This window comes from Solirubrobacter ginsenosidimutans, from assembly GCF_027587205.1.
In genome coordinates, this window is record NZ_JAPDOD010000027.1 from 56,599 (window position 1) to 111,283 (window position 54,685).

Below are 54,685 nucleotides of genomic sequence, written 5' to 3' on the forward strand. Positions count from 1 at the left end.
GCCACCCGGTCGCCGTCGAAGGCCCAGCCGAACGAGCCGCCCTGGGTCTCGACACCGCGCGCGCCGGTGCCATCGCGGGCGCTGACCAGCAGGCGGCCGGCGAAGTCGTAGTTCGTCCGGCGGGTCGCGAGCAGGCCGCCCGCGAGCCTGGCCTCGTCGATGTCGCCGCTCGCGAACCGGACCTCATGCGGCCGCGACGCCCCGGGCGCGAGCACCTCCACGGCGCCCTCCTGCGTCCACGCGACCGTGCCGTCGGCGTCGAGCGACGCCTCCTGTGTGACCGGGTCGAGCGACACGTTCTCGGCGCGGGTGGTCTGGAGCCCGGTGCGCCAGTCGGAGACGGTCAGGCGGCGGGCGATGTCGTCGACGGTGACCGCGAAGGGCCCGGCCGCGTCGAGGACGCGTCCGTCGAGGTGGCGGAGCGTCCCGTCGGCGAGGTCGATCACGCCGGTCTGCTCGCCGCAGCGCCCGCGGCCCGTCAGGACAGTGCCGCGCAGCGTCACCGCGTGGAACGTGCCGGAGCTGCAGCGCAGGCAGGCCGCGTCGCCGAGGCAGCCGTCGAACGGCGTCGCGGCGTTCGTGCGCAGGTCGACGCGCAGGAGGTCCTTCGCGGCGTTGCGCGCGCAGCGCTCGTCGGTGCAGACCACCCGCTGGACGAACGCCTCCTCGCCCGCCGCCAGCACGCTGGTGAAGCGCGGCGCGCCGGCCGCCGGTGGCAGCGTGAGGATGTCGTGCGGCACCCCGTCCGCCCCCGCGCCCACGAGCGCCGCGCCGGTGCCGCGGTCCTCCATCCACAGCACCTGCCCGGCGGCGAGCGCGACCGAGTGCGCCGATTCGCCGGTCTCCTGGATCGGCACGGGCGCCGCGACCGAGTAGGACTGGCCGAACGCGGCGGCCGGCGACAGCATGAGGACGAGCAGCACCGCGCGGAGCACATGAGCCATGCGTGAACGGGTACCCGCCCAGAGGCGTTTGCCCTCAGCGGGCAACGTGGATGCCCATGACCCGCGGCGCCGCGGTCACGGCGCGGGTGAGGGGATCGACGGCGCGGCCCTCCTCCTCGAGGCGCTCTTTACGCAAAAAGGCACGGCGCACGAGCATTCCGCCCGTAAAAGCGATCGGTTCCGGCGGGACCCGCACCGGCTCGGGGTCGACCACGGCGAGGTCCGTCTGCTCGCCCGACGCGAGTGACGCGAGCACGCGGCCCGCGAGGTGCGACGGGCCGACGCCGTTGCCGGTGAAGCCGAACGCGTAGTGCACCGGCGCGCCGTCGAGCGTGCCCAACTGCGGGAGATGGCTCGGCGAGACGTCGATCGGCCCGCCCCACGCGTGGGTGATCGCGCGGCCCTCCAGCGCCGGGAACATCTCGACCAGGTGGCGGCCGGTCTGCTCCGCGACGTCGGCGTCGACCTCGACCTTCCCGCCCAGCCGCGCGCCCGGGGCGAGCCGGCCGCCGCCCCAGCCGAACGCGATCCGCCCGTCGCGGGTGGTGCGGAAGTAGTGGACGAAGACGCGCGCGTCGGTGACGCACTCTCCCCCGGTCCAGCGCAGCTCCTCGAGCACGTCCGGGACCGGCTCGGTCAGCACGATGTGCGAGGACGTGACCGAGATGCGGTTCTTCAGCGGCCCGAAGCCGCGCGTGGCGGCGTTGACGGCGAGGATCGCCGCGCCCGCCCGGACGCGGCCGCCGCTCGTCTCGGCGGTCACGCCGCCGGCGTGGGTGTGCAGCGCGCGGACCCGCGAGTGCTCGTACACCTCGGCGCCCGCCTCGCGCACCCGCGCTCGCAGGCCGAGCGAGAGCCGCGCGGGCTGCACGGTCGCGTCGTCGCGCACGAACAGGCCGCGGCGGAAGCGCGGGGAGTCGCAGCGGGCGCGCACGCCCGCCTGGTTGAGCTCGGCGACCCGGCTGCGCGGAGCGACCGCGAGGATCTCGTCGATCACCGCGTCGTGGGCGGGCGCGGTCGAGGCCATCAGGTAGCCGGAGCGGGTGAACCAGGCGTCGACGCCCTGCTCCTCGCACCACGTGCCGATCATCTCGACGCTCTCGGTGGACGCCTGGCAGACCTCGATCGCCCGGTCGCGGCCGAAGCGCTCGACCAGCGACGGCAGGTGCGTCCACAGCGTCTCGCAGAACCCGCCGTTGCGCCCGCTCGGCCCGTGGCCGCACAGGTCAGCCTCGAGCAGCACCACCGACGCGCCGCGCGCCCGCAGCTGCCACGCGGTCCACAGCCCCGTGTAGCCGCCGCCGATGACCACGACGTCGGCGGACACGTCGCCCGCGAGGGCGGGCGCCGGCTCGACGCCGCCCGCCTCGGCGAGCCAATACCCGTGCGCGGTGTGGATCACCCCACGTAGAACTTCTCTGAGGCGTCCGCGAGCACCGCTTCGGTCTTCGCGGCCATCTCCTCGAGCTCCTCGCGGGTGCTGATCAGCGGCGGGGCGAGGTGCAGGACGGCATCGCCGCGGTCGTCCGGGCGGGCGATCAGGCCCTCCTCGAGCAGCCGGCCGGCGATGAAGCCGCGCAGCAGCTTCTCGCGCTCCTCGGCGGAGAAGCGGGACTCCTGCGCGTCGCGGACGAGCTCCAGCGCCCAGAAGAACCCGGCGCCGCGGACGTCGCCCACGATCGGCACGCGGGACTTGATGCCCTCGAGCAGCTCGCCCATGTACGGCTCCAGCGCCCGCACGTTCTCGAGCACGCCCTCGCGCTCGAAGATCTCGATGTTGCGAAGCGCGACCGCCGCCGCGACAGGATGGCCCGCGAACGTGATGCCGTGCATCAGCATCCGGCCGTCTTCGTAGAGCGGCTCGGCGATCCGGTCGCTCACCAGCACCGCGCCCATCGGCGCGTAGGCCGACGTGATGCCCTTGGCGCAGGTGATCAGGTCCGGCGCGACGCCGTAGCGCGCGGAGGCGAACCACTCGCCGATGCGTCCGAAGCCGGTGATGACCTCGTCGGCCACCAGCGCGATCCCGTACCTGTCGCACAGCGCGCGCAGGCCCGGCCAGTAGCCGTCCGGCGGCACGAGGCAGCCGCCCGCGTTCTGGACCGGCTCGGCGATCAGCATCGCCACGGTCTCCGGCCCGGTCTCGATGATCGTGCGCTCGAGCTCGTCCAGCAGCCGCGCGGTGCGCGCCGCCTCGTCGCCGGCGTCCGGATCACGGTACGGGTTGGTGTTGGAGATCCGTACGACGGGGATCGGCGCCGCGCCGAACGGCTCCTTGTACGTGCGCACGCCGGTGAACGACAGGGCGCCGAGCGTGACGCCGTGGTAGGCGATCTCGCGCGCGATCGCCTTGGTGCGCTGCGGCTCGCCCTTGGCCAGGTAGTGCTGGCGCACGATCTTCCAGGCGGCCTCGACCGACTCCGAGCCGCCGTTGGTGAAGAACACGCGGTTGAGGTCGCCGGGGGCGCGCTCGGCCAGCGCGGCGGCGAGGTGGATCGCCGGCGGGTGCGCGGTCGCCCAGTTGGTGTTGAACGCCAGCGTCGACATCTGCGCGGACGCCACCGCGGCCATCTCCTCGCCGAACGAGTAGCCGATCTGGCAGCAGAACAGCGAGGAGAGACCGTCGAAGTAGCGCTTGCCCTCGGTGTCGAAGACGTAGGCGCCCTCGCCGCGCTCGAGCACCAGCAGCGGCTTGCCGTCAGGCCCGAACGAGCCGTTGCGGGTGAAGTGCATCAGCAGGTGCCGGTGCGCCTGCTCCTGCAGCGAGTCGGTGCCCAATGTGTCGGCAACAGTCATGCGGACCATGCTCGCCCCGCCTGTGGCCGCCCCGCAATGGGCGGAACGTCGCGTTAGCGCCAACGATCTTCGACGGATCGTCATCTCTGTAGTTTTCTGAAGCTTGTAATATTCTAAGCGAGATGCCGTATCGCACCGGACAGCCGCCCGTCTACGCCCTCAAAGCGGACTTCTTCCGGACGCTCGGGCATCCCGCCCGGGTTCGGATCCTGCAGTTGCTGCGCGAGGGCGAGCAGAGTGTCGGCGCGCTCCAGGCCGCACTGGACCTGGACTCCGGCGGGACCTCCCAGCACCTGGCGGCGCTGCGCAAGCAGGGGCTCGTGACCAGCCGGCGCGAGGGGACGAGCGTCTATTACGCCGTCAAGGACCCGCGCATCCTCGAGCTGCTCGAGCTCGCCAAGGCGGTCATCACCGCGGGACTGCATGAGCACCAGGCGCTGCTCGACGAGCTCGCAGTCGAGGACTTCGGCCCGCGCTGAACATGGGCTGGCTCGCGCTCGCCGGAGCGCTCATCCTGGCGCTCGCGGGTGCCTGCACCGCGATGCCCGGCGGTCTGCGCGCCGGTCTCGCCGCGCAGGCGGCCGGAATGGCGCTGCTCGGCGCCGCCGGAGCGGTCGCGCTGGCCGACAGGCAGTCGGTCGGGTCGTCTTGGCACGAGGGCGCGTCACCGGCGCTCGGCCTCGACCCGCTCAGCGGGCTCTTCCTCGCGCTGCTGGCGCTGACCGCGGTGCCGACGCTGATCTACGCCCGCGCGTACCTGCGCTCGCCCGCCGCCGGTGCACTCTGCGGCCTGTTCCTCCTCGCGCTGACGGGCGTGCTCGTGGCACGCGACGTGACGACGTTCCTCGCGTTCTGGGAGCTGATGACGCTCGCGCCCGCGGCGGCGATGCTCGTGACCCGCCGGGACGCGCAGGTCCGCGCTGCCGTCCAGACCTATGTCGCGGTCACGCATCTCGGTGGCGCGGGCGTCTGGATCGCGCTGCTGGCGCTGGCGGCCCCCGGCCCGCTCGGTGCCGGCGCGCAGACCGTCGTGGCCGTCGCGGCGCTGATCGGCTTCGGCACGAAGGCCGGTCTCGTCCCGCTGCACACCTGGCTCCCGCACGCGCACCCCGTCGCGCCCGCCCCGTTCTCGGCGCTGATGTCGGGGATGCTGGTCAAGGTCGCGCTCTACGGGTTGATCCGCGTCGAGTTCGAATGGCTCGGCACGCCGCCGCGCTGGCTCGGCTTCGCGCTGCTCGGCGCCGGGCTGTTGTCGGCGCTGGTCGGCGTCGTCTCGGCGATCGTGCAGCAGGACCTCAAGCGGCTGCTCGCCTACAGCACGATCGAGAACGTCGGGATCGCCGTGACCGCGCTGGGCGCTTCGGTCCTACTCCTGGACCCGGTCTGGGCCGCGCTCGCGTTCGCCGCGGCGCTGTTGCAGATCGTCAACCACGCGGTGTTCAAGACGCTCCTGTTCCTCGGGGCGGGGGCGATCGAGCGCGCCACCGGCAGCGTCGACCTCGACCACCTCGGAGGCCTGCTGCGCCAGCTGCCGTGGACCGGGGCCGCGTTCGGCGTCGGCTGCCTGGCGATCGCGGGACTGCCGCCGCTGAACGGCTTCGCGTCGGAGTGGCTGACGTTGCAGGCGCTGGCGCATCTGGCGTTCGCGGGGCCGGTCGCGGGCGGAGTGGCCGGCGCCGTCGGCCTCGCGGGGATCGGGGCGACCGCGGCGCTCGCGCTGCTGTGCTTCGTCAAGGTGGGCGGTCTCGTCCTGCTCGGGGAGTCGCGGCGCGAGGTGCCCGCGGTCGAAGTCCCGGTCGAGATGCGCGCGGCGCTCGCGGTGCTCGCCGCGCTGTGCGTCGTGCTGGGGGTCGTGCCGGGGCTCCTGATCGGTTCGCTCGCGGAACTCGCGCCCGGCTCGCCCGTCGTGGTGAGCCCGGCCGGCCTGCCCGCTCCCGCCCTGGCGCTCGTCCTCGTCGCCGCCACGGCGTTGTTGGCGTGGGCGCGCGGGTCGCGGCGCGCGGCACCGGCCCCGACGTGGGTCTGCGGGCAGCCGGTGACGCCGGCGCTGCGGTGGACGTCGGCGGGGTTCAGCAAGCCGCTGCGGCTTGTCCTGGAGTCGGCGATCCGCCCGCAGCGAGCGCTCGAGGTCGTCCGCGCCGGCGGCCTCGTGCAGCGCGTGCGGTACGTCCGGTTGGTCTCCTCGCCGGTCGAGCGGCTGCTCTATCGCCCCGCGATCCGCGCCGCGCTCGACGGAGCCGCACACATGCGCCGGCTGCAGACCGGCAACGTCCGCACGTACGCCGCGTACCTGCTGGCGCTCGTCCTCGGCCTCCTCGCACTGGCCCGCATGGGGGCGCTGGGATGAGCGTCGTCGCCGCCGCCGTTCAGCTCTCCGGCGTCTTCGTCGCGCCGGTGTTGCCCGGCGCCGTACAGGTGCTGAAGGCGCGCGCGCAGGGGCGGCGCGGGCCGTCGGCCCTGCAGCCGCACCGCACGTTGCGGCGCCTGTGGGGCAAGAGCGCGGTGGACCCGGTCGGTGCCGGGCCGGTCTACCGAGTCGTCCCGCCGCTCGTCGCCGCCTGTCTGCTCGCCGCGCTGACGCTCGTGCCCGTCGGCGGGCGCTCCGGCGGGCTCGGGCTCGGCCATGACGCGTTCGTCCTGGTCGGGCTGCTGGCGCTGGCGCGCTTCGCGCTCACGGCGTCGGCATGGGACACGGGCAACGGATTCGCGTTGATGGGCGCGGCGCGCGACGTGATGATCGCCGTCTTCGCCGAGGCGCTGCTGGTGCTCGCGCTGCTGCTGGCCGCGCAACCGGCGCACTCCACCGACATGGTGGCGATGAGCGTGGCGGCCGCCGGCGGCGACATCTGGCGGGAGCCCGCGCACTGGTGCGGGCTGCTGGCCTTCGCGCTCGTGGTCGTGGCCGAGACCGGGCGCCAGCCGGTCGACAACCCGGACACCCACCTCGAACTGACGATGATCCACGAGGGTCCGCTGCTCGAGTACGCGGGCCGCGATCTCGCGTACCTGCAGTGGGCGGCCGCGGCGCGCCACTGGGTCGTGCTCGTCCTGGCCGCCGAGCTGTTCCTGCCGCACTGGGGGCCATTCGCGCTGCGCCTCGTCCTGCTCGCCGCCGGCGTGGCGCTGCTGTGCGTCGCGCTCGCCGCGCTCGAGACGGCGCAGGCGAAGCTGCGCATCCTGCGGGTGCCGGGGCTGCTCGCGCTCGGCTCCGTGGTGGCGCTGGCGGGCGCGGCGGCGTGGCTGGCGGGCGTCGGCACATGAGCGACCCTGGCAACCCGCAGGCGAGGGTCCACACGCATGGCCCAGGGACCGACGGACCGGGGGTTGTCCGATGAGCGTGCTCGTCCTGGTGTTCGCTCTTGGCGTCATCGTCGTGCGCCGGCGCTCGCTGGCGATCGTGCTCGTCGCCGCGCAGTCGCTGACCCTCGGGCTGATCGCCCTGGACCTCGCCGCGGATCGCTCGAGCGAGTTCCTCGTCGCGAGCCTCGTGCTGCTCGCCAAGGCGGTCGCGCTCCCCGTGCTGCTGTTGCTCGTGGTGCGCCACACACGGGAGCCGCGCCTGGTGGCGGCCGCCGCCGGGCCGCTCGTGCGCCTCGCCGGTGCCGCCGCGGTCGCCCTGCTGGCGGTGCTGCTCGTGCCGCCGCTGGGGCTCGGCGGCGCCCAGGCGGAGCAGCTCTCGGTCGCGGTCGTGGTCGTCGGCGTGAGCATCGTCATCGCGCGCCGCCCGGCGCTGTTCCAGTTGCTCGGGCTGATCGTCGCCGAGAACGGGCTCTCGCTGCTCGCGATCTCCGTCCCGGGCGGGTTGCCGTACGTCGTCGAGTTGGGCGCGCTGCTGGACCTCGGGCTCGTGGTCGCCGTCGCCGCGGCGTTCACGCGCCGCATCCACGAGGAGCTGGGCACCGGCGACACCGAGCGCCTGCGAGGCCTGCGTGACTGAGCTCGCCGCCCTCGTCCCCCTGCTCGCCGCCGCCGGCGCGGCCCTCGTCTGCCTGGGCAGGACGCCCCGCGACACCGACCGGCTCAACGTCGTCGCCGCGTGCGTCACCGCGGCCGCGGCGCTCGCGCTGGCGGTCACCGCCCTCGCGCACGGCGCGGCGCCCGCCGTCGACGGGCGCTGGCTGCGCGTGGACGGGGCGAGCGGCGTGTTCGTGGCGGTGATCGCGGTCGTCGGCCTCTGCAGCGCGCTCGTCTCGCCGGGCTACCTGCGCACCAGCGCACGCAGCTGGTTCACCGCGACGCGCTCACGGCGCGCGTACTACGCCGCGCTGCACCTCTTCTGGGCGGCGCTGCTGCTCGTGCCGCTGATCGGCAACCTCGCCGTCGCGTGGCTCGTGGTCGAGGCCACGACGGCGGTGTCGGCGCTGCTGGTCGCCTTCACCGGGCGCCGCGACGCCCTCGAGGCCGGCTGGAAGTACCTCGTGCTGACGACGCTCGGGCTGTCGCTCGCGCTGCTCGGGATCATCGTGGTCGCGGCCGGGCAGGCGGGCCTGGGGCACACCGGCCTGCACGCCCTCGACTGGCGTGCGCTCGAACGGGCGAACGCGCTCCCGCATGACGCGACGCTGGTGGCGTTCCTGCTGATCGTCGCCGGGCTCGCGACCAAGATCGGCTGGGCGCCGGTGCACAACTGGCTGCCCGACGCCCACAGCGAGGCGCCCGCCCCGATCAGCGCGCTGCTGTCCGCGGCGCTCCTGCCGACCGTGGTGCTCGTCGCGTGGCGCGCCAAGTCGGCGCTGCAGGCGAGCGTCGGCGCGGGCACCGCGGGAGCCGTGTTCATCGGCTTCGGGCTCGCTTCGATGATCGTCGCGATTCCGTTCCTCTGGCGACAGGCGCCGTGGAAGCGGCTGCTGGCGTATTCGAGCCTCGAGCACATGGGCGTGATCGCGCTGGGGATCGGCTTCGGAACGCCGCTGGCGATCGCCGGGGTGCTGATCCACGTCGCCGGCCACGCGCTCGCCAAGGCGCTCGGCTTCTACGCGGCGCTCCCGCTGCTGCGCGCCGACCCGGAAGCCGCCACGCACGCGCCGGCCGGGGTGGCGAACGCAGCCACCGCGACGGCGATGAGCGTCAGCTTGATCGCGCTGGCAGGACTCCCGCCCTCGCCGCTGTTCGTCTCGGAGCTGCTGATCGCGCTCGGGGGCGTCGCCGCGGGCGAGACGGCGGTCGTCGCCGTCGCGGTGGTCGCGCTCGCGCTCGGGTTCCTCGGCCTCCTGCACGCCCTCATCGAGGGCGTGATCGGCGATCCGGTCAAGCGGCTGCACGCGGCACGGCGCTCCGAGCGGCAGATCGCCGCGCTGACCGTCGCGCTCGGTGCCGGGCTGCTCGCGTTGACGGCCGCCGCAACGCTCGTCCCCGGCTCCGCTCTCGTGGACGGCCTGCTGTGACCGCGATCGAGCACGTGACCGACTGGCGCGCGGCGGTCCGCGCCGCGACGGCCCACGGCGAGCGCTTCGCCGGCGCATGGGCGAGCGACGGCGCGTGGCGTGCCGCGTTCACCGCTCCCGGCACGGTGCGCGTCCTCTCCTGCCCTGCCGACCACGCCGAGACGATCGTCGACCTCGTCGGCGCGGCCGAATGGGACGAGCGCGAGGCGCGCGACCTGCACGGCCTGCGGTTCCCCGGGCACGAGCCGCACCGAGCGCTGGTCGCGCACCCGGCCGCGGGCTGGACGACGCCCGTGACCGGCGACGGCGTGCACGAGATCGCGGTCGGGCCGGTGCACGCAGGCGTGATCGAGTCCGGCCACTTCCGCTTCCACGCCGTCGGCGATCGCGTGCTGCTCTTGGACCCGCGGCTCTTCTACAAGCACCGCGGCCTCGAGCGCGCGGCCGAGGGCCGCGGACCCGACGAGGCGCTCGCCTACGCCCAGCGGGCCTGCGCCGCCTGCGCGGTGGCCAACACCATCGCCTACGCCCAGGCCGTGGAGGAGGCGCTCGGGCTGTGGCCGGACCGCGCCCTGCGCGTCGCCCGGACGCTGCTGCTCGAGCTCGAACGCCTCTACAACCACCTGCACGACATCGGCGCGCTGTGCTCCGGCGTCGGCTTCGCGCCCGGAGCGATGGCGTTCGCCGCCCTGAAGGAGCGCGCACAGCGCCTCAACGCCCAGCTGATCGGGCACCGCTTCCTGTTCGGCTCGGTGGCGGTCGCCCGCGGCGTCGTCGCCCTGACCGCCGAGGAGGCCGCCGGAGCCCGCGCCGGCGTCCGCGCGCTGCGCACCGACGCGGCCGCCGCCTGGCGCGAGCTCGAGTTCGCGGCGTCGCTGCAGGCGCGGCTGGACGGCGTCGGTGTGCTCGGGCGCGAAGACGCCGAGCGCCTCGGCACCGTCGGGCCTGCCGCCCGCGCCGCCGGGGTGCGCCGCGACGTGCGCGAGGACAGCCCGCGCCTGTGGTTCGGGAGCTTCACTCCGGCTGGTCCGCTCGCCGCCACCGGCGACGTCGCCGCGCGCCTGCAGGTCCGCGCGGCCGAGATCGAGGCGACGTGCTCGGCGCTCGATGAGGTGCTGTCGGCGCCGGTGCCGGCCGGCGCGGCGACCGCGCGCGATGCGGTGTCGAGCCTCGGGATCGGCCGCGTCGAGTCCCCGCGCGGCGCGACGACCTGCGCCGTCGAGCTCGCCGCGGGCCGCGTCACCCGCCTGCGCCTGCGCACGGCCTCCTACGCCAACTGGCCGGCCGTCGCGCACGCCGCGGCCGGTTGCCTGTTGCCCGACTTCCCGCTGATCAACAAGAGCTTCGAGCTCTGTTACGCCTGCGTGGATCGCTGATGTTCGTCCTCCTGCGCCAGCTCGCCACGCTCCGGCGCGACACCGGGCTCACCCGCGGCCGCCCTCGCTCGCTCGCGATCCGCCACGTCGACGCCGGCTCGTGCAACGGGTGCGAGCACGAGCTGGGTGCCGCCGGCAACCCGCTGTATGACCTGCCGCGGTTCGGTCTCGACATCGTCGCCTCCCCTCGCCACGCGGACATCCTGCTCGTCACCGGCCCGGTCACGACGCGGATGGCCGGGCCGTTGCGCGCCGCCTACGAAGCGATGCCCGAGCCCCGGCTCGTCGCCGCGCTCGGCGACTGCGCGCTGGGCTGCAACGTCCTCGGCGACCCGGCCGAGCTGGTCGGCTCGCTCGACGCGGTGTTGCCGGTCGACATCCGGATCGCGGGCTGCCCGCCGACGCCGGCGGCGATCGCCGAGCAGCTGCTCGCCTGGCTGGATCGCTAGCGGGTCATCGCGCGCAGGCCGCGGCGGAAGCGCAGCGCCCGCACCGCGAGATGCAGGCCGAGCACGACGTCCTCGTCGTCGAGCGAGACGCCGAGCGTCTCCTCGATCCGGCGCAGCCGCAGGTACAGCGACTGGCGCTCCAGATGCAGCGCGCGGGCGGCCTCGGCCTTGCGCCCGCCGGCCGCGAGATAGGCCTCGAGCGTCTCCAGCAGGGCGCGCGAGCGGGGTGCGGCGTCGCCGAGGAGCGGGCCGAGCTGCTCTTCCACGAACGCGTCGAGCTCGGGCGTGTCGCGCAGGTCGTGCAGTAGGTCGGCAACGCCGGGGCGCCGAGCGTCGTGCCAGCGGGCGATCGGGAGCGCGGTCGCCGCGCCCGCGCCCCGCCGCACCCGCCGCAGTGCCTGCCCCGCCGCGACCCACGTGTCCGCGGGGCCGCCGATCGCCAGCGCCGCGTCATCCGGCCCGAGCCCGTGGCGGTCCAGCGCGCCGTGGAAGAGCTGGGCGATGTGCTCGGCCAGTGCCGCGTCGTAGCCGCGGGCGCCGAGCGCGACGAGGATCAGCAGGTCGACGTCGCGCGGGCCGAGCAGGACGGGCAGGCCGGTCGAGGAAAGTGCGGTGCGCAGCTCGCCGGAGAGCCGCGTCCAGGTGATCCCGTCGGCCACGCGGGCCTCGCCGGCGTCGGCGGAGCCGCGGCGACGGGCGAACGACGGCGCGCGCCAGGTGGCGACGATCGGCAGGAGCGCGCCGCGGCTGCCGGGGTTCATGCCGAGCGCGTCCGCGCGGCGGCGCGCGTCGCCCTCCTCCACCCGCCCGTCGGCCAGGTCCGACAGGAACGCCCCGCGCGAGCGCGCCCGCAGCTGCTCGTCGTGCTGCTGGGCGAGCAGGCCGATCGCGACCGCCAGCGCCGCCCGCTCCACGGCGACGCGATCGAAGTCGTCGAGCGGGTTCTCCAGCGCCAGGCCGAGCAGGCGCCCCCACGAGGAATCCAGCAGGCGGACCTCGGCGGCGAACATCCCCTCGGCGGCCTCGCCGCGGTCCTCCGCGCGGTGCACGTCCGCCCACGCCGAGAGCGCGAGGTCGTCGCCGTGCGGACCGCTGACGTAGTAGACGAGCCCGCCGCCGGCGTCCTCGAGCACGACCGGGTTGCCGATCGCGCCGACCAGCTCGGCGAGGATCTCGGGCACGCCGCGGCCCTGCAGGATCAGCTCGGTGAAGCGCCGGTGGATCTCCTCCCCGCGCGCGAGCAGCGCGAACTGCGCGTTGATCACGGCGCCGTGGACGGCCTCGGTGATCTCGATGAAGCGCACCGGGCGGTGGAAGGCGACGACGGGAATGTTCGCGCGCGCACAGGCGGCGACGACCGGCGCGGGGACCTCGCGCCAGCTCGAGCCCAGCTCGACCGCCAGCGCGGCGATGCCCTGATCGATCAGCGACGCGCTCCACGCGGCCTGGTGGCGCGCCTCGTCACCCGCGCCGAGCCCGGTGGTGAGCACGAGCTCGCCGCCCTTGAGCAGATCGTCGGGATCGGGCATCTCGATCACGTGCGCCCAGCGGATCTCCCGCCCCAGGCCGGCGTCGCCGATCACGACCTCCGGTAGTGCCCGGCGCACCACGGGTAGGTCCAACACATCGGCAAGGCTCAGCATGACGCTCTGTCATGCATCATTGCGGAACATCCGACCCACTGTCCATTGTGTCGTTAACGTCTAACCGGAAGGGTGGGCAATGGTCAGACGGAAGGAGCGAGGGTGGCAGCAACGCAGGCCGAGGCCGACATCCATCTCGAGGGTGTGACGAAGCGTTTCGCCGATATGAAGGCGGTGGACGACCTCACGCTGTCGATCCCACGCGGGAACTTCTTCGCGATGTTGGGACCGAGTGGCTGCGGCAAGACCACGACGCTGCGCATGATCGGCGGGTTCGAGAACCCGACTGAAGGGCGCGTCTTCCTCGGCGGCGCAGACGTCACCGAAGCGCCGCCGTACAAGCGCGACGTCAACACTGTCTTCCAGTCCTACGCGCTCTTCCCGCACCTGACGGTCGAGAAGAACGTCGCGTTCGGCCTCGAGCGCAAGAAGGTCTCCAAGGACGAGGTCCGCAAGCGGGTCGGCGACGCCCTCGAACTGGTTCAGCTCGCCCACCTGTCCAAGCGCAAGCCCGGCCAGCTCTCCGGCGGCCAGGCGCAGCGCGTGGCCCTGGCGCGCGCGCTGGTCAACCGCCCGCGGGCGCTGCTGCTCGACGAGCCGCTCGGCGCGCTGGACCTACGCCTGCGCAAGCAGCTGCAGATCGAGCTCAAGCGCATCCAGCAGGACATCGGGATCACGTTCGTGCACGTCACCCACGATCAGGAGGAGGCCATGACCATGGCCGACGAGATCGCGGTCATGAACGTCGGCAAGATCGAGCAGGCGGGCTCGGCGACCGATCTCTACGAGCGCCCGAAGACCGCGTTCGTGGCCAACTTCCTCGGCATCTCGAACCTCGTCGACGCGCAGGTGCGTGCGGTCAACAACGGGCACACGCGGTTGGAGACGCACGACGGGGCGGATCTCAACGTGCCGACCGAGCGCTGCGGCCCGCACGGGACCCACGAGGTCCGCGTGGGCGTGCGACCGGAGAAGATCCGGCTCTTCCCGGAGGGCGACGCGGTACCGGACGGGTCCAACATCCTGCGCGGCAAGGTCGTCGTCGCCGCATTCCTGGGCGTCTCGATCCAGTACATCATCCGTACCGCGGGCGGCGAGGAGCTCAACGTGTTCACGCAGAACACGGAGGGCGCGGAGCCGGACTCGCTGGGCGTCGGGCGCGACGTGCAGCTGGCCTGGAGCCCGGAGCACACGTTCGTGGTCGACCGTGACTGATCCGCGGACGACGCGGCGCGTCTTCCTCGGCCGGGCCGGCTCGCTCGCGCTGGCGAGCTCGCTCGCGGGCTGCGGGATCGAGGGGACGCTGGAGCGCGCGCAGAAGGCCGCGACGCCGATCCCGACGATCCACCACCCGAAGGTCCCGATCGGGGACTGGACGTTCTCCAACTGGCCGCTCTACATCGACAAGAAGGTGCTCAAGACCTTCGACCAGCGCTACGGCGGGCACGTCAAGTACGTCGAGGACATCAACGACAACGACGAGTTCTACGGCAAGGTCCGCCAGCAGCTGCAGGCCAACCAGTCGATCGGGCGCGACATCGTCGTGCTGACGGACCCGATGGCGGCCAAGTGGGTGCGCAACCACTACGTGCAGGCGCTCGACCGCAACAACATCCCGAACGTCACCGCGAACCTCGTCGACAACCTGCGGACCATCCCCTACGACAAGAAGCGCCAGTTCACGGTGCCGTGGCAATCGGGGGCGGTCGGGCTCGGCTACAACCCGAAGAAGACCGGGCGCGAGCTGAACTCGATCAACGACCTGTTCGACCCGGCCTTCAAGGGGCGGGTGACGATGCTCTCGGAGCCGTACGACTCGGCCTCCTCGACGCTCTTGGGCATGGGGATCGACCCCACGACGGCGAAGATCGACCAGATCCTGAAGGCGATCGACAAGATCCAGCAGTACGCCGACGCCAACCAGTTCCGGCGCTTCACCGGCAACGACTACTCGACCGACCTGACCAAGGGCAACATCTGGGTCGCGCTCGCCTACTCGGGCGACATCGTCCAGCTGCAGTCCGACAACCCGGACCTGAAGTTCGTCTACCCGGACGAGGGCGCGATGTTCTTCACCGACAACATGATGATCCCCAACAAGGCCGAGCACGTCTTCGCGGCCGAGACGATGATGAACTTCGTCTACGAGCCCGAGATCGCGGCCAAGCTGGCGATCTACGTGAACTACCTGTCGCCGGTGAAGGGCATCAAGGAGATCGTCGAGAAGACCGATCCCGACATCGCCAACAACCCGCTGATCTTCCCGCCCGACGAGATCCGGGCCAAGCTGCATCCCTACCCGGCGCTGTCGGACACCGACGAGCGCACGATGAAAGAGGCGATGGCGAAGGTGACCGGAGCATGAGCCTCGCGACCCGCCGCAAGCTCCTCCCCTGGCTGTTCATCGGCCCGGGCCTGCTGTGGCTGCTGCTCTTCTTCCTCTATCCGCTGCTCAATCAGGCGAGCGTCTCGCTGATGAGCGGCGATCCCGAGCACGGCTACAACCTCACCTGGGCGTTTCACACCTACTGGGACGCGATCAGCGACTACAAGACCCAGTTCGGCCGCTCGATCCTCTATGCGGGGATCGCGACGATCCTGTGCCTGGTCATCGGGTTCCCGCTGGCGTACTTCACCGCGTTTCACGCGGGCCGCTGGCGCGGGCTGATCCTGCTGCTGATCATCCTGCCGTTCTTCATGTCCTACGTGCTGCGCACGGTCGCGTGGCAGCTGATCCTGTCCGACGACGGCGCGGTCGTGAGCTTCTTCCGCACCATCGGGCTGCTCGGCGACGACGGACGGCTGCTGGCCTCCAGCACGGCGGTGATCGCGGGCATCACCTACAACTTCCTGCCGTTCATGGCACTGCCGCTGTACGTGGCGCTGGAGAAGATCGACCGGCGGCTGCTGGAGGCCGCGACCGACCTCTACGCCTCGCGGGCCACCGCGTTTCGCAAGGTGACGGTGCCGCTGGCGCTGCCGGGCATCTTCGCCGGCTCGCTGCTGACCTTCATCCCCGCGTGCGGCGATTTCATCAACGCCGCCCTGCTGGGCACACCGCAGCAGTACATGATCGGCAACGTGATCCAGTCGAAGTTCCTGAACATCCTCGACTACCCGACGGCGGCCGCGCTGTCGTTCACGTTGATGGTGTTCATCCTGATCGGCATCTTCCTGTACGCCCGGCTGCTGGGCACGCAGAACCTGACCGAGGCGGCGATCTGAGATGGCGGTCACCGAAGCCCCGCCCGCTCCCAGCGCCGCGCCGGCGCCCTCGCGCGGCGGCAGGTCGCACGACAAGCTGCGCCACTGGGGCCTGGGCATCTGGTCGTTCCTGGCCCTGCTGTACCTCTTCATCCCGGTCTTCATCGTCGTCCTGTTCTCGTTCAACGACAATAAGGGCCGCTTCAACTTCACCTGGCAGGGATTCACCCTGCGCCACTGGCAGCACCCGTTCGCGGATCCGGACCTCTCCAAGGCGCTGACCAACTCAGTCGAGATCGCGCTGATCTCGACGGCGATCGCCACCGCCCTGGGCACGTTCATGGCAATGGCGCTCGTGCGCTACCGCTTCCGCGGGCGCTCGACGGTGGACTTCTTCGTCTTCATGCCGCTGTCCTCGCCCGAGGTCGTGCTCGGCGCGGCGCTGCTGGCGATGTTCCTGACGCTGAACATCGGCACCGGGTTCGTCACGATCGTCATCGCGCACGTGATGTTCACCGTGAGCTACGTCGTAGTAACAGTGAAAGCGCGACTAGAGGGCATGGACCGCCACATCGAGGAGGCGTCGATGGACCTCGGCGCGACCGAGTGGGTGACGTTCCGCAAGATCACCTTGCCGATGATCGCCCCGGGCGTCGCCGCGGCGGCGATGCTGGCGGCGGCGATCTCCTTCGACGACTACGTCGTCACGTCGTTCAACGCCGGCCAGACGCAGACGTTCCCGCTGTTCATCTTCGGCGCGACCCGTCAGGGCGTCCCGGCCGAGGTCAACGTGCTGGCGACGCTGCTGCTGATCGCCGTCCTGGTGCTGATGGGGCTCAACCTGCTGGTCCAGAAGTCGCTGGCCCGCCGCGACCGCGTGCGCACCGACGGCTGAGATTTCGCCGGAGCCGAGCTCGACCGATGAGTTCCGCCGGGTGGGCGGGTCTAGGAGGACGTACGCCATCGAGGCACCGATCGGAGACCCCACCATGAGCACTCCCGCACACCCCGGCCGCATGCTGTTCGTGAACATGCCCGTAGCGGACGTCGAGCGCAGCAAGGCGTTCTTCGCGAAGCTCGGGTTCAGCTTCAACCCGATGTTCACCGACGAGTCCGCCGCCTGCATGCTGGTCGGCGAGCACGCCTTCGTCATGCTGCTCAGCCGCGAGCGGTTCGCGGAGTTCTCGAAGCATCCGATCGCCGATCCCACCACGCACGCGCTGGCGCTGTACTCCTTCAGCGCGTCGTCGCGCGATGAGGTCGATACGGTCGGCGCCGCCGCGCTCGCGGCGGGCGGCACCGAGGCAGACGACGCCGAGGACCACGGCTTCATGTACTCACGCAGCTTCTTCGACCTCGACGGCCACGGCTGGCAGGTCATGTGGATGGACCCGGCGGCGGCGGAGCAGGGCCCCGAGGAGTTCGCGGCCGACGCCGCGGCCTGACCCACCTAGGCGCTGACGCGGAAGCGCCCTACCAGCTCCTGGAGCTGACCGGCCGTGTGGGCCAGCGCTTCCGCCGAGGCGGCGATCTCCTGCGTCGTCGCCGACGTCTGCTGGGCCGAGGCATGCGCGCCTGGATCCAGCAGTCAGCGAATGCACCGCTTCAACCGCCCGCCTCCCGCGCACGTATGTCCTCGCGGAGTCCATTCCGAAGGGAGACCGGAACATGCTTCTTCGTGCAGGGTTGGCCGTCGCGGCGGTGGCCGCGGCGGGATTGGGGGCCGCCGTCGCGCAGGGCGACGGGGACGGGCCGCGGCCGTTGCGGCCGGACGCGCAGTGGACGACGGTGTTCAAGGTCCCGGCCGGCGGCGGGATCGAGGGGCTGACCGCCGACCGGCGCGGCGACCTGTACACCGCCGGGCGCGCCCCGGCGGGCGCGCCGTGCCCGGTGTTCCGCATCCGCGACGGGGTGAGCGCCGTGGTCGGCAACCTCGCGGCGCCGTGCGGGCCGGCGGGGCTGGCGTTCGGGCCGGACGGGCGGCTGTACGTCACCAACAGCGATCACATCGACGTTTTGAAGCCGGACGCCGCGTCGCCGCCGACGGCGACGCTGTTCGCGAGCGGCGTGCCCGGGGCCAACGGCGTCGCGTGGGACAAGGACGGCTCGCTGTGGGTGAGCGACGGCGGGACGGCGCAGGGGCGCGTGTGGCGGATCGGGCGCGACAAGGTCGCCACCGAGGTCTTCCGCGTGCAGCCGCTGGCGAACACCGTGCTGCCGGGCGGCGTCGGGCGCGACGTCCGTGGCCTGCCGCCCGGGGAGATCACGATCACCGACACCTCGCGGCAGGCGTCGAACACGCTCGGCTCCCAGCACATCGTCGCCAACGGGCTCGCGTTCGGGCGTGACGGGACGCTGTACGTCGCCGACACGGCGCGCGGGGCGATCTGGCGGGTCTACCTCGACGGGCACGGGCGGGTGCGATCGCCGATGGGCTGCGACACGACGTTCACTCCGGACACGCTCTGTCTCGACGACGTGTGGGTGCAGCACCCCTACCTCGAGGGCGCGGACGGGATCGTGCTCGACGGCGACGACAACGTCTACGCGGCCGCCAACGAGCGCAACGCGGTCACGGTCGTGACCCGGCGGGGCGAGGTGCGCGAGTTCTTCCGCAACGGGCTCGCCGCCTCGCGCCTGCGCGACGAGGGCCCGCTCGAGTTCCCGACCAGCCCCGTGCTGGTCGGCCGCAAGCTGTGCCTGACAAGCTCCGACGGGGCGCGCCGGGACAACTTCCCCAACGCACCTGGCGAAGGGGCAAAGGTGTCCTGCGTCGGCTGATCGCCCTTGCGCTTGAGGCAGGGAGTGGGAAGGCTGCCCGGATGCCGGTCCGGTCTTCCCTGCTCCTTGCCACTTTTGTCACACTCGCGGCCGCCGTTCCCGCGGCGGCCGCGCCGCCCGTCCTCGTCGAACCGGGGTCGGTCGGCGCCAGGGTCGGCTCGATCATCACCACCGAGTACGACGCGTTCGGGCTGATCTTCAGCAATGGCGCGCCGACGATGCTGTCCTCGATCGACGAGGGGCTGCTGACGTGGACGGGCGCCACGCCCACCGGCGCGATGGACTGGGCCGCGCCCGTCCGCGCGCGGATCGTGCTGCCCGGGACCGGCGGGCAGGCGGCCGCGACGTCGAGTGTCGTCGTCGAGGCGGGCTACGACGAGCGTGCCGGCGACTTCGTCGAGGCCTTCGACTGTGCCGGCCACTCGCTCGGCGTCGTCGGCCGGTCCAGTCAGAACGACGGACCGCACGGGCGCTCGCAGTTCCGCCTCTCCATGCCCGGCATCTCGTCCTTCAGCGTCTACGCCACGCTTGACCCGCCGGACGTGTTCGGCGTGCCGTCGATCCGGCTCGGGGAGACCGCGCCGTGCATCGACGGTCAGGTGGCACTCGGCGGTGCGTCCACCGCCACGCTCGGCACGCCGCAGGCGCTCTCGGCGACGGTCACCGAGAACGGCGCGCCCGTCGCCGACCGGGCGGTGACCTTCACGGTCACGAACGGTCCCAACGCGAAGCTGACGCTGAGCGGGCAGACGGGCAAGGACGGGATCGCGACCGTGGCCTACGACGGCACCGCCGAGGGGACCGACGTCGTCGAGGCCGACTACGCGCCGCCCCAGCAGGCCGAGCTGCGATCCAAGCCGCTGAGCGTGACCTGGTCGGCTCCGCCGCCTCCCCCACCGCCGCCGCCGCTCGTTGTCGAAGCGCCGAAGGACACCGATCGGGACGGCGTGCCGGACGCGACGGACAACTGCCCCGAGGTCGCCAACGCCGACCAGAAGGATGGTGACGGCGACAAGGTCGGCGACGCGTGCGACATCCTTCCGCCCGGCGACGCGCCCGTGGTCGCGGGCGAGACCGCGCAGGTGACCGCGGTCAGCGGCGAGGTCTTCATCAAGCTCCCGAAGGGGACGAAGGTGTCGGCGCGGGCGGCACGGGCCTACGCGCGGGCCGCGCAGGCGGCGCCGATCAGCGGGTTCGTCCCGATCAAGGGCGTCGCGACCGTGCCGGTCGGGTCGCAGATCGACTCCCGCAAGGGCCAGCTCGACCTCAAGACGGCGTCCAAGTACGGGTCCAAGGGCCAGCGGACGAACCTCCAGCAGGGTCGCTTCGGGGCGGGCATGTTCGCGATCCGCCAGGCCGCGCGGCGCCGCGCGAAGTCCGGCAGCGCCAAGCCGAGCACCGACCTGGTGCTGCAGACGCCGCCCGGCCTTTCGCGGGCGTGCGCCGCGGGCAGCGGCGTGCGCCCGATCAAGGGCGTCGTGCGCACCTTGACGGGGACGGCGAAGGGCGCGTTCCGCATGATCGGCGCAGCGGGCACGATCACCGCGACCGCGGCGACCTGGATCGTCTCCGATCGCTGCGACGGGACGCTGACCGAGGTGGGACGCGGGAAGGTCGTCGTCCGCGACACGCGCTTGAAGAAGGACTTCACGCTGCCCTCCGGCCAGGGCTATCTGGCGCGGGCGCAGCTCTTCGCCGCGCGGCAGAAGGGCAAAAACTAAGCCGGGACCGGAGTCTCGGCGGGAGCGCGAAGGGCTTCGCCCGTCTCGAGGTCGAAGCCGTGCAGGCGGGCGGGATCGACGGTGAGCTCGACACGGTCTCCGACCGCGACCTCGGCGCGGGCTTCGGTGACGAGCGTGAAGAACGCGCGGTCGTCCTCGGCGAGGAGGATGTCGTCGTCGGGGGCGGCGTCGATCGCCTCGGCGAGCGCGGCGGTGCGCAGGCGCGGGGCGTCGATGCCGACGACGACGTGGGTCTCGGTTCCGAGGCGCTCGACGACCTGGACGACGCCGGGGACGCCGGAGCTGCCCAGCTTGAGGTCGTGCGGGCGGACGCCGAGGACGATCCGGCCGCGCAGATGCGAGCCCGCGGCGAGCGGGACGCGGCAGGTGCCGAAGCGCGCTTCGCCGTCCTCGATCTCCGCCTCGACGAGGTTCATCGCGGGTGAGCCGATGAACGCGGCCACGAAGAGGTTCGCGGGGTGCTCGAACAGGACCTCGGGCGTGTCGCACTGCTGCAGCACGCCGCCGCGCAGCACCGCGACGCGCTGGCCGAGCGTCATCGCCTCGATCTGGTCGTGGGTGACGTAGACGGTCGTCACGCCCAGGCGCTCGTGCAGGCGCGAGAGCTGGGCGCGCATCGAGACGCGCAGCTTCGCGTCGAGGTTGCTCAGAGGCTCGTCCATCAGGAAGGCCTGCGGTTCGCGGACGATCGCGCGGCCCATCGCCACGCGCTGGCGCTGGCCGCCGCTCAGCTCGCCTGGCTTGCGCTCGAGCATCTCCTCGAGGCCGAGGATCTTCGCCACCTCGTCGACGCGCTGGGTGATGTCGGTCTTGGCGGTCTTGCGCAGCTTCAGGCCGAAGCCGAGGTTCGCGCGCACGGACAGGTGCGGGTAGAGCGCGTAGTTCTGGAAGACCATCGCGATGTCACGCTTGCGCGGGTCGAGGTGGGTGACGTCGCGCTCGCCGATCAGGATGCGGCCGTGGGTGGTCTCCTCGATCCCCGCGATCAGCTTCAGCAACGTCGACTTGCCGCAGCCCGACGGGCCGACCAGCACCATGAACTCGCCGTCGCGTACCTCGAGGCTCACGTCGTGGACCGCGTGCGGGCCGTTCTTGTAGTCCTTGCTGACTCCCTCTATCTGGATCCCGGGCATGGTTCCGGCCCCTTTCATGACGTGAGCGTGACCTTCTGGAGGCCGGTCGGGCGGTCGACGTCGCGGCCGAGGTGCTCGGCTGCGCCGACGGCGAGAAGTTGCGCGGGGATGACGGCGACCAGCGGCGAGAGCCACTCGGGCACCGGTTCGAGGGCGATCCGGCGGCCGGCCAGCGGCGCGTCGCTGATGACGGTGACGTCGGCGCCGCGCGACGACGCGGCGTCCAGCAGCTCGCGCATCCCGTCGAGGGTCGGGCCCGACGGCGCGATCGCGAGGATCGGGAAGCCCGGCTCGACGATCGCGATCGGGCCGTGCATGAAGTCCGCGGAGGACCACGGGGCGGCGATCACGCCGGTCAGCTCGGAGAGCTTCAGCGCGGCTTCGAACGCCGTGCCGTAGGCCACGCCGCGGCCGACGACGGCCAGCCGCTCCCAGCCCGCGGCCGCCTCGAACGGCACGTCGACGCCCAGCTGGCGCGCCATCGCGTCCGGGATCTGCGCGAGTTCCTCGTCGTCGACGCCCGCCAGCGCCGCGATCGCGCCCAGCGACGCCGTGTAGGTCTTCGTCGCCGCGACCGAGCGCTCCGGCCCGGTCCGCAGCGCGATGACGTGCGTGGCCGAGCGCCCGAGCAGCGAATCCGGCTCGTTGGTGATCGCGATCGTGATCGCGCCCTGCTCGTTCGCGGCGGCCACGACGCCCGCCACGTCCGGCGACGCGCCCGACTGCGAGATGCCGAGCACGAGCGCGTCGCGGTAGTTCAGCGAGGCGTCGTAGAGCGTGTGCAGCGAGGGCGTGGCCAGCGCGACCGGCATGCCCCAGTAGCGCCCGAACAGGTGCTGGGCGTAGCGCGCCGCGTTGTCGGAGGAGCCGCGGGCGGCGATCACGCCGAAGCGCGGCCGGCGCGCGGCGATCTCCTCCCCGGCGGCCGCGATCGCGCCTGCCGACTCGCGCAGCAGCCGGTCCAGCACCGCCGGCTGCTCCGCCATCTCACTACGTGCGAGCGACACGCTCTCTCCCGTCCACGAGAACCCGGATCACGTCCATTCGATCATCCAGCACGACGATGTCGGCCGGGGCGCCGGGCACCAGCCGGCCCAGGTCCGGGCGCCGCGCCACCCGCGCGGGCACCTCGCCCGCCGCGCGCAGCGCGTCCGGGAGTGCGACGCCGAGCGAGACGAGGTTGCGGACGCCCTCGATCATCGTCAGCGCCGAGCCCGCCAGCTGGCCCTCAGGGCCGCGCACGACGCCGTCGGACGCGAGCACCTTGCGCCCGCCGAGCACGAACTCGCCGTCGCCCGTCCCGGCCGCCGGCGCGGCGTCGGTCACCAGCGCGAAGCGCGAGGCGGCCGCGTGCCACGCCACGAGCACGGTGTCGGGCGCGACGTGGTGCAGATCGACGATCACCTGCACGACCACCTCCGGGCGCGCGAGCGCCGACATCGCGATCGACGGATCGCGCGCCGTGCTGTGGCGCATCGCGTTGAAGAGGTGGGTGACCGTGCGGACGCCGCGATCGAAGGCCAGGTGCGCCTCGGCCGCGGTGGCATCGGTGTGGCCGGCCGAGGCGGTGATGCCACGCGCCACCAGCTCGTCGATCAGCTCGAAGGCGCCCGGCAGCTCCGGCGCGAGCGTCACCTGCGACACGGGCGCGGCGTCGAGCAACCGGCGCAGCAGCGCCAGATCCGGCGGCAGCACCCAGCGCGGGTCATGCACGCCCGCCCGCCGGGGCGAGAGGAACGGGCCCTCGACGTGGGCGCCGAGCACGCGCGGGCCGATGCCCCCATGCGGCATCGCGCGCAGCGCCTCGAGCAGGGTCGCTTCCGGCGAGGTCACGAAGGTCGGCTGGAACGCCGTCGTACCCGTCGCCAGCAGCGCCTCGCCCACCCGCGCGTACCCGTCGTGGTCGGTCGCCATCAGGTCCACGCCCGCGAACCCGTTGACCTGGAGGTCGACGAAGCCGGGGGCGGCGATGCCAGAGCTGGAGCCGTTGCGAGCGAGCCCGACGGCCTCGATGACGCCGTCGGCCACCGAGACGTCCCCGGTGACGAGCACGCCGTCGACGAGGGCGGCGGAGACACCGAGCCTCATCCTTTGACCGCCCCAGCCGTGCGCGCGGTCATCAGGTGCTTGCGCGCGAGCACGAACACCAGCGCCACCGGCAGCGTGTACAGGACCGAGGTCGCCATCACCGCGCCCCAGTCGGTGTCACCGCGCCCGACGAAAGACTGCAGCACCAGCGGAACGGTCTTCTTGTCCTCGCTGTTGATGAAGGTCAGGGCCAGCAGGAACTCCTTCCAGCCCTCGAGGAAGGCGAGCACCGCCGTCGTGGCCAGGCCGGGTGCGGCCAGCGGCAGCACCACGCGCACCATCGCCCCGAAGCGCGTGGCGCCGTCGATCCGGGCCGCGTACTCGAGCTCCTCGGGGATCGACATGATGAAGCCGCGCATGACCCAGATCGCCAGCGGCACGCAGAACGCCAGGTACGTGACGATCAGGCTCCAGTAGGTCCCGAGCAGCCCAGCCTTGCGCATCGTCACGAACAGCGGGATCACGAGCACGACGAGCGGGAACATCTGCGTCATCAGCACCAGCATCAGCAGGATGTGGGTGATCTTCGCCCGCCAGCGGGCGAGCGCGTAGGCGGCCATCGCACCGACGATCAGGCAGATCACCATCGTCCCCGACGCCACGATCAGCGAGTTGCCCAGTGCCCGGCCGACGTGACCCTCCCCCAGCACCCGCGGGTACTGGCCCCACTGCGGGTTCGACGGCCACAGATCCGGCGTGCGCGTATAGATCTCCGAACGCGTCTTCAGCGATGTGATCACGACCCAGTAGATCGGGAACAGCGCGAATGCGGAGATGAGGGCCATCGCGCCGTACATCCACCCGCGCTTCAGAAGCCACCTCATACCGTGCCCTCGCGACCGATCAGGCGAACGTAGAGCAAGGAGAACGCCAGCAGGATCAGGAACAACACGACGGCAACCGCGCTGCCCAGCCCGTAGTGACTCAGAGCGAACCCTTCGCGGTAGGCCGCGACCGCGGCGGTGTCGGCGGCGCGGTCGGGCACGCCGGCGGCCATTACGTAGATCTGGTCGAAGATCTTGAAGTCCCAGATCGTGGAGAACACGACCAGGACGGCGACGATCGGCCGCAGCAGCGGCAGCGTCACCAGCCGGAAGCGGGCCATCGGGCCCGCGCCGTCGACGGCGGCGGCGTGCAACAGCTCCTTCGGGATCGTCTGCAATCCGGCCAGCAGCGACAGCGCGATGAACGGAAACGACTGCCAGACCACGGTGATGAAGATCGCCACGTAGGCACTAAAGCGTCCGGCGAACCAGGCGTAGTCCTGGAATCGGTCGAAGCCGACCTGTACCAGCGCCCAGTTGACGAACCCGTAGCGCGAGTCGAACAGCCACTTGAAGATCGCCGAGGCGGCGATCGCCGGCACCGCCCACGGCAGCAAGACGGCGATCGAGAAGAACACGTTCCCGTGCAGGCGCTGATTGAGCAGCAGCGCGACCGCGAAGCCGAACACCATCGTCCCCGCGACGCACAGCGTCCCGAAGACCACCGTGTTGACCAGCGACGCCCGCAGGTGCTCGTCGGAGAAGACCTCCTTGAAGTTGTCCAGCCCCACCCACGTCGACCCGCCGTAGATCAGCTCGCCCAGCCCGGTGTCGGTGAAGGACAGGTAGACCGTACGGACCAGCGGGTAGCCGACGAGGCCGACGATGATCACCAGCGCCGGCAGCAGCAGCAGGACCGGCATGGTCAGCCGCGCCACCGCGCGGCGGGCGAGCGCCGCCGCGGGCGGCCGCGGGGCGCGCGCGGCCGCGCGCCCCGTCCCGACTGCTGCCGGCGCGGTACTCAACCCGCGAACTCCGCGTCCATCTTCTTGGCCAGGTCGGCCACGGCCTGCTGCGACGTCGTCTGGCCCTTCATCACCTTCTGGACCTCGCCGTCGAAGATGTTCGCGCCCTCCAGGCCGCCCCACTTCGGCGACGGCGGGTAGACCGCGGAGTGATCGAGCAACTGCTCAGCGAACGGCTTGCGCTGCGGGTCACTCAGGTAGCCGGACGCCTTGATGCCGTCCGTCGTGCCCGGCAGGAACCCGATCTCGCTCGTGAACTTGTTCAGCTGCGCCGGCTCGAGCATGAAGTCGATGAACGCCGCGCCGAGGTCCTTGTTCTTGGACTCCTGGAACTGCACGAGGTGCGACCCGCCCGCGAACGCCGTGTTCTTCCCCGACGGTCCGGCCGGCGCCAGCTCGGTGCCGATCTTCTTCTCGAGCTCCGGCTTGGTGGCGATGATCGAGTTGTAGGTCCACCCACCCGCGATCAGCATCGCGACGTCGCCGTTGGCGAACGCCGTCTGGGCGTCGGGCTCCTCCCAGCCGACGGCGGCCTTCGGGTCCAGGCCGTCCTTGTAGAAGGAGGCGTAGTAGTCCAGCGCCTTCGCCGCCTCCGGCGAATTGAGCGCGGACTTCCAGGTCTCACCGTTCTGGGTGGCGATCTGCCCGCCCGCCTGCCAGATCGTCGGCAGGTACATGTGCTCGCTCAGCCCAGTGAACGAGACGGGATAGACCCCGCCGCCGACCTTGGACTTGATCGCCTTCGACGCGGCCATCATGTCGTCCCACGTCTTGGGCGGCTGCACGCCCGCCTTGTCGAGCATGTCCTTGCGGTAGATCAGCGCCCGCGCCCCGGCGTACCACGGCTTGCCGTAGACCTTGCCGTTGAGCGTCGCGGCGTCGACCAGGCTCGAGACGTATTGTCCCTTGGAGATCTTGGGCTGCTCCACCAGCCCGCCCTGATCGGCGAACTCCGGCGTCCAGGTCGTGCCCATCTCGGCGACGTCGGGCACCTTCCCGCCGGCGATCGCGGTCACGAACTTGTCGTGGGCCTGCGCCCACGGGACGAACTGGATGTCGACCTTCGTGCCGGGGTGCGCGGCCTGGAAGTCGGTCCCGTACTGCTTGACGACGTCCTGGATCTTCGGCGAGCCCGGATCCATGATCCAGACGCTGATCGAGCCGGAGAGCTTGTTGGACGCGGTGCTCGCGCCGCCCGTCGTCTTGTTGTCGTCCGAGCCGCCGCAGGCGGCCACGACCGTCGCGAGCGCCACGCCCACGACCGCCACGCTGAACTTCCTCATCCGTCCTCCTCGTCCCACCCGACCGGGGCGGGTAGATTGGAAGCGTCGGCCGCTCGAACCGGACGACGCAACGACGTACCTCGCCGGCCGCCTTCGGGCGGCCGGCGTCCTTTCCGGCCCTCAGCGGAGGGCCGGGCGCAGCTCCGTCACCAGCCGGTACCGGTCCCCGCGGTACACCGACCGGACGAACTCCACCACCTCCCCAAGCTCTGATTGCGTGGTGCGCTCGAAGAGGAACGCCGGCGAGTGCACCGGCACGCTGAGCAGGTCAGCCTCCTCGGGGCTGGTCACAGTCGGCTCGATCGTCTGCGTGCCCGAGGCGATCACGATCCCCCGGCGCACGCGCAGCAGTTCGTAGAAGGAGTGGGTGGCGAGCTCCTCGCGGCGCAGGTCCGGCAGCAGCGCGTGCGGCGCATGCAGCCATTCGATCGCCATCGTCTCGTCGTCGGCCAGACGCAGGCGGGTGATGACCCACACGTCGTCGACGGGCGAGATCTGCAGCCGCTGGCCGAGCTTGGCCCCGGCGCTCTGGCGCTCGAAGGAGACCACCTGGCTGCTCGGGCGCATCCCGCGCCGCGCCATGTCCTCGCTGAAGGAGGTCATCGTCAGCGGCAGCGCGATCTTCGGCTCCGCGACGTAGGTGCCGCTGCCGTGGCGGCGCAGGAGCAGACCCTCGCGCACCAGCTCGTCGATCACCGCGCGGAGCGTCGGCCGCGACACGCCGAGATCCGTGGCCAGCCGGCGCTCGGACGGCAGGGCGTCGCCGACCGTCAGCTCGTCGAGCATCCCGAGGATCTCGTCACGGACGAGGGCCTGCTTGCTCCCCCGGCCGTTCGTATGGGCCAATCCGCTCATCACCGCTCTCCGGGGCGGCACAGTACACACTGGTCAAGGAGTGGTCAAGACCACTTTCGCTCAACCTTGGACGGTGACGGTCGATATCCCGGGGCAATGTCGCGGAACAGGATCTTTGCCACCGGCGTGTTCTTCCTGGCCGTCATCCCCGTGGTGATGGTGGCCGTGATCGGCACGAATCCCGCGTCGCTGCCCGCCACGGTGCACTTCGGGCTCGTGGGCGGCGCCGCCGGGCTCACCTCGCTCGCGTCGCTGTCGCTGAGCCTCGCCGGCGCCCGGGCCCGCGACGGGCGGGCGATCCTGATGGGCACCGCGTTCTCGACGATGACCGCGCTGTTCGCGATCCACGGCCTCTCCACGCCCGGGTTCCTGATCGGCAAGAACGGCATGATCGCCCTGGCGGGCGGCCTCTCGGTCCCCGCGGGCGCCCTGCTCCTCGCACTGACCGCCCTCCCCGCCCTGCGCCGCCCGGTCAACGTCCGCTGGCTCGTCGCGCTGCAGGTCTCGCTCTTCGTCGCGATCGTCGCGTTCGGGTTGTTCGGCATGGCGTTCCCGCAGGACATCCCGGCGGTGCCGAAGCCCGACTCCCAGCCGTCGGATCTGCTCTTCGGCGTCGGCGGCACCGCGCTGCTGCTGCTGATCGCGCGCGCCGTGCGCACGTACCGGCTGACCCGGCGTGCCGCCGACCTCACCGTGGCGCTCGGCTGCGCATGGCTCGGCGTCACGCTCTACGCCAACCTGATCCTCGGTGGCGGGACGCTCGGCTTCTACGCCGGCCACGTGCTCGAGATCGCCGCGGTCGCGCTGGTCAGCATCCCCGCCGCGCTGGACATCAAGCGCGCGGGCGCCTCGCGCCCGCTCGTCGGTGACCTCACCGCGCCCGACCTCGTCGCCGGCGAAGAGGCCTACCTCGGCCCGCGCGTGCGCGCCCTGATGGTGCAGCTCGAGCGCCGCGACGTCTCCACCGAGGAGCACACCCGCCGCGTCGCCCTCCTCGCCGCCCGCGTCGGCGAGGAGCTCAAGCTCTCCGCGACCGCGCGCCGTCACCTGGCCGTCGGCGGCCTGCTGCACGACATCGGCAAGCTCTCGGTCCCGCTGGAGATCCTCAACAAGCCCGGCAAGCTGACCGACGACGAGTTCGCCGCGATCAAGCGCCACCCCGGCGACGGCCGCCGGCTCTTGGAGGAGCTGGGAGGCTTCCCGGAGGCGGTCCGCGGGCTCGTCTCCGACCACCACGAGCGCCTCGACGGCAGTGGCTACCCGCGCGGGTTGACCGCCGAGCGGATGAGCGTCGAGACGCGCATTCTCGCCGTCGTGGACGTCTACGACGCGCTCGTCTCAGACCGCGTGTATCGCGCCGCGTGGAGCCCCGAGCGCGCGTTCGGCCTGCTCGACGAGGAGTCGCACGCGTACGACCAGGGCGTCGTGTCCGCGCTCAAGCGGGTCGTCGGCTGCGACGTGGGCTTCGTGGCCGACGTCTCCCCGGCGCCCGTCCAAGCACCGCGCCTGCGCGCGCCCCGCACCGCGTAAGAATCTCAACGCACGGCCGGTTGCGACGGGTCAGCATGGGGACATAAGATCGCCCCCGTCTACCCACGGATGGGAGTGTTGGTTCCTGATGCGTCCGCAGCTCGTGCCGCTGCTCGGAGTGCTCGCGCTGGCGATCGGAGCCGCGCCGCTCGGCTTCCTGCTGCGCGAACAGCCCGCGACGCCGCGCGCGTGGGCGAAGTCCCCACCCGAAGCGCCGCTCGCCGCGCCGAAGCCACCCGCCCACTGGGACCTGCCGGCGCGCGAGTCGCTCGCGCTGCTGCGGCGGACGACGGCCGCTGAGGCGAAGCGCTCCCTCACCGCCCTGTCCTCCTGCGAGTCGCACGCGGGCCGCCGCTCGGCCAAGCGCCGCAACCGTGATTACCGCCGCTGCGCGACGCCGCCGCTCGCCCGCGTGCACGCGTTCGCCAGCGCCAACAGCCACATGCTGTCCAACCTGGCCAACGCCTCAAAGCCGGCGCGCGAGTGCCGCGGCCGCGTCCTGGCGCTCTCGGGGATGGCCAGCACGCTCGCGTTCACGACGAACTCGACGCTGCGGGGCGGGCTCGACGCGCCGTGGGACGAGCTGCTGGACGCCTCGCGCTCGATCCGGGGCCTCGCGGCCGAGACGCTGCGCCTCGCGCGCGAGCCCGGGTGGAGCTCGACCTGCAAGCCGCAGCCGGGGGCCAGGCCCCCAGCTGCGCCTGTGCTCTAGTCCAGGCTGAGCGAACGGCCGCTGACGAAGCCGTCGAAGCCGGCGATCTGCGTGACGACGTCGTCGGGAACGCGGACGTCGGTGGTGACCGCCATGACCGCAAGGTCGGTGCGAGCGCCGTCCTCCTGGCGCCCGACCGCCGCGGCCGAGATGTTGATGCCGTGCTCGCCGAGGCAGCCGCCGACGCGGCCGACCATTCCGGGCACGTCGGAGTAGCGGAACAGCGTCAGGTGCGGATCGTCGATCTGCAGGTTGAAGCGCTGGCCCCAGGCCTCGAGCAGGTGCGGGCGGTGCAACTGCCCGAGCGTCGTGCCCACGACGCGCACCCGGTCGTCGCCCTTGACGAGCGTGACCCGGATCAGGTCGGCGTAGTCGCGCGACTTGGTCTCGCGCCGCTCGGAGACGGCGATGCCGCGCTCCTCGGCCAGCGTCGGGGCGTTGACGAGGTTGACCTCCTCCTCGGTGCGCCCGGCGAACAGGCCCATCAGGACGGAGAGGGTGAGGAAGCGGGTGTCGCGCTCGGCGATCCGCCCCAGGTGCTCGACCTCGACGCGTTCGACGCCCTGCTCGGCGAGCGCCGCGGCGATCCGGCCGAGGCGCAGCGCGAGCGGGACGAACGGCCCGAGCACCGCGGAGTCCTCCGCGGAGATGGCGGGGATGTTGACGGCGGTGGAGACGACCCCGCCGGTCAGGGCGGCGACGACCTGCTCGGCCGTCTGCACGCCCGCGCGGTCCTGCGCCTCGGCGGTCGAGGCGCCGAGGTGCGGGGTGACGACCACGTTGGGGTAGCCGAAGAGCGGGTGATCGGTGATCGGCTCCTGGGCGAAGACGTCCAGGGCGGCGCCGGCGACCTTGCCGGAATCGATCGCGTCCTTGAGGTCCTCGTCGACGACGAGCGGGCCGCGGGCGACGTTGATGATCCGCACGCCGTCCTTGGCCTTCGCGAGCGTGGCGCTGTTGATGAAGCCCTGGGTCTCAGGGGTCTTCGGCAGGTGCAGCGTGAGGAAGTCGGCGGCGGCGAGCACCTCATCGGAGGTCTCGGCCTTCTCGGCGCCGATCTCGCGGAAGCGCTCGGCGCTGACGAACGGGTCGAACGCGACGACGCGCATGCCGAAGGCGCGGGCGCGGATCGCGACGAGCTGGCCGATGCGGCCGAACCCGAGCACGCCGAGCGTCTTGCCCTCGACCTCGGTGCCGCCGAACTTCGAGCGCTCCCACTTGCCGCTCGTGAGGCTCGCGTGCGCCTGCGGGATGTTGCGGGCGAGCGCGAGCATCAGCGCAACGGTGTGCTCGGCGGCGGCGACCGTGTTGGCCTCCGGCGCGTTGGCGACGATGATCCCGCGCTTGGAGGCGGCGGCGACGTCGACGTTGTCCACGCCCACGCCCGCGCGGCCGACGACCCGGAGCTTGTCGGCGCGGTCGATGACCTCGGCGTCGAGCTTCGTGGCGCTGCGGATCAGGATGCCGTGGTAGCTGCCGATGCGCTCCAGCAGGTCGGCGCGGCTCCAGTCGGTGCCCAGGTCGACGTCGAACTGCTCACGCAGCATGTCGACGCCGGTGTCGGCGATCTTCTCCGCGACCAGGACGCGGAAGGGTTCCGTCAGCGTGCTCATCAGCCCTCTTCGAATTCCGTATCGATCCAGCTCATCATCGAGCGCAGTTCCTTGCCCTCGGTTTCGATCTGGTGACCCATCTCTTCCTTGCGCATGCGCTGGAAGTTCTCCTGGCCGGCGCGGTTCTCGGCGATCCATTCGCGGGCGAAGGTGCCGTCCTGGATCTGGCCGAGGACGTTCTTCATCGCCGCGCGCGTGTCGTCGGTGATGATCATCTTGCCGCGGGTCAGGTCGCCGTACTCGGCCGTGTTGGAGATCGAGTGGCGCATCCCGGTGATGCCCTTCTCGTACATCAGGTCCACGATCAGCTTGAGCTCGTGGAGGCACTCGAAGTAGGCGAGCTTGGGGTCGTACCCGGCGTCGACCAGCGTGTCGTAGCCGGCCTTGACGAGCTCGGAGACGCCGCCGCAGAGCACGGCCTGCTCGCCGAACAGGTCGGTCTCGGTCTCGTCCTTGAACGTCGTCTCGATGACGCCGCCGCGGGTGCCGCCGATGCCCTTGGCGTAGGCCAGCGCCAGCTGCTGCGCGTTGCCGGTGGCGTTGGAGTCGATCGCGATCAGGCACGGGACGCCCGAGCCCTCGACGTACTGGCGGCGGACCAGGTGGCCCGGGCCCTTCGGGGCGACGAGCGCGACGTCGACCTCCGGCGGGGCCTCGACCTCGCCGTAGTGGATCGAGAACCCGTGACCGAACATCAGGAGGTTGCCGGGGGCGATCCCGTCCTTGATCGACTCCTCGTAGACGTCGTGGTGCTTCTCGTCCGGGAGGAGGACCATCACGATGTCGCCGCGGCTCGACGCGTCGGCCAGATCGGTGACCTCGAGGCCCGCCGCCTTGGCGTGCTCGACCGACTTCGAGCCTTCGCGGAGACCTACGATGACGTCTACGCCGGAGTCCTTCAGGTTCCGGGCGTGGGCGTGGCCCTGGGAGCCGTAGCCCAGGATCGCCACGGTCTTGCCCTTCAGCAGGTCCAGATCCGCGTCATCGTCGTAGAACATGGGCGGCGATGTTAGGCGGTCGCGGTCGCGACCCAGGTTCGAGCGGGAATTTCCAGACGGTCGTCGGGTTGCGTGAACGGCTCGGCGATTTTCTCGAGGTCGGCCAGGACGTCGCTGCGCGTCGCGAAGTCCAGCTTCTTGTCCGCCTCGCCGACGGCTCCGCTCGTGAGCGTGACGTGCGTCCACCAGTCGTCGAAGTCGGCGAAGCGCATCACGAAGTCGATCGCGTCGACCTCGGGCTCGATGAACCCGGCCGCCTGCATCGTCTCGACGATCAGGTTCGGGTCTGCCCACGTGAACTGCCCGGGGTCCTGGGGCGGCGGAACGAGCCCGCGCCGGCGCAACGCCTGCGTGGGCGCTGCGCTCCACAGGTTCTCGTCCGGCCCGGTCCACGCGGCGAGGGCGAGCTTGCCGTCCTGCTTGAGGATGCGCCGCGTCTCCCTGAGTGCCGACTCGGGGTCGTCGAGCAGCATGTAGCCCCACCGGCACAGCACGCTGTCGATGCTCGCCGCCGCCTGATCGATTGGCGTGCTCAGGTCGATCTGCCGGAAGCGGACGTTCTTGCCCTTCGCCCTTCTCTGCGCCGCCGACAGCATCTCGGGCGAGAAGTCCGAGGTGATCAGCTGCCCGCCGGGCTCGACGAGCTCCGCCGCGAGAAAGCCGGTGTCCCCGAGTCCCGCGGCCAGATCGAGGATCGTCTGCCCGGGCTGCGGCTGGATCGCCTCGACCATCGTGAGGGACACCGGCATGGTGTCCCGCGCGAACTGGTCCGCACGCGCTTCCCAGCCGACGGCGGCCTTGATCCAGCGCTCGCGGGATTCGAGGGTCACGGGTTAGAGGTTCTCGACGACGAAGTCGATGCAGGCGGTGAGGGCCTTGACGTCCTCCGGCTCGATGGCCGGGAACATCGCGACCCGCAGCTGGTTGCGGCCGAGCTTGCGGTAGGGCTCGGTGTCGACGATCCCGTTGGCGCGCAGCGTCTTGGCCACGGCGGCGGCGTCGACCGCGTCGTCGAAGTCGATCGTCCCGACGACGAGCGAGCGCTTGGCCGGGTCTTTGACGAACGGCGTCGTGTACTCCGTCGCCTCCGCCCAGTCGTAGAGATGGGTCGACGAGGCGGTCGTGCGCTCGACGCAGCCTTCGAGACCGCCGAGGCCGAGCATCCACTCGAGCTGGTCGGCGAGCAGCACCAGCGTGGCAAGCGCGGGCGTGTTGTAGGTCTGATCCTTGAGCGAGTTGTCGAGCGCGGTGCTGAGGGAGAGGAACTCCGGGATCCAGCGGCCGCTTGAGGCGATCTCCGCGATCCGCTCCTGCGCCGCCGGGCTGGCGAGCGCGAGCCACAGCCCACCGTCGGCGGCGAAGCACTTCTGCGGGGCGAAGTAGTAGACGTCGGCGTCCTTGGCGTCGACCGGGAGGCCGCCGGCGCCCGACGTGGCGTCGATCAGGACGAGCCCGTCACCGACGCGCTCGACGGGCACCATCACGCCGGTCGAGGTCTCGTTGTGCGCCCACGCGACCACGTCGGCCGACGGGTCGGAGGTCGGCGCGGGCGCGTCGCCCGCGTCCGCCTTGACGACGATCGAGTCCTGCAGGAACGGCGCGTCGTTCGTCGCCTTGGCGAACTTCGACGAGAACTCACCGTAGGTCAGGTGCAGCGCCTTGTCGCGCACCAGCCCGAAGGTCGCGGCGTCCCAGAACGCGGTGGTGCCGCCGTTGCCGAGCACGACCTCGTAGCCGTCGGGGAGCTCGAACAGCTCGCTCAGGCCCGAGCGGACGCGGCCGACCAGCGACTTGACCGGCTTCTGCCGGTGCGAGGTGCCCATCAGCGCGGCGCCGTCGCCGGTCGCGAGGCGCGCGAGCTGCGCGGGACGGACCTTCGACGGCCCGCAGCCGAAGCGGCCGTCGGCGGGCTTGAGGGCGTCGGGGATGGTCACTGGCGTGGTGGTGTCAGAAACGGACACGTGAATCCTCGTTTGATCGCGTTCGAAGAATGCCCAGGCGCGCGACCGTACGACGCTCGCCGCTCCCCGGTGGTTATTCCACCTAAGCGCCAGTTGCGACGGCCAAAGCCAATGTAGCGAGGACGCTCAACCGAGCGCACGCACCCAACGGCCGATCTCGACGTCGTCCTTGTAGCCGGCGGCGCGCCACAGCCCCTCGGCCTGCGTGTCGCCGCGGCCGACGAGCGCGGTGACCTTCGGCGCCCCCTGCGCCTTGAGCCGCGTCTCACCCGCCTCGACGAGCCGTCGCGCGATCCCCGCGCGCCGGTGGCCGGGTGTGACCGCGAGCCGGTACATGTTCCCGCGCCACCCGTCGAACGCGGCGATCAGCGCGCCGACGATCTCTTGATCGCTCTCATAGACCAGGAGCGCACCGTCATCGAGCCGCTCGATCGCCTCGAGCGTGTCTTCGGTCTCAGCGTGCCCCGAGCGTGCTTCTCCCCAAAGCGCTAGGACGGCCGGAAAGTCGTGGGACGTGGCGTTTCGTATCACTTCCTTGACGGTATTGGCACGAATCTGTCTTGAGCCGTGAGGGGGTGTTCCGTTTTGGTTCAGAGGGGGTGAACCAAAACGAACTACCCCCTCCATGGATCATCGCCGCGCGCCAGCACGGCGTGATCAGAGCGCGCCAACTCGGGCTGAGCAAGGCCGGAATCGCGGAGTGGGTTCGAACCGGCCGCGTCCACCCCCTTTACCGGGGTGTTTACGCCTACGGCCACAGCGCTCTTTCCCAGAAGGGCGAGTGGATGGCGGCGATTCTCGCCGCCGGTGACGGAGCCGCGCTGACCGGGATGGGCGGCGCCGCCCTCATGCGCGTCAATCGGTACGCAGCGAGACGGATCGACGTGCTCGTTCCGAAGCCGCGCAAGTCCCAGCCGGGCTTCGTCGCGCACACCTGCCGGAACCTCGACCCCCGCGACATCGTGATCGTCGACCGGATCCCCGTCGCCACTGTCGCCCGCGTCCTCGTCGACCTGACCGACGATTACGACGCCGAGGAGATCGCGAACGTGATCCACGAGGCGGCCCACTGGAACAAGTTCGACTTCGACGCGACCGTCGCCGCGATGGGACGGGCGAACGGGCGGCGGAACCTCAAGGTGCTCGAGGAGGCGCTGCGAATGCATCTGCGCGGGAGTGCCGGAAGCAAGAGCCGGGTCGAGCGGCGTTTCCGGCGGTTGGTGGTCGGCGCGGGGCTGCCCGCGCCGGTGGTCAACGTCGTGATCAACGGCTTCGAGGTCGACGCCTACTGGCCCGGTCTCTGTGTCGAGGTCGACGGCTTCGGGCACCGGCGTGAGCGCTCGAAGATCGAGGACCGCATCAAGGACGCGGCACTGCGAGCGGCGGGCTACACGGTCCTGCGGTTCACCGAGGACGACGTCGACTTCCGGCCCGCGTGGGTCCTAGCGCAGCTCGCGGCGCAGCAGCTTCCCCGACGCGTTGCGGGGTAGTGAAGGGACGGGCTCGATCGTCTTCGGGATCTTGAAGCGCGCGAGGCGGGTGGCGGCGAAATCGCGGAGCTCGCCGGGCTCCAGCGGCGTTCTCAGGACGACGTGGGCGGTGACGGCCTCGCCCCACTCGGCGTCCGGGCGGCCGAAGACCCCCGCCTCCGCCACGGCCGGGTGGGCGAGCAGCGCCGCCTCGACCTCGCTCGGCATGACATTCTCGCCGCCGCTGACGATCGTGTCGACCTTGCGGCCGAGGACCCGCAGGCGGCCGCGCTCGTCGAGCTCGCCCAGGTCGCCGGTCTCGAGGCGGCCGGAGACCGTGGGGCCGTCGACGACGATCTCGCCGTCGGACGCGATCGTCACCGAAAGGCCCGCGAGCGGCTGCCCGGAGGTCTCGGTGTCCCCCACCTCCGCGACCGTGACCGCAGAGCACGCCTGCGTCAGCCCGTAGGTGGGCGCGACGGGCCAGCCCGCGTCGCGGGCGCGCGTCAGCAGCGTGGGATCGGCGGGCGCGCCGCCGAGCATCACCACGCGCAGCGAGGGCGGCGGGTCGCGGTCCAGCAGCCGCCCGAGTTGGGTCGGAACGAGCGAGGCGATCGTGATGTCCGTGCGGTCGGCCGGCCCGAGCACGGCGGTCGTGCCGTAGATCGCCGACCGCAGCAGCACCATCAGCCCGCCGACGTGGCTGAGCGGAAGCGGGCACAGCCACCGCTCGTGGCGATCATGGCCGAGGGCGACGGCACACGCGAGCGCGTTGTGGAGGATCTGGCCGAGCGTCAGCACGACCGGCCGCGGCGTCCCGGTCGTGCCCGAGGTGTGGACGACGAGGGCGGGTGTTGAGAGGGCGGGTGGCGCGGCCCGGCGCGGCGCACGGCGCGACGGTGTCGTCGGGAGCGGGGCGTCGATCACGATCGACGCACCCGCCAGGCGCGGGGACGGTTCGCGGAGGTCGACCGGGACCGCCGCGGCACCCGCGAGCAGGCAGGCGTGCAAAGCGACCGCGAAGTCCAGGCCCGGTTCCAGCGCGATCGCGACCCGCTCGGCGCCGCGCAGCGACTCGGCCGCGGCGCTCGCCCGCGCGAACAGCTCGCCATAGGTCAGGGTTTCCTCAGAAGCCTGAACGGCAGTCCAGTTTGGATCGGCGCGCTCCAGCCAGTGCATTCCCTGGAGGTTAGGATCGCGAGATGGGCGACACGCTTGGATCGGCCATCGGCGAGTTGTGGCCGTTGTGGCGCCCGCAGGAGCTCGAGCGGATCGCGGTGCTGGAGCGTGCGGTGCGCAGGCTGGGCGAGCTGACCGAGGCCGACCGGCGGGAAGCGCAGGAAGAGGCCTGAACGCGCTCGTCCGGGACCTGCGCGCCGCCCTGGAGTCGAGCGACGGTGCGCCGCCGCTAGGCTCAGCGCCGTGAATTGGACCTCGGCCGCCGACTACGAAGACATCAAGTACGAGCTCAGCGGCGACGGCATCGCGAAGATCACGATCAACCGTCCGGAGGTGCACAACGCGTTCCGGCCGGAGACGCTGATCGAGGTCTCCGACGCGCTCGAGAAGGCGCGCGAGGACACGACGGTCGGCGTGATCATCTTCACCGGCCAAGGTGACAAGGCCTTCTGCAGCGGCGGCGACCAGCGCGTCCGCGGCGACACGGGCTACGTCCCCGGCGGCCAAGCCGTCGGCCGTTTCCACGTCACCGACCTGCACGTCCAGATCCGCCGCCTCCCCAAGCCCGTGATCGCGATGGTCGCGGGCTGGGCGATCGGCGGCGGCCAGGTCCTGCATCTTGTCTGCGACCTGACGATCGCCGCCGACAACGCCCGCTTCGGGCAGACCGGCCCCAAGGTCGGCTCCTTCGACGGCGGCTACGGCGCGAGCCTGCTCAGCCGCCAGATCGGCCCAAAGAAGGCCAAGGAATTCTGGATGCTCTGCCGCCAGTACGACGCGCAGCAGGCGCTCGACATGGGCCTCGTGAACACCGTCGTCCCGCTCGCGGAACTCGAGACCGAGACGGTCCAGTGGTGCCACGAGATGCTCGCCCTTTCCCCCTTCGCACTCCGCCTCATAAAGGCGAGTTTTCACGCTGAGGAGGACGGCCTGGGAGGAATCCAGCAGCTGGCGCACGACGCCAACCTGCTCTTTTACGCCAGCGACGAGGCGAAGGAAGGGCGCGAGGCCTACAAGGCCAAGCGCACCCCGGACTTCGCCCAATTCCCCAAACGGCCTTGAGCCCGCTCCATATCTGGCTGATGGCCGCCCGGCCGCGGACGCTGCCGGCGGCAGCGGCTCCCGTGCTGGTCGGCACCGCCTACGCGGCGACCCTCGGGACCTTCAAGGTCCTGACCTTCATCGCGACCCTCCTCGGCGCGCTCCTGATCCAGATCGGGACGAACCTCAGCAACGACTACTCCGACGCGCGCCGCGGCGCGGACACCGAGGACCGACTCGGCCCCGTCAGGGTGACCGCCGGCGGCCTCGTCCCGCCCAAGCAGGTCCTGATCGCCACCTACGTCGCGTTCGGCCTCGCCGTCCTGGTCGGCGTCTACCTGATCGTCACCGCCGGCTGGCAGATCCTCTTGATCGGCGTCCTGTCGATCCTCGCGGGCGTGCTCTACACCGGCGGCCCGCGCCCGTACGGCTACGAGGGACTCGGCGAGGTCTTCGTCTTCCTCTTCTTCGGGCTCGTGGCGGTGACCGGCACGTTCTTCGCCCAGCGCGAGGAGTTCACCTGGGAGTCGTTCGTCCTGGCCGTGCCCGTCGGCCTCCTGGCCACCGCGATCCTGATGGTCAACAACACCCGCGACCTCGAGACCGACCGGCGGGCGGGCAAGAAGACGCTCGCGGTCAGGCTCGGGCGCGAGCGGGCGCGGCTCGGCTACGCGCTGCTGATCTACGGCGCGTTCGCCACCGCCCCGCTGGCCTGGGTCTTCGGCGGCGAGCACCTGACGCCGTGGCTGCTGCTGCCGTGGCTGGCGCTGCCGATGGCGGCGCCGATCGTCCGGGTCGTCCGCAACCGCGTCGACGGCCCGAGCCTCAACGGCGCGCTCGCCCGCACCGGCATGCTGCAGCTCGTCTTCTGCGTCCTGTTGAGCGCCGGACTGCTCCTCTCGCGCTGATGGTCAAACTCTCGGTCCGCACGGTCCGGTACGCGCTGCGCGCGCCGCTCCGGGCGGCCTGGGGCGAGCTGCACGAGCGCGAGACCCTGCGGATCCGCCTGGAGTTCCCGGACGGCATGTACGGCGAGGGCGAGGCCGCCCCGCTGGAGCCCTACGACGGCGTCTCGCTGGCGTCCGTGAGCGCGGCCATCGACGCCTACGCGGAGGTACTGCGGGGCGTCGAGCCGAGCGCCGACCTGCTCGCCGCCTGCAAGGCCGAGCGCGATCTCCCCCAGGCGTTGGCGGCGATCGATCTCGCCCTCTGGGACCATGCGTCCCGGCGCACGCAGACGCCGCTGGCGAAGCTCATCCACCCGCTGGCCAACGACGAGGTCGCCGTCAACGCGACGATCGGCGCCGACGACCGCGCGGGCGCCGCCGAGGCCGCCTCCACCGCCGTGCGCGACGGCTTTCGCTGCGTGAAGGTCAAGGTCGGGATCGGCGACGACGCGGGCCGGCTGGCCGCTGTCCGCGCCGCGGTCGGGCCCGACGTCCTGATCCGGGTGGACGCCAACGGCGCGTGGGCGACGCCCGAGGAGGCGCTCGCGAACCTCCGCGCGCTGGCGCCAGTGGGTCTCGAGCTGTGCGAGGAGCCCGTCCACGGCGTCGAGGCGCTGCGCGCCGTCGCGTCCGAGTCCCCGGTGCGGATCGCGATGGACGAGACGCACGCGCCCTCCTCCGGCGCCGCCGAGCTCGTGTGCCTGAAGATCTCGCGCGGCGGCATCTCCGCCGTGCTCGACGATGCGCGCAAGGCGCGTGCGGCGGGCAGCAGCGTCTACCTCACGTCGACGTTCGACGGGCCGCTCGGGATCGCCGCCGGCGTGCACGCCGCGGCCGGCCTGCGCATCTCGCGCGCATGCGGTCTGGCCACCCTCCAGAACTTCGCCGAACCCACCGGAGCGCCGGAGCCGCGGGGCGGATCGATCGCCGTGCCTTCCGTTCCAGGGTTGGCATGACGTAGGGTTTGTTGCATGGCACCGGAATGGCCTGAGACGCCGGACGACAAGGTCGATCCCGCGCTCGCACCACTCATCGAAGCCGGCGAAGGCGAGAGCGAAGGCTTCGAGCTCGCCGAGAGTGATCTCATCGAGAACACCGAGCACGGCGACCAGCACACCACCGATCCGATCATGCGCGACAGCGCAGCGTTCGACTCGCTACTCGAAGAGGACTTCGAGGGCGACGACTACGCAGAGGCGGACGAAGAAGACAAGGACTGGTAGATCGCGTCGGCTACCGCGGCCGGCATCTCGAGCTGGACCGCGTGGCCGGCGCCCTCCACCACCACGAGCCGGGCGTTCGGTAGCCGGGCGAGCATCGCCTCGGCGGTGGCGCGGAACTTCGCGTCGCGCTCGCCGACGACCAGCGTGACCGGGATCGCCAGCTCACCCAGGCGCTCCCACAGTGGTTCCATCACGCCCGTCCCGAGGCCGCGCAGCGCCGACGCGAGCCCCTGCGGCGTGTTGCGCAGCCGATCGGCGTACGCCGCGGCGGCGACCCGCTCCGGCTGGCCGGCGAACAGCGACTGCGAGCCCCACTCGCGGGCGAAGGTCTCGATGTCGAGCGTCTCGAGCCGGTCGGCGAGCGCGTCGTCCGCCGCGCGGCGCTCCGCTCGCGCGGCGGGATCCGCGAGCCCCGGGCTCGCACCCACGAGCACGAGCCGCGTGACGATCTCGGGCCCGAGCGTCAGCGCCGTGTGCAGGGCGATCCGCCCGCCCATCGAGTAGCCCGCGAGGGTGAACGTCCGCGCCGGCGAAAGGGCGCGAACGTAGGCCGCGCAAGCATCGAAGCTCGGCGTCCGGTGCGCCGCCTGGCCGTGGCCAGGGAGGTCCGGGACCAGCGCGCGATAGCGTCCCTGCAGCGCCTGCGCCGTCCGCCGCCAACTCTGGCGGGTCTGTGTGAAGCCATGCAGGAGGACGAGCGCAGGTTCCATCACGCCCAATCATGCCCGGAACCGACACTTACCTCGGCCTGCGCGCGTTCGTCGACGAACTCGTGCGCTGCGGCCTGCGCGACGCGATCACCTCCCCCGGCTCGCGTTCCACCCCGCTGGTGCTCACGCTCGCGCGTGAGTCACGCCTGCGCGCCACGTCCCACCTGGACGAGCGGAGCGCGGCCTTCTTCGCCCTCGGCCTGGCCAAGGCGACCGGCATTCCCGCCGTGCTCGCCTGCACGAGCGGCACCGCCGCCGCCAACTACGCCCCCGCGGTGATCGAGGCGCATGAGGCGCGCGTCCCGCTGATCGTGCTGACCGCCGATCGCCCGCCCGAGCTGCGCGACGTCGGCGCCGGGCAGACGATCGACCAGGTCAAGCTCTACGGCACCGCCGCCAAGTGGTACTTCGAGGTCGACGACCACCCGGCGTCCGCGGCCCGCGTGCGCTGGCTGCGGCAGGTCGCCTGCCGCGCGTTCTACACGGCGATCGACGGCCGGCCCGGTCCGGTGCACCTGAACTTCGCGCTGCGCGAGCCGCTGGTGCCCGACGGCGACGGCGTGCCGGACGTCGACATCGCTCCCGGCCGGGAAGGCGGGCGGCCGTGGGTGACGCGGCCGCTGACGCTGCACCGGGCGTCGCCGCGGCTGCTGGAGGGCCTCGAGAGCGAGCTGCTGACGCGGCCCAAGATCGTCGTCGTCGCCGGGCGGGCGGAGCGCGACCCGCGCCTGGCCGAGACGATCGCCGCCTTCGCGGAACGGGCCGGCGTGCCGTTGCTGGCGGAACCGCTCTCCGGCGCCCGCCGCGGCCCCGTCGCGATCGCCCACTACGACGCGCTGCTGCGCGATCCCGACTGGGCGGCGCGACACACACCGGACCTCGTCCTGCGCTTCGGCGACCTCCCGACCTCCAAGCCGCTGCGCACCTGGCTTGCCGGCTTGGACGGCGCGTTGCAGATCGCGTTCGACGCGGAGAGCGCGTGGCAGGACCCCGCGGGTGTCGTGGCCACGATCGTCAGCGCCGATCCGCGCGCGACGCTCGAGACGCTCACCGGCAAGCTCCCGCGCAAGCGCAAGGACACGTCGTGGCTCGACGACTGGCATGACGCCGACCGGGCGGCTTCGCGGGCGATCGCCGAGATCGTCGGTCCGGCGGGGCTCAACGAGCCGCGCGTCGCGGCCGAGCTCGGCACGCTCCTGCCGGCCGAGGCGACGCTCGTCGTCGCGTCCTCGATGCCGATCCGCGACGTCGAGACGTTCTTCCCCGCCCGTGAGGCGCCCTTCCGCGTGCTCTCCAACCGGGGGGCGAACGGGATCGACGGGACGGTCGCGACCGCCTTCGGGGTCGCGGCGGCCGGAGGCGGCCTGACCGTGCTGCTGATCGGGGACGTCGCCCTCGCCCACGACGTCGGCAGCCTGCTCGCCGCGTCCCGCCTCGGCCTGAAGCTCGTGATCGTGCTGATCGACAACGACGGCGGCGGCATCTTCCACTTCCTTCCGGCCGCCGGCCAGGGCGCGGCGTTCGTCGAGCACATCGCGACCCCGCACGGACTCGACTTCGCCCACGCCGCCGCGCTCTACGGCGTCGGCTACGAGCGGGCCGCGGACGTCGACAGCTTCCGCGCGGCCCTCAGCCGCGCCGCCGTCGCCGAGCGGACGACGATCATCTGCGTCCGGACCAACCGCGAGAACAACGTCGATCTGCACCGCCGCGTCTGGGAGTCCGTCCGAGCCGCCACGTAATTTTCCGCGCCTATGGCCGACGCCCAGACCACGCTGATCGAGGTGGACGCCACCGCTCCGTCGACCCGGCGGACGACGTCCAAGGGCATCGGCCCGGGCGACATCGTCGAGATCGACAAGCGCGGCCGCCGCTTCCACGCGCTGGTCACCGAACTCGAACAGCTCGAGACCGGCCGCTTCGAACTCGTCCTACGCCCGCTCGACTCGCGCATCTCCTACCGCACCGCCTCGGTTCGAGAAGTGATCGAAGTGTGGCGCCGGGCACGCTAATTTTCAGATCCTGAGCGACGACGACCCACAGATCGGCTACCAGGCCCTCCCCCGCGGCGTCGCGATCGTGACGACCGACGGCGTCACCATCGGCACCGTCGACAAGGTCCTGGACAACGCCCGCGAGCACATCTTCGACGGCATCGTCGTCAAGACCGACACGGGCCGCCGCTTCGTCGACGCCCCCGAGGTCGCCCGCATCTCGCTGCGCCAGGTCAACCTCACGATCGACTTCGCGCAGGCGTCGCAGCTCCCCGAGTACAGCGGCACGCTGGGATCGGTGGACACCAAGGTCCGCCGTAGCGGCCGGCGCTGGTGGCGCCGGCTCTTTCGCTAGCCGGCGAGAATCGGGAGCAGCGCTCCCAGCTTGATCTCGGTCTCGTTGAGCTCGGAGGCAGGATCGGAGTCGCGGACCACACCCACGCCCGCGTAGAGCCGCGCCTCGTGGCCGCGTAGGAGCGCGCAGCGCAGCGCGACGCAGAACTCGCCGTCGTCGTTGGCGTCCGTCCAGCCGACGGCGCCCGCGTACCAGCCGCGGTCCAAGCCCTCCAACACCGGGATCTGGGGTGCGGCGGCGGCGTGGGGCTCGCCGCCGACGGCGGGGGTCGGGTGCAGCAACCCGGCGAGCTCGACCGCGCTCAAAGGCTGGGCGAGCTGCGCGCGGATCGGGGTGGCGAGGTGCTGGATGTTCGCGACCTTGATCAGGGTCGGCTCGTCCGGGGTGGCGACCCAGACCGAGTGCGGGCGCAGCGCGCGGGCGATGCGGCGGACGACGATCGCCTGCTCCTCGCGATCCTTGCGCGACTGCAGCAGCTGCTCGCCGAGGTGGTCGTCGACGGCGGGATCGGCGGAGCGGCGCGTCGAGCCGGCCAGCGCGACGGTCTGCGCGCGCTGGCCGTCGCGGCGGATCAGCAGCTCGGGCGAGGCGGCGACGAAGGCCGCGTCACCGCGTCCGGCGCAGAAGACGTAGCACGACTCAAAGCCCGACCGCAGCACGCCGAAGACGGCCGCGGCGTCGTGCGGCGTGGGCGCGTGGACGGTGACCTCCCGCGCGAGCACGATCTTCTCGAAGGCGCCCGCGCGGATGCGTTCAACCGCACGCGCGACCGCGCCCTCGTAGTGCTCGGGCGGGGCGACCGAGTCGACGCGGAAGCGCCCGACCGGCGCCGGGTCCAGCAGCGGCAGCGGCTCCAGACGCAACCTCGCCGCGCGGGCCTCCAAGCGGGCCGCGAGCTCCTCGGCCACGTCGTCGGGGGCGACCAGTGCGGCCAGCGTCAGGCGAACGTCGTCCCCGCGCCGCGCCAGCGCCACCTCCGGCACGATCAGGTCCGCCGCGTCGAACCCCGCCCAGTGCGGCGCGTGGCCGCCGTCAGGCGCGAACGCGAAGCCACCCACCGCCACCAGCCCCGCGCCCGGAGGCCCGTCGGGCGGATCGGCGACCGCGCCCGCCGTCAGCTCCCGCCAGGCCGTCGCGACCCGCTTGAAGCGATCGGGCCCTGAGGAGACGAGCCGCGTGACGGTCCCCAGCGCCGCGATCGCGGAGCGGTCGCGATCCGGCTGCTCGAAGCAGAACCAGTCCTCGCCGTCCACCCGCGACGCGAACACCACGGCGCTCGGATCGACCGACGCGCCGACGCGGGTCGTGAAGCCCACCAGCACCGGCCGCCCCGCCCGCCGAGCCCGGCGCACGGCACGCTCGACACGTGCCCGCAGCGCCTGGGCATCGACGGCCAGCCCGCCGCCGGGCAGGAGATGACCGAGTTGGGTCAGGTCTCGCCCCGCCCACGCGAGATGGCGATCTCGCCGGTGCGCGCCATCTCGATCAGGCCGAACGGGCGGACCATCCGCTCGAACGCCTCGATCTTGTCCCACGACCCCGTGACCTCGATGATCACCGAGCGCTTGGACACGTCGATGATCTTCCCGCGGAAGATCTCGACCATCTGCATGACCTCCGCGCGGGTGGAGCCGTCGGCGGCGACCTTGAAGAGCGCCAGCTCGCGCGCGACCGTCTCGGTCGGCTCCAGGTCGCGGATCTTGATGACGTTGACCAGCTTGTGCAGCTGCTTGGTCACCTGGTCGATCGGGTGCGTCGCGCCGTCGAGCGTGATCGTGATGCGCGAGAGCGTCGGGTCGTCGGTCGGACCGACCGCCAGCGTGTCGATGTTGAACCCGCGTCGCGCGAACAGGCCCGCGATGCGGGTCAATACGCCCGGCTTGTTCTCGACCAGGATCGAGAGGATGTGCTTGCGGCCGGTGCGCAGGCCGACGGACGCCTCCAGCTCCTCGAGCGAGAGGATCTCCTTGGTTCCAGGTTCACCCACGGGTCAGCCCACCATTTCCCGGGCAGCGGCGCCCGGCGCGATCATCGGATACACGTTCGCCTCGCGCGTGACCTTCACGTCCACGACCACGGGGCCGGGAGTGGCCAGCGCGGCCTTCAAGTCGTCCACCAGCGTCGTCTTGTCGGTGAGCAATAGGCCCGTGGCGCCGTAGGCCTCGGCGAGCTTGACCCAGTCCGGCCAGGTGCCCATGTCGACGTTGGAGTAGCGGCGGTCCCAGAACAGCTCCTGCCACTGGCGGACCATGCCGAGGTAGCCGTTGTCCATGATCACGCACTTGACCGGGATGTCGAACTGGCGGGCGGTGGCGAGCTCCTGGATGTTCATCTGGAACGAGCCGTCGCCGGTCAGCAGCACGCTCGGGACGTCCGGCACCGCGACGGCGGCGCCGATCGCGGCGGGCAGGCCGAAGCCCATCGTCCCCAGGCCGCCGGAGTTGATCCAGCGCCGCGGCTGCGTGAAGTGGAAGTACTGCGCGGCCCACATCTGGTGCTGGCCGACGTCCGAGGACAGGATGCAGTCCCCGTTGTTCGTCGCCGTGTAGAGCGACTCCACGAGGTACTGCGGCTTGATCTCGGTGTCCGTGGAGTCGTCGTAGCGCAGCGGGTACTGGGCGCGCCAGTGCTCGATGCGCTCCCACCAGCCGGCGAGCCGCGAGTCGTCGGGCTCAAGCGCCCGGTACTCGCCCACCAGCCGGGCCAGGACGCGCTTCGCGTCACCCACGATCGGGATGTGCGCCGGCACGTTCTTGGAGATCTCGGCCGGATCGATGTCGATGTGGATGAACTTCGCCCGCGGCGCGAACTCCGACAGCTTGCCGGTGATGCGGTCGTCGAAGCGGGCGCCGATCGAGACGATCAGGTCCGCCTCGTCCATCGCGTAGTTCGCCGTGCGGGTGCCGTGCATGCCCAGCATGCCGAGCCACTGCGGGTGCGGAGCAGGGAACGCACCGAGGCCCATCAGCGTGCACGTGACCGGGAAGTTGCCGCTCGCCGCCAGCTCCCGCAGCTCCTCCGACGCGTCGGAGTTGACGACGCCGCCGCCCGCGTAGAGCACCGGCCGGCGCGCGTTGGCCATCGCCTTGGCGGCGAGGCGGATCTGCTTGGAATTGCCCTCGACGGTCGGCTGGTAGCCGGGAAGGTGGACGTCCTCGACCGGCTGGTAGTCGATCTCCGCGCGGCTCAGGTCCTGCGGGATGTCCACGAGCACGGGCCCGGGACGGCCGGTGCGGGCGATGTGGAACGCCTCGTGCACCACCCGCGGGATCTCGGCCGGATGCTGGATGACGAAGGAGTGCTTGACGATCGGCATCGTGATGCCGAACGTGTCCGCCTCCTGGAAGCCGTCGGTGCCGAGCAGCTCGGTCCGCACCTGGCCGGTGAAGGCCACCAGCGGCACGGAGTCCATCATCGCGTCCGTCAGCGGCGTGACGATGTTCGTCGCCCCCGGGCCGGAGGTGGCGAACACGACGCCCACGCGGCCGGTCGCCTTGGCGTAGCCCTCGGCCGCGTGACCGCCGCCGGCCTCGTGGCGTACGAGGATGTGACGGATGCCGGCGTCGACGAACGCGTCGTAGGTCGGGAGGTTCGCGCCGCCGGGGTACCCGAATACGACGTCGACACCTTCCGCCTTGAGGCATTCCATGATGGCGTCGACGGCACGCATCATCCGTAACTCAGCTCCTTCTTGCAGCGGGGGGTCTCGGGGGACGGCAGCCCCCCGGCCAAATCCACGAAGTGGAACAGCGAGTTTAGCTTCGCTGGAGCGCCGCGGATTCCGGCTCGATTCCCACCTCGGGGAAGTCGAGATCCGTCCCGCAGCGCATGCACATCGCGTCGTGCAGCTTGACGACCTTCCCGCAGGTCGGGCACTGGCGCCGCACTTCGTCGCGTTCGGAGCGGTACGCGAGTGCGACGACGAGTCCGATCACCGGCACGACGGCGCCGATGATCGCCCAGATGAAGAACGACGAACCGCGTATGCGACCCACGATCCCGGTCATCAGACCGAACCAGATCGCGAGCAGCAGGTAGATCACAGGTTGCGCAAGGCCCAGAGCACCGCCCAGATGACTCCGGCGATCAGCAGCAGGCCGAAGACCAGGGAGACAAGGCCGGCAAGAGCCGCGACGACGAACTTGAACAGGAGGATCGCGACGAACGCCACGATGATCCACGCGATCGCCTTACGGACGAGGGAGCCAGACGAGGATTTGCCCATGCCGGGCAATGTACCTCGCCTGACTCAAGAAGCGCTAATCGTGTGCGCGCTTTAGGTGCGCGAAGCGCTCGGCGCGAGCGACCTCGCGGTCCTCGAGCCGCAGGCGGGCGATCCGGTAGCGACGGACGGCGGCGTCGGAGCGGCCGGCGGTCGGAACGAGGGTGAGACGTCGCACCGGCAGTCCGGCGGAGGAGAGCGAGGCGGCGGCGGGGGTCATGCCGACAATAGTGCTGCGTGCGCGGCCGGTTCGGCATGTACCGGCGGCTGAATGTTCACCACCCTCAACTATCCACTCGGTCGAGTTTGGCCGCTGCGTCGATTGCGGGGCGCACGCGCTTGGGCAACCGGCGGCGCACCCGCCAGCGCGCACCCACGAAGGCGTGGTTGGCGACCGTCGCGAAGCCCTGCTCGTCCGCGCGCAGGGCGAGGAGCAGGTGGGCGATGCGATCCGACGACGGCAGGTCGGGGTCGGTCGCCCGCACGCACCAGCAGTGCACGCGCCGCCCGCGGACCAGCAGCGCACCCGCCTCCCCCACGAGCCAGACGCCGAGCGTCCCGCGTTCCACCACGAGTCCCGTGCGCGCGTGAAGCTCGCGGGCGCGGTGATCGACGAGGTCGCCCAGCAGTCCGAGCGCGGTCCGCTCGGCGGCGGCGCCGGCGGGCACCTTCGGCTTGACCACCTTCGCGCCGCGGTTGGCGTAGAGCTCCGGGATCGCCCACGCGTGCACGAGCATGATCACGCCGACGGCGACCGTCACCGGGTCCAGCAGGATCAGGATGATCGAGAGCGCGAGCATCGGCGCGACCTGCACGGCCGTCGACGCCGTCCAGGACCACCCGATCAGGCTCAACCGCCCCGCGTCCATGCGCGGCCGCCAATGCACGGCCGCGGTCTCGGGGAGCGTCGCGCTCATTCTAAAGCCCACATAAGGGGCCAGACCCCTTATGTTCCCTTTAGCCGCCGGCGATCGGGCGGCGGAGGATCACGAGCTCGGCGTCGAGCGGCAGCTCGCTGACCTGGGTCGCGCGGCCTTCGCCGTGGTTGACGACGGCGTAATACCCGTTGTCCAACTCGGCGCGCAGGGCGGCGACGGCGGTCTCGACCGACGCCGGATCGGCGGGCGTCCACTCCGCCAGGGTCGTGTGACCGGTGTTGTCCATGCGGATGAGGCGTGCCATGAACCGAAGCTTACGCCCGGTTTCTGGACGCTTCTCCGGTCAAGAACCTTCTTGGCGCGCCGACTACCGAACCGATGGACGATTCGACGAGCAAGCCGCGTCCCCGCTTCATTCCGACGCGCGAGGCGTTCGTCTGGCTCTATGTCGTCGCCCTCGCCGTCGTCGGCGCGGTCGCCTGGGGCCTGTTCATCCACGGCGAGTCCCCCCACGCCGACCCGCACCTGCCGTGGTGGGCGGTCGCGCTCGGGTTCGCCTTCGCCGAGGTGTGCGTCGTCCACGTCCGCTTCCGCCGCAGCGCCCACTCCTTCTCGCTCGCCGACCTCCCGTTCGTCTTCGGGCTCGTCTTCGCCTCCGGCGACGCGTTCGTGATCGGCGCGCTCGTCGGCACCGGCATCGTCTGGGGCCTGATCCGCCGGCTGGAGGTCGTCAAGCTCTGCTTCAACCTCGCCCAGCTCGCGCTCGCCGCCAGCCTCGCGGCGGGAATGCTCCGCCTCGTCGCGGGCGATGCCGACGCGCTGCAGCCCGCGACGTGGGTCGGCCTCTATGCCGCGACGCTCTCCAGCGGCGCGCTCACGATCCTCCTGCTCGGCGGCGCGATGGCGATCGCCGAGGGCGACGTCCGCCCGCCGATGCTCGTCCAGATGTTCGCCACCGACGCGCTGGTCACGCTGATCAACGCGTCGATCGCGATCGCCGCCGCGCTCGTCGTCGCCACCGACCCGCGCGCCGTGCCGGTGCTGCTCGTCCCGGCACTGACCGTCTTCGCCGTCTACCGGGCGTACATCCGCGAGCGCCAGCGCCACGAGCGGCTCGAGTTCCTCTACGACGCGAACCGGACTTTGAGCCGCTCGCCCGAGGTCGCCGAAGCGCTCGAGGCCCTGCTCGCCCGCTCGCTGGAGGCCTTCAACGCCGACGTCGCCGAGGTCCTGCTCTTCACGGGCGAGGGTGAGCCGCTGCGCACCACCCACGGCCCGGGCGACCATCGGGTGACGATGGAGCCGACCGATCGCGCGATCGCCGAGGAGCTCGCCGGCCTGGTCGACGCCGAGAACCCGGTCGTCTCGCTCACGCCGCCGTTCGGCTCGCCGCACCTGCGCGCGCACATGCAGTCGCGCGGCATCCGCCACGCGATGATCGCCATGCTGCCCGGCGAGGAGCGCACGATCGGCACGATCATGCTCGCCAACCGCGTCGGCCTCGAGCGCTCCTTCGGTGCCGACGACCTGCGCCTGCTGGAGGCGCTGGCCAACAACGCCGCCGTCGCGCTGCAGTACGACCGGCTCGAGCAGGCGGTCAACAAGCTGCAGTCGCTGCAGGACCAGCTGCATCACCAGGCCTACCACGACCCGCTCACGGACCTCCCGAACCGCACGCTGTTCATGGAGCGGGTGAAGCTCGAGCTGGCCGCGGAGCGCCTGATCGCCGTCCTCTTCATCGACGTCGACGACTTCAAGACCGTCAACGACTCGCTCGGTCACCACATCGGTGACGGCCTGTTGATCTCGGTCGCCGAGCGCCTGCGCGGGTGCGTGCGGCCCGAGGACACCGTGGCGCGCCTGGGCGGCGACGAGTTCGCGGTGATGATCCCCGGCGTCGACGACCCGCTCGCCGACGGCCGGTCCGTCGCGCGGCGGATCCTCAAGGCCTTCGAGCTGCCCGTCGAGGCGGGTACGGAGCTCGTGTCGGTGAAGCTGAGCGTCGGCCTGGCGTCGAGCGAGCAGAGCTCCGGCGACAGCGACGAGCTGATCCGCAACGCCGACGTCGCCATGTACCAGGCGAAGTCCAAGGGCAAGGCGCGCTTCGAGCTCTTCGAGCCGCAGATGGCCTCCGCCGTCCTGCGCCGCCACGACTTCAAGGAAGAGCTGGCGAAGGCGATCGAGCGCGAGCAGATGATCGTCCAGTACCAGCCGATCGTCGCTTTGGATTCCGGCCGGATCGTCGCCGCCGAGGCGTTGGTGCGCTGGGAGCATCCGGTGCGCGGGCTCGTCCCGCCCGCCGAGTTCGTGCCGCTGGCCGAGGAGACCGGGCTGATCGTGCCGCTCGGCCGTCACGTCCTCCGCGAGGCCTGCCGTCAGGCACGCCGCTGGCAGGACGCGGAAACGGATCCGGACGTCGAGCCGATCCGCATGCACGTCAACCTCTCGGTCGCCGAGCTGCGTGACCCGGGCCTGGTGGACAACGTGTTGGCCTCGATCCAGGAGTCCGGCATCGAGCCGGGCCAGCTCGTGATCGAGATCACCGAGTCCCAGCTGGTCGCCGCGGCAGGTGTGGAGCGCTTCCATGAGCTGCGCAAGCTGGGCGTCAAGATCGCGCTCGACGACTTCGGCACCGGCTACTCGTCGCTGTCCTACCTGCACTCGCTCCCGCTGGACACGCTCAAGATCGCCAAGCCGTTCATCGACGGGCTGACATCCGGGCGCCGCGAGTCCTCCTTCGTCGGCATGATCGTCGACCTCGCGCGCACGCTCGACCTCGAGGTCATCGCCGAGGGCATCGAGACCGCCGAGCAACTGGCCGCGCTGCGCGAGCTGAAGGCCGGCCTCGGCCAGGGCTACTTCCTCGGCCGCCCCAGCGCCGCCCCGCCGCGCCTCGCGCGCACCTAGATCAAGCGTCCAGGCTTAACGACGAAGCGCCCCGTGCGGGGCGCTTCGGTCAAGCTCGGCCGCCCCGCGCAAGGGGGACGCGAAGGGGGTGGCGGCTGCGAGCTGCGGTGTGGTGCGTCGGAGGTACTAAAGGTGCTTGTAGGCCACCCGCGTGATCGCCCAGGTGAGCAGCAGGCCGGCGACGCAGCTGACGGCGGAGCCGATGTGCGCGGTCGACGCGAACCCGAAGGCGAACAGCGCCAGCGAGGGCCCGACGATGAAGAAGCCGAGCAGGAACGTCAGGGCACTGAGCCCCGTGATGAAGGCGTGGCGACGGTCGGTGGAGACCTTGGTCTCGGCGACGCGCTTGCCGGCGGGGAAGTTGATGACCTGACCCATGTCCCAATGGTTCCACCTCCCGGGCCTTTCCTTAATAGGACGAATGTCCGTCTCGCCTACATGGGGTCTAGACCCCATGCCACTGTGTTAGGGTGCCCTAACTAATCCCGACCGCAGCAGTAGGAGAATTGTAGATGGGGCGTTACACCGGACCAGTTGAGAAGCTCTCGCGCCGCGAGGGCGTGGAGCTCTTCCTGAAGGGTGAGCGCGCCCTGAACGGCAAGTCGGCGCTCGAGCGCCGCGGCGACGCGCCTCCCGGCCAGCACGGCCAGGCGCGGCGCAAGAAGCCGTCGATCTACCAGACCCAGCTGCGCGCCAAGCAGACCGCCAAGCGCTACTACGGCATCCGCGAGGGCCAGTTCCGCCGCTACGTGCAGAAGGCCAACCGGATGCACGGCGTGACCGGCGAGGAGCTGCTGAACCTGCTCGAGCGGCGCCTCGACAACGTCGTCTACCGGCTCGGGTTCGCCGGCACGCGCGCCCAGGCTCGCCAGTTCGTCAACCACGGCCACGTGCGCGTGGACGGCAAGAAGGTCGACATCGCCTCCTTCCTGGTCAAGGAGGGGCAGACGATCGCGATCCACGGCCCCGTCCGCGAGGTCGCCGCCGCCAGCACCGAGCTGACCGGCGTGGTCAGCGGCTGGCTGCAGACGGACTTCGAGGCGCTCGAGGGCAAGGTGCTGCGGTTGCCGGTGCGGTCGGACATCAACGCGCCGGTCAACGAGCAGCTGATCGTCGAGCTGTACTCCCGCTTGTGAGTGACCCCGGCAACCGTCTTGTGGCGGCCTCAGGCGCGGGTTTCGGGGATTCCGGAGTGCCGCGATGAGCGGGTGTCCTGCGCACGCGGAGCTGGCGCTTTCGGTCGCCTACGACCTCGGCTGCGCGCTCGACGGGACCGACGCCGCGCTCGCCGCTTTGGCCGCTGAGCTGGCGCCGGGCGACCCGTTCGACGAGCTCGAGGCCGTGCGCGCGCTGTGCGGCACGTTCGGCCGCGGCCCGGCGCTGCTCTTGCCCGACGTCCTGCGCTCGCGCGCCGGCGATCCGGCGGGCGTCGCGCTGGCGGTCGCCGCGGCGGCCCGGCGCGCGGGCCTCGGGATCGACGTCGTCGGTCATGACGACACGCTCCTGCTCGCGCACCCGGACACGCCGCTGGTGGTCGAGGCCGGCGGGCGCATCCTCGACGGCCGCACCCTCGGGGTCGACCTGGAGTGGCGCTGCGCGCACGAGACGGCGGCGACGATCCTGGACCGGATCTCCGGCCGCGCCGAGCGCACCGGCGACCTGGCGCTGGCCACCGCCGCCCGCGCGCTGACACTCACGCTGCCGCTCGAAGACGACTCGCGCGACTACCGCGTCCGCGAACACGCCCGCCTGCTCAGTCGCTTGAACTGACGCGCAGGCGGCGTCGCGGCCCAAGATCACGCGGCGCGGATCTCGCCGCGGGCGATCCGGACGAGGCCGATCGCCAGCGGCAGGACGAGCCACACCGCCTGCGAGACCGCGAACTGGGCCCACTCGTGGGCGGTCAGCGCGCGATCGGTCATCGACGACGTCGTGCGCGTCACGTCCAGCCACTGGGCCGCGTCATTGAGAAACGGGATCGAGCCGAGCGCCGCGAAGCCGAAGGGCAGGACGAAGTACAGGACGATCGCCGGCGCCGAGCTGAGGAAGGCGGAGCCGAACGCGACCCCGGTGAGGATCGCGGTCACACACAGCAGCGCGATCTGCAGGAAGACGACGCCGCCCAGCGTCCAGGCCCCGCCGACGGCCACGGTGGCCACGGCGGCGACGACGATCGCCAGCGCGAGGACGACCGCGCCCAGGACCACGCTCGCCGCGATCTTCGCGCCCATCACGCGCAGCCGGCGCGGGACGAGCGTGAACGTGATCAGGGCCGTGCGCTGCGACCACTCCGAGCTGACCAGCAGGATGCCCACGATCGGCAGCAGGACGCTTGCGGGGAAGGTCGCCAGGGCCAGCAGGTCGCGGAAGATCAGGTCGTCGGGGTCGCCGAAGATGCACAGCGCGGCGACGACGATCAGCGTCAACGCAGCCACAGTGAGCTGCAACCAGAAGCCCGCGCGGGTGTCGACCATCTTGCGCAGCTCGACGAGCGTCAGCCGCGGGAACGAAACGGTCATGCCGGCACCTCGGTGAGGTCGAAGAAGAGCTGTTCGAGGCCGGCCCCTTCGGACGGGCCGAGGTGGGTGAGGATCACCGCGCCGCGCAGCGCGGCCGCGCCGACCGCCTCCGCTTCCGCGTCGACGAGGAACGATCCGTCGACCTCCTGGAACTCCAGGTCCGAGGCCTGCAGCGCGGCGGCGAGCTCTTCGGCATCGGTCGCCCGCACGAGCACGCCCGCGCCGGAGAGCAGCTCCTCGCGGGAGCCGTCGGCGACGATCCGCCCCTGGCCGATGATCAGCAGCCGGTCGGCGACCGCCTCGACCTCGAGCAGCAGGTGCGAGGAGAGCAGGACGGTGCCGCCGCGATCGGCGAAGTCGCGCAGCAGGCCGCGCATCCAGCGGATGCCCTCGGGATCGAGCCCGTTGGCCGGCTCGTCGAGGATCAGGACCTCGGGGTCGCCCAGCAGGGCGTGCGCGAGCCCGAGCCGCTGACGCATGCCCAGCGAGTACTGCCGCACCCGCTTGCGCGCGGCGCTCTTGTCCAGCCCGACGACGCCGAGCAGCTCGTCGACGCGCTCCGCCGGCACGCCCATCATCTGCGCGGACACGGCGAGCGCCTCGCGCCCGCGGCGGCCGGGATGCTGCGCTGAGGCATCGAGCAGCACACCCACCCGCTTTCCCGGATTCTCGAGCTCGCGGTAGTGGCGGCCGAGCACGGCCGAGCCGCCCGCCTCGGGGTCCGAGAGGCCCACCAGCATCCGCATCGTCGTGGTCTTGCCGGCCCCGTTGGGTCCGAGGAACCCGGTCACGGTCCCGGGCTCGCACCGGAACGAGACGTCGCTCACCACGGTGCGCCCACCGAGGCGCTTCGTGAGTCCTGTCGCTTCGATCATGCCGGCAGCATCGACGTTGCGCGGCCGCGTGAAATCAGCCGTGAGTCGATGCCGGGATCGACTTCAGTAGGGGGTCGAGCGGGCC

The 54,685-nt window shown here is 71.6% G+C and carries 57 protein-coding genes and 1 riboswitch (1 of these 58 cut by a window edge); of the genes, 28 read left to right on the forward strand and 29 right to left on the reverse strand.

The genetic code is table 11. From position 1 onward, the window contains the following. The 3 genes in view from OM076_RS25815 to OM076_RS25825 are tightly spaced (at most 34 nt apart) and all read right to left on the reverse strand, a layout consistent with a single transcriptional unit that may run on beyond the window. Positions 1 to 944: the 5' portion of a hypothetical protein gene (locus OM076_RS25815; protein ID WP_270042980.1), read on the reverse strand. 403 nt of this gene lie to the left of the window's left edge; 944 of the gene's 1,347 nt are visible here — the first part of the coding sequence; it begins with the start codon at positions 942 to 944; its stop codon lies off the left edge, out of view. Between the two features lie 34 nt (positions 945 to 978). Beyond that, positions 979 to 2,346 carry an NAD(P)/FAD-dependent oxidoreductase gene (locus tag OM076_RS25820; protein WP_270042981.1) on the reverse strand — a complete coding sequence of 456 codons (1,368 nt, stop codon included), beginning with the start codon at positions 2,344 to 2,346 and terminating at the stop codon, positions 979 to 981. Beyond that, on the reverse strand, positions 2,343 to 3,740 hold the full coding sequence (locus tag OM076_RS25825) for an aspartate aminotransferase family protein (RefSeq protein WP_270042982.1): 1,398 nt from the start codon (positions 3,738 to 3,740) through the stop codon (positions 2,343 to 2,345). The genes OM076_RS25820 and OM076_RS25825 overlap by 4 nt, the downstream gene beginning before the upstream one ends. 122 nt (positions 3,741 to 3,862) lie before the next feature. Between OM076_RS25825 and OM076_RS25830 the strand changes: the two genes are divergently transcribed. From OM076_RS25830 to OM076_RS25860, 7 genes are all read left to right on the forward strand, one after another. Beyond that, entirely contained in the window at positions 3,863 to 4,219 is a 357-nt protein-coding gene (locus OM076_RS25830; protein WP_270042983.1) for an ArsR/SmtB family transcription factor, read from the forward strand. A gap of 2 nt (positions 4,220 to 4,221) precedes the next feature. Continuing rightward, entirely contained in the window at positions 4,222 to 6,087 is a 1,866-nt protein-coding gene (locus OM076_RS25835) for a proton-conducting transporter transmembrane domain-containing protein (protein ID WP_270042984.1), read from the forward strand. Next, positions 6,084 to 7,001 (forward strand): respiratory chain complex I subunit 1 family protein, encoded by a 918-nt coding sequence (locus OM076_RS25840; protein ID WP_270042985.1) that lies wholly within the window; start codon positions 6,084 to 6,086, stop codon positions 6,999 to 7,001. Before OM076_RS25835 ends, OM076_RS25840 begins: the two co-directional genes overlap by 4 nt. Before the next feature lie 70 nt (positions 7,002 to 7,071). After that, a complete protein-coding gene (locus OM076_RS25845; protein WP_270042986.1) occupies positions 7,072 to 7,677 on the forward strand; it encodes a hypothetical protein in 606 nt (201 codons plus the stop codon). After that, positions 7,670 to 9,124, forward strand: coding sequence for a proton-conducting transporter transmembrane domain-containing protein (locus OM076_RS25850; protein ID WP_270042987.1), 1,455 nt, complete (start codon positions 7,670 to 7,672; stop codon positions 9,122 to 9,124). The genes OM076_RS25845 and OM076_RS25850 overlap by 8 nt, the downstream gene beginning before the upstream one ends. Further along, a complete protein-coding gene (locus OM076_RS46320; RefSeq protein ID WP_270042988.1) occupies positions 9,121 to 10,500 on the forward strand; it encodes a hydrogenase large subunit in 1,380 nt (459 codons plus the stop codon). The genes OM076_RS25850 and OM076_RS46320 overlap by 4 nt, the downstream gene beginning before the upstream one ends. Next, entirely contained in the window at positions 10,500 to 10,949 is a 450-nt protein-coding gene (locus OM076_RS25860; protein ID WP_270042989.1) for an NADH-quinone oxidoreductase subunit B family protein, read from the forward strand. Before OM076_RS46320 ends, OM076_RS25860 begins: the two co-directional genes overlap by 1 nt. On the opposite strand, the gene OM076_RS25865 is transcribed toward OM076_RS25860, so the two are convergent. Next, entirely contained in the window at positions 10,946 to 12,574 is a 1,629-nt protein-coding gene (locus OM076_RS25865; RefSeq protein ID WP_270042990.1) for a PucR family transcriptional regulator, read from the reverse strand. The genes OM076_RS25860 and OM076_RS25865 overlap by 4 nt on opposite strands. A gap of 120 nt (positions 12,575 to 12,694) precedes the next feature. On the opposite strand from OM076_RS25865, the gene OM076_RS25870 reads away from it, so the two are divergent. From OM076_RS25870 to OM076_RS25900, 7 genes are all read left to right on the forward strand, one after another. After that, positions 12,695 to 13,807, forward strand: coding sequence for an ABC transporter ATP-binding protein (locus OM076_RS25870; RefSeq protein WP_270042991.1), 1,113 nt, complete (start codon positions 12,695 to 12,697; stop codon positions 13,805 to 13,807). Continuing rightward, positions 13,800 to 14,957, forward strand: a complete 1,158-nt coding sequence (locus tag OM076_RS25875) for a polyamine ABC transporter substrate-binding protein (protein WP_270042992.1) — start codon at positions 13,800 to 13,802, stop codon at positions 14,955 to 14,957. The genes OM076_RS25870 and OM076_RS25875 overlap by 8 nt, the downstream gene beginning before the upstream one ends. Next, on the forward strand, positions 14,954 to 15,817 hold the full coding sequence (locus OM076_RS25880; RefSeq protein ID WP_270042993.1) for an ABC transporter permease: 864 nt from the start codon (positions 14,954 to 14,956) through the stop codon (positions 15,815 to 15,817). Before OM076_RS25875 ends, OM076_RS25880 begins: the two co-directional genes overlap by 4 nt. Position 15,818: 1 nt before the next feature. After that, positions 15,819 to 16,691 carry an ABC transporter permease gene (locus OM076_RS25885; RefSeq protein WP_270042994.1) on the forward strand — a complete coding sequence of 291 codons (873 nt, stop codon included), beginning with the start codon at positions 15,819 to 15,821 and terminating at the stop codon, positions 16,689 to 16,691. A gap of 94 nt (positions 16,692 to 16,785) precedes the next feature. Then, entirely contained in the window at positions 16,786 to 17,241 is a 456-nt protein-coding gene (locus OM076_RS25890; RefSeq protein ID WP_270042995.1) for a VOC family protein, read from the forward strand. Positions 17,242 to 17,464: 223 nt separating this feature from the next. Beyond that, entirely contained in the window at positions 17,465 to 18,577 is a 1,113-nt protein-coding gene (locus OM076_RS25895) for an SMP-30/gluconolactonase/LRE family protein (RefSeq protein WP_270042996.1), read from the forward strand. A gap of 41 nt (positions 18,578 to 18,618) precedes the next feature. Further along, on the forward strand, positions 18,619 to 20,298 hold the full coding sequence (locus OM076_RS25900; RefSeq protein ID WP_270042997.1) for a thrombospondin type 3 repeat-containing protein: 1,680 nt from the start codon (positions 18,619 to 18,621) through the stop codon (positions 20,296 to 20,298). On the opposite strand, the gene OM076_RS25905 is transcribed toward OM076_RS25900, so the two are convergent. From OM076_RS25905 to OM076_RS25935, 7 genes are all read right to left on the reverse strand, one after another. Further along, positions 20,295 to 21,452, reverse strand: a complete 1,158-nt coding sequence (locus OM076_RS25905) for an ABC transporter ATP-binding protein (RefSeq protein WP_270042999.1) — start codon at positions 21,450 to 21,452, stop codon at positions 20,295 to 20,297. The two genes, OM076_RS25900 and OM076_RS25905, sit on opposite strands and share 4 nt — an antisense overlap. Before the next feature lie 14 nt (positions 21,453 to 21,466). Further along, positions 21,467 to 22,459: an SIS domain-containing protein gene (locus OM076_RS25910; RefSeq protein WP_270043000.1), complete on the reverse strand. Its 993-nt coding sequence runs from the start codon at positions 22,457 to 22,459 to the stop codon at positions 21,467 to 21,469. Continuing rightward, positions 22,443 to 23,540 carry an N-acetylglucosamine-6-phosphate deacetylase gene (gene nagA, locus OM076_RS25915; protein ID WP_270043001.1) on the reverse strand — a complete coding sequence of 366 codons (1,098 nt, stop codon included), beginning with the start codon at positions 23,538 to 23,540 and terminating at the stop codon, positions 22,443 to 22,445. The genes OM076_RS25910 and nagA overlap by 17 nt, the downstream gene beginning before the upstream one ends. Next, on the reverse strand, positions 23,537 to 24,364 hold the full coding sequence (locus OM076_RS25920) for a carbohydrate ABC transporter permease (RefSeq protein ID WP_270043002.1): 828 nt from the start codon (positions 24,362 to 24,364) through the stop codon (positions 23,537 to 23,539). The genes nagA and OM076_RS25920 overlap by 4 nt, the downstream gene beginning before the upstream one ends. Then, a complete protein-coding gene (locus OM076_RS25925) occupies positions 24,361 to 25,329 on the reverse strand; it encodes a carbohydrate ABC transporter permease (RefSeq protein ID WP_270043003.1) in 969 nt (322 codons plus the stop codon). Before OM076_RS25925 ends, OM076_RS25920 begins: the two co-directional genes overlap by 4 nt. Beyond that, positions 25,326 to 26,612, reverse strand: a complete 1,287-nt coding sequence (locus OM076_RS25930; protein ID WP_270043004.1) for an extracellular solute-binding protein — start codon at positions 26,610 to 26,612, stop codon at positions 25,326 to 25,328. Before OM076_RS25930 ends, OM076_RS25925 begins: the two co-directional genes overlap by 4 nt. A 120-nt stretch (positions 26,613 to 26,732) precedes the next feature. Continuing rightward, positions 26,733 to 27,467: a GntR family transcriptional regulator gene (locus OM076_RS25935; protein ID WP_270043005.1), complete on the reverse strand. Its 735-nt coding sequence runs from the start codon at positions 27,465 to 27,467 to the stop codon at positions 26,733 to 26,735. A 96-nt stretch (positions 27,468 to 27,563) separates the two neighbouring features. Between OM076_RS25935 and OM076_RS25940 the strand changes: the two genes are divergently transcribed. Both OM076_RS25940 and OM076_RS25945 read left to right on the forward strand, forming a co-directional pair. Further along, complete coding sequence (locus OM076_RS25940; protein ID WP_270043006.1) at positions 27,564 to 28,997, forward strand: HD-GYP domain-containing protein; 1,434 nt, start codon at positions 27,564 to 27,566, stop codon at positions 28,995 to 28,997. 88 nt (positions 28,998 to 29,085) lie between these two features. Then, a complete protein-coding gene (locus OM076_RS25945) occupies positions 29,086 to 29,709 on the forward strand; it encodes a hypothetical protein (RefSeq protein ID WP_270043007.1) in 624 nt (207 codons plus the stop codon). Here OM076_RS25945 and serA read toward each other — a convergent pair. The 5 genes from serA to OM076_RS25970 form a co-directional block, all read right to left on the reverse strand. After that, positions 29,706 to 31,322 carry a phosphoglycerate dehydrogenase gene (serA, locus tag OM076_RS25950; protein ID WP_270043008.1) on the reverse strand — a complete coding sequence of 539 codons (1,617 nt, stop codon included), beginning with the start codon at positions 31,320 to 31,322 and terminating at the stop codon, positions 29,706 to 29,708. The two genes, OM076_RS25945 and serA, sit on opposite strands and share 4 nt — an antisense overlap. Further along, positions 31,322 to 32,320: a ketol-acid reductoisomerase gene (ilvC, locus tag OM076_RS25955; protein ID WP_270043009.1), complete on the reverse strand. Its 999-nt coding sequence runs from the start codon at positions 32,318 to 32,320 to the stop codon at positions 31,322 to 31,324. Before ilvC ends, serA begins: the two co-directional genes overlap by 1 nt. Positions 32,321 to 32,331: 11 nt before the next feature. Continuing rightward, on the reverse strand, positions 32,332 to 33,150 hold the full coding sequence (locus tag OM076_RS25960) for a class I SAM-dependent methyltransferase (RefSeq protein ID WP_270043010.1): 819 nt from the start codon (positions 33,148 to 33,150) through the stop codon (positions 32,332 to 32,334). Positions 33,151 to 33,153: 3 nt separating this feature from the next. Further along, positions 33,154 to 34,281: a phosphoserine transaminase gene (gene serC, locus OM076_RS25965; RefSeq protein WP_270043011.1), complete on the reverse strand. Its 1,128-nt coding sequence runs from the start codon at positions 34,279 to 34,281 to the stop codon at positions 33,154 to 33,156. Between the two features lie 24 nt (positions 34,282 to 34,305). After that, a riboswitch (ZMP/ZTP riboswitch) is annotated at positions 34,306 to 34,388 on the reverse strand. Between the two features lie 19 nt (positions 34,389 to 34,407). After that, positions 34,408 to 34,812, reverse strand: a complete 405-nt coding sequence (locus OM076_RS25970; RefSeq protein ID WP_270043012.1) for a GNAT family N-acetyltransferase — start codon at positions 34,810 to 34,812, stop codon at positions 34,408 to 34,410. A 254-nt stretch (positions 34,813 to 35,066) separates the two neighbouring features. Here OM076_RS25970 and OM076_RS25975 point away from each other — a divergent pair, with 254 nt between their 5' ends. After that, entirely contained in the window at positions 35,067 to 35,771 is a 705-nt protein-coding gene (locus OM076_RS25975) for an endonuclease domain-containing protein (protein ID WP_270043013.1), read from the forward strand. Here OM076_RS25975 and OM076_RS25980 read toward each other — a convergent pair. Further along, positions 35,724 to 36,929, reverse strand: a complete 1,206-nt coding sequence (locus tag OM076_RS25980; RefSeq protein WP_270043014.1) for a class I adenylate-forming enzyme family protein — start codon at positions 36,927 to 36,929, stop codon at positions 35,724 to 35,726. The genes OM076_RS25975 and OM076_RS25980 overlap by 48 nt on opposite strands. A 23-nt stretch (positions 36,930 to 36,952) precedes the next feature. Here OM076_RS25980 and OM076_RS25985 point away from each other — a divergent pair, with 23 nt between their 5' ends. From OM076_RS25985 to OM076_RS26005, 5 genes are all read left to right on the forward strand, one after another. Further along, complete coding sequence (locus OM076_RS25985; protein ID WP_270043015.1) at positions 36,953 to 37,102, forward strand: hypothetical protein; 150 nt, start codon at positions 36,953 to 36,955, stop codon at positions 37,100 to 37,102. Between the two features lie 70 nt (positions 37,103 to 37,172). Then, on the forward strand, positions 37,173 to 37,991 hold the full coding sequence (gene menB, locus OM076_RS25990) for a 1,4-dihydroxy-2-naphthoyl-CoA synthase (protein WP_270043016.1): 819 nt from the start codon (positions 37,173 to 37,175) through the stop codon (positions 37,989 to 37,991). After that, entirely contained in the window at positions 37,988 to 38,878 is an 891-nt protein-coding gene (locus tag OM076_RS25995) for a 1,4-dihydroxy-2-naphthoate polyprenyltransferase (RefSeq protein WP_270043017.1), read from the forward strand. The genes menB and OM076_RS25995 overlap by 4 nt, the downstream gene beginning before the upstream one ends. After that, positions 38,878 to 39,873 (forward strand): mandelate racemase/muconate lactonizing enzyme family protein, encoded by a 996-nt coding sequence (locus tag OM076_RS26000; RefSeq protein WP_270043018.1) that lies wholly within the window; start codon positions 38,878 to 38,880, stop codon positions 39,871 to 39,873. The genes OM076_RS25995 and OM076_RS26000 overlap by 1 nt, the downstream gene beginning before the upstream one ends. A gap of 15 nt (positions 39,874 to 39,888) precedes the next feature. After that, a complete protein-coding gene (locus OM076_RS26005) occupies positions 39,889 to 40,140 on the forward strand; it encodes a hypothetical protein (RefSeq protein ID WP_270043019.1) in 252 nt (83 codons plus the stop codon). On the opposite strand, the gene menH is transcribed toward OM076_RS26005, so the two are convergent. After that, positions 40,104 to 40,850, reverse strand: coding sequence for a 2-succinyl-6-hydroxy-2,4-cyclohexadiene-1-carboxylate synthase (menH, locus tag OM076_RS26010; protein ID WP_270043020.1), 747 nt, complete (start codon positions 40,848 to 40,850; stop codon positions 40,104 to 40,106). The two genes, OM076_RS26005 and menH, sit on opposite strands and share 37 nt — an antisense overlap. 11 nt (positions 40,851 to 40,861) lie before the next feature. Between menH and menD the strand changes: the two genes are divergently transcribed. From menD to OM076_RS26025, 3 genes are all read left to right on the forward strand, one after another. Continuing rightward, entirely contained in the window at positions 40,862 to 42,592 is a 1,731-nt protein-coding gene (gene menD, locus OM076_RS26015; RefSeq protein ID WP_270043021.1) for a 2-succinyl-5-enolpyruvyl-6-hydroxy-3-cyclohexene-1-carboxylic-acid synthase, read from the forward strand. Positions 42,593 to 42,604: 12 nt separating this feature from the next. Then, entirely contained in the window at positions 42,605 to 42,862 is a 258-nt protein-coding gene (locus OM076_RS26020) for a hypothetical protein (protein WP_270043022.1), read from the forward strand. A 67-nt stretch (positions 42,863 to 42,929) separates the two neighbouring features. Next, on the forward strand, positions 42,930 to 43,199 hold the full coding sequence (locus OM076_RS26025) for a hypothetical protein (protein ID WP_270043023.1): 270 nt from the start codon (positions 42,930 to 42,932) through the stop codon (positions 43,197 to 43,199). On the opposite strand, the gene OM076_RS26030 is transcribed toward OM076_RS26025, so the two are convergent. The 8 genes from OM076_RS26030 to OM076_RS26065 all read right to left on the reverse strand — a co-directional run bounded on the left by OM076_RS26030 (position 43,196) and on the right by OM076_RS26065 (position 48,603). Continuing rightward, a complete protein-coding gene (locus OM076_RS26030) occupies positions 43,196 to 44,551 on the reverse strand; it encodes an isochorismate synthase (RefSeq protein WP_270043024.1) in 1,356 nt (451 codons plus the stop codon). The genes OM076_RS26025 and OM076_RS26030 overlap by 4 nt on opposite strands. Positions 44,552 to 44,628: 77 nt before the next feature. Continuing rightward, a complete protein-coding gene (gene ilvN / locus OM076_RS26035; protein ID WP_372518081.1) occupies positions 44,629 to 45,126 on the reverse strand; it encodes an acetolactate synthase small subunit in 498 nt (165 codons plus the stop codon). A gap of 63 nt (positions 45,127 to 45,189) precedes the next feature. After that, positions 45,190 to 46,869 carry a biosynthetic-type acetolactate synthase large subunit gene (gene ilvB / locus OM076_RS26040; RefSeq protein WP_372518082.1) on the reverse strand — a complete coding sequence of 560 codons (1,680 nt, stop codon included), beginning with the start codon at positions 46,867 to 46,869 and terminating at the stop codon, positions 45,190 to 45,192. An 85-nt stretch (positions 46,870 to 46,954) separates the two neighbouring features. Further along, positions 46,955 to 47,242, reverse strand: coding sequence for a hypothetical protein (locus OM076_RS26045; protein WP_270043027.1), 288 nt, complete (start codon positions 47,240 to 47,242; stop codon positions 46,955 to 46,957). Then, positions 47,239 to 47,424, reverse strand: coding sequence for a hypothetical protein (locus OM076_RS26050; protein WP_270043028.1), 186 nt, complete (start codon positions 47,422 to 47,424; stop codon positions 47,239 to 47,241). Before OM076_RS26050 ends, OM076_RS26045 begins: the two co-directional genes overlap by 4 nt. A 34-nt stretch (positions 47,425 to 47,458) precedes the next feature. Then, the gene (locus tag OM076_RS26055) at positions 47,459 to 47,641 is read right to left on the reverse strand and encodes a hypothetical protein (RefSeq protein WP_270043029.1); all 183 of its coding nucleotides are present in this window, start codon (positions 47,639 to 47,641) and stop codon (positions 47,459 to 47,461) included. Positions 47,642 to 47,705: 64 nt separating this feature from the next. After that, positions 47,706 to 48,338 carry a hypothetical protein gene (locus OM076_RS26060; RefSeq protein ID WP_270043030.1) on the reverse strand — a complete coding sequence of 211 codons (633 nt, stop codon included), beginning with the start codon at positions 48,336 to 48,338 and terminating at the stop codon, positions 47,706 to 47,708. 40 nt (positions 48,339 to 48,378) lie between these two features. Further along, positions 48,379 to 48,603: a hypothetical protein gene (locus tag OM076_RS26065; protein ID WP_270043031.1), complete on the reverse strand. Its 225-nt coding sequence runs from the start codon at positions 48,601 to 48,603 to the stop codon at positions 48,379 to 48,381. A gap of 74 nt (positions 48,604 to 48,677) precedes the next feature. On the opposite strand from OM076_RS26065, the gene OM076_RS26070 reads away from it, so the two are divergent. After that, positions 48,678 to 51,206: a putative bifunctional diguanylate cyclase/phosphodiesterase gene (locus OM076_RS26070; protein WP_270043032.1), complete on the forward strand. Its 2,529-nt coding sequence runs from the start codon at positions 48,678 to 48,680 to the stop codon at positions 51,204 to 51,206. Positions 51,207 to 51,332: 126 nt separating this feature from the next. On the opposite strand, the gene OM076_RS26075 is transcribed toward OM076_RS26070, so the two are convergent. Then, positions 51,333 to 51,584: a hypothetical protein gene (locus tag OM076_RS26075; RefSeq protein ID WP_270043033.1), complete on the reverse strand. Its 252-nt coding sequence runs from the start codon at positions 51,582 to 51,584 to the stop codon at positions 51,333 to 51,335. Between the two features lie 134 nt (positions 51,585 to 51,718). Between OM076_RS26075 and rpsD the strand changes: the two genes are divergently transcribed. Both rpsD and OM076_RS26085 read left to right on the forward strand, forming a co-directional pair. Continuing rightward, positions 51,719 to 52,342, forward strand: a complete 624-nt coding sequence (rpsD, locus tag OM076_RS26080) for a 30S ribosomal protein S4 (protein ID WP_270043034.1) — start codon at positions 51,719 to 51,721, stop codon at positions 52,340 to 52,342. Positions 52,343 to 52,406: 64 nt separating this feature from the next. Then, positions 52,407 to 52,976, forward strand: coding sequence for a hypothetical protein (locus tag OM076_RS26085; protein ID WP_270043035.1), 570 nt, complete (start codon positions 52,407 to 52,409; stop codon positions 52,974 to 52,976). A 26-nt stretch (positions 52,977 to 53,002) separates the two neighbouring features. Here OM076_RS26085 and OM076_RS26090 read toward each other — a convergent pair whose 3' ends face one another. Together OM076_RS26090 and OM076_RS26095 are read right to left on the reverse strand one after the other, a co-directional pair. Further along, the gene (locus OM076_RS26090; protein ID WP_270043036.1) at positions 53,003 to 53,725 is read right to left on the reverse strand and encodes a hypothetical protein; all 723 of its coding nucleotides are present in this window, start codon (positions 53,723 to 53,725) and stop codon (positions 53,003 to 53,005) included. Further along, positions 53,722 to 54,600: an ABC transporter ATP-binding protein gene (locus OM076_RS26095; protein ID WP_270043037.1), complete on the reverse strand. Its 879-nt coding sequence runs from the start codon at positions 54,598 to 54,600 to the stop codon at positions 53,722 to 53,724. Before OM076_RS26095 ends, OM076_RS26090 begins: the two co-directional genes overlap by 4 nt. Positions 54,601 to 54,685: the final 85 nt, after the last annotated feature.

Bases quoted from the DNA above. Each gene is read 5' to 3' on its own strand.
- menH (WP_270043020.1), bottom strand. From the start codon at position 40,850: ATGGAACCTGCGCTCGTCCTCCTGCATGGCTTCACACAGACCCGCCAG.
- OM076_RS25900 (WP_270042997.1), top strand. From the start codon at position 18,619: ATGCCGGTCCGGTCTTCCCTGCTCCTTGCCACTTTTGTCACACTCGCG.
- serA (WP_270043008.1), bottom strand. From the start codon at position 31,322: ATGAGCACGCTGACGGAACCCTTCCGCGTCCTGGTCGCGGAGAAGATC.
- OM076_RS25880 (WP_270042993.1), top strand. From the start codon at position 14,954: ATGAGCCTCGCGACCCGCCGCAAGCTCCTCCCCTGGCTGTTCATCGGC.
- OM076_RS26065 (WP_270043031.1), bottom strand. From the start codon at position 48,603: ATGGCACGCCTCATCCGCATGGACAACACCGGTCACACGACCCTGGCG.
- ilvC (WP_270043009.1), bottom strand. From the start codon at position 32,320: ATGTTCTACGACGATGACGCGGATCTGGACCTGCTGAAGGGCAAGACC.
- ilvB (WP_372518082.1), bottom strand. From the start codon at position 46,869: ATGCGTGCCGTCGACGCCATCATGGAATGCCTCAAGGCGGAAGGTGTC.
- nagA (WP_270043001.1), bottom strand. From the start codon at position 23,540: ATGAGGCTCGGTGTCTCCGCCGCCCTCGTCGACGGCGTGCTCGTCACC.
- OM076_RS26000 (WP_270043018.1), top strand. From the start codon at position 38,878: ATGGTCAAACTCTCGGTCCGCACGGTCCGGTACGCGCTGCGCGCGCCG.
- OM076_RS25895 (WP_270042996.1), top strand. From the start codon at position 17,465: ATGCTTCTTCGTGCAGGGTTGGCCGTCGCGGCGGTGGCCGCGGCGGGA.
- OM076_RS25920 (WP_270043002.1), bottom strand. From the start codon at position 24,364: ATGAGGTGGCTTCTGAAGCGCGGGTGGATGTACGGCGCGATGGCCCTC.
- OM076_RS25935 (WP_270043005.1), bottom strand. From the start codon at position 27,467: ATGAGCGGATTGGCCCATACGAACGGCCGGGGGAGCAAGCAGGCCCTC.
- OM076_RS25975 (WP_270043013.1), top strand. From the start codon at position 35,067: ATGGCGGCGATTCTCGCCGCCGGTGACGGAGCCGCGCTGACCGGGATG.
- OM076_RS25860 (WP_270042989.1), top strand. From the start codon at position 10,500: ATGTTCGTCCTCCTGCGCCAGCTCGCCACGCTCCGGCGCGACACCGGG.
- OM076_RS25830 (WP_270042983.1), top strand. From the start codon at position 3,863: ATGCCGTATCGCACCGGACAGCCGCCCGTCTACGCCCTCAAAGCGGAC.
- OM076_RS26085 (WP_270043035.1), top strand. From the start codon at position 52,407: ATGAGCGGGTGTCCTGCGCACGCGGAGCTGGCGCTTTCGGTCGCCTAC.
- rpsD (WP_270043034.1), top strand. From the start codon at position 51,719: ATGGGGCGTTACACCGGACCAGTTGAGAAGCTCTCGCGCCGCGAGGGC.
- OM076_RS25835 (WP_270042984.1), top strand. From the start codon at position 4,222: ATGGGCTGGCTCGCGCTCGCCGGAGCGCTCATCCTGGCGCTCGCGGGT.
- OM076_RS25945 (WP_270043007.1), top strand. From the start codon at position 29,086: ATGCGTCCGCAGCTCGTGCCGCTGCTCGGAGTGCTCGCGCTGGCGATC.
- OM076_RS25980 (WP_270043014.1), bottom strand. From the start codon at position 36,929: ATGCACTGGCTGGAGCGCGCCGATCCAAACTGGACTGCCGTTCAGGCT.
- OM076_RS25985 (WP_270043015.1), top strand. From the start codon at position 36,953: ATGGGCGACACGCTTGGATCGGCCATCGGCGAGTTGTGGCCGTTGTGG.
- OM076_RS25905 (WP_270042999.1), bottom strand. From the start codon at position 21,452: ATGCCCGGGATCCAGATAGAGGGAGTCAGCAAGGACTACAAGAACGGC.
- OM076_RS26005 (WP_270043019.1), top strand. From the start codon at position 39,889: ATGGCACCGGAATGGCCTGAGACGCCGGACGACAAGGTCGATCCCGCG.
- OM076_RS26070 (WP_270043032.1), top strand. From the start codon at position 48,678: ATGGACGATTCGACGAGCAAGCCGCGTCCCCGCTTCATTCCGACGCGC.
- OM076_RS26050 (WP_270043028.1), bottom strand. From the start codon at position 47,424: ATGGGCAAATCCTCGTCTGGCTCCCTCGTCCGTAAGGCGATCGCGTGG.
- OM076_RS26075 (WP_270043033.1), bottom strand. From the start codon at position 51,584: ATGGGTCAGGTCATCAACTTCCCCGCCGGCAAGCGCGTCGCCGAGACC.
- OM076_RS25845 (WP_270042986.1), top strand. From the start codon at position 7,072: ATGAGCGTGCTCGTCCTGGTGTTCGCTCTTGGCGTCATCGTCGTGCGC.
- OM076_RS25885 (WP_270042994.1), top strand. From the start codon at position 15,819: ATGGCGGTCACCGAAGCCCCGCCCGCTCCCAGCGCCGCGCCGGCGCCC.
- OM076_RS26060 (WP_270043030.1), bottom strand. From the start codon at position 48,338: ATGAGCGCGACGCTCCCCGAGACCGCGGCCGTGCATTGGCGGCCGCGC.
- OM076_RS25840 (WP_270042985.1), top strand. From the start codon at position 6,084: ATGAGCGTCGTCGCCGCCGCCGTTCAGCTCTCCGGCGTCTTCGTCGCG.
- OM076_RS25930 (WP_270043004.1), bottom strand. From the start codon at position 26,612: ATGAGGAAGTTCAGCGTGGCGGTCGTGGGCGTGGCGCTCGCGACGGTC.
- OM076_RS25890 (WP_270042995.1), top strand. From the start codon at position 16,786: ATGAGCACTCCCGCACACCCCGGCCGCATGCTGTTCGTGAACATGCCC.
- OM076_RS25825 (WP_270042982.1), bottom strand. From the start codon at position 3,740: ATGACTGTTGCCGACACATTGGGCACCGACTCGCTGCAGGAGCAGGCG.
- OM076_RS26095 (WP_270043037.1), bottom strand. From the start codon at position 54,600: ATGATCGAAGCGACAGGACTCACGAAGCGCCTCGGTGGGCGCACCGTG.
- menD (WP_270043021.1), top strand. From the start codon at position 40,862: ATGCCCGGAACCGACACTTACCTCGGCCTGCGCGCGTTCGTCGACGAA.
- OM076_RS25940 (WP_270043006.1), top strand. From the start codon at position 27,564: ATGTCGCGGAACAGGATCTTTGCCACCGGCGTGTTCTTCCTGGCCGTC.
- OM076_RS26055 (WP_270043029.1), bottom strand. From the start codon at position 47,641: ATGACCCCCGCCGCCGCCTCGCTCTCCTCCGCCGGACTGCCGGTGCGA.
- OM076_RS26090 (WP_270043036.1), bottom strand. From the start codon at position 53,725: ATGACCGTTTCGTTCCCGCGGCTGACGCTCGTCGAGCTGCGCAAGATG.
- OM076_RS26020 (WP_270043022.1), top strand. From the start codon at position 42,605: ATGGCCGACGCCCAGACCACGCTGATCGAGGTGGACGCCACCGCTCCG.